This window comes from Aeromonas sp. (genome assembly GCF_050252055.1).
In the GTDB taxonomy this organism is placed as follows: Bacteria; Pseudomonadota; Gammaproteobacteria; order Enterobacterales; family Aeromonadaceae; genus Aeromonas; species Aeromonas caviae.
In genome coordinates this window covers 164319-213992 of the sequence record NZ_JBFWLQ010000008.1, presented here as the reverse complement: position 1 = coordinate 213992, position 49674 = coordinate 164319, and the positions used below count along the sequence as shown (strand labels likewise).

Genomic DNA, 49674 nt, shown 5'->3' with positions numbered 1-49674 from the left:
TTTCTCGTTGGTGGTCATACGGTGACTCCGGATAACACGGTAGGGGTACCGTTTTGTTATCCGGTTTGAAGCCGTATGACCACTCCCTTTTGTGGGCAACTGTCAGGTGAATACCATCTCCATACAATCGGTCAAATATATTTATTTGTGGGGGCGTAAGTGCCCCCATGTAACATGTGATTTTTATAGCTAGCTTAAATATTGATGAAACTACCCATCAGGATTGATGTTGTAGTACGCATCGTTGATTAGTTTTTCTATGACTTCATTTCTTTTTAGCCCCTTCGACTTTGTAATTTCTTTTAATTTCCCTTCAATGTCTACACTCATGATGAAATTATATTGCTTACTGTCTGGATTGCTTTTTCTGTAATTTTTTTGGGTTAGGGATTTTTTGATTCTATCAACTTTGACTATGCAGTCACTTTCTTTAAATACAAATAGTAAGTCAAAGTAGGTTGTAATGGTCTCGAAAACATCTTTGTTACTATTACCGTCAATTATTTTTAAAAAAAGCTCATCTTGATCTATCTGGTTTTTTATCCATAACAAATCTTCATTTTTTAATTTTTCAAAGTTTGACCAGCTTTTAGGTTTTTGGCTTTTAACTATTTTATTCCAAAACAATTCAATAAGCTGAAGGTGCTTGGCCTTTATAGCTATTTCATCATCTAAGTGATCAAAATACTCTATTATCCTTTCTTTTTTTTGACGAGGAGTTTTGGCTCTGGGGGGCGTATTGGTAAAACGCATGTGGCTGAATGATATTGCGTCTTCAAATGAATTGTTTCTAAAATAATTTGGCCCTGGCTGACTAAAGTTTTGGATAGGCTTCTTGTAAAGGTCACTATCTTTGTCAAAAAAATAACCCCAATTATTAGTTATGGCAAATGCAAAATTACACACTCTTTGGTTCGCTTCCTGTATCCAGCAAAAGTGTTCTATTTCTAGACAGTTTCTACTAAACTGTTTGAATAGAAATTCTGCGATGGTATCGATATTCTCTAGCTGGATGGAGTTATCTATTTTTCGAATATAGTTTGCGATAACATAATCGGGGTTGGTTTTTAAATAGTCATTAAAAGTTAATAAAATTGAGTCGGAATCAATATTGATGGTGTCAACTTGTAGTTGATGCAGAATATATCCTGCAAATCTTATCATTTCCTCTGTGGCTTTAAGTCTATTGAATTTATCTTTCCACGGGTATTTTGAATCACTTGTTTTTGGTAATTCATAATTGGCTGGCGTCATATGAAATAATCCCATTTGAAAATAACTTAAATTTGATACTAGAGTTTTTCTAGTGCTAGTCAAGTGTCCTTATAGGGTTTTTATTGAGTTTTTGTAGTCGATTTATAGTATTTAAGTTTGGACTGCCGCCCCCATGCCTTGTGCTTTTTCATTGATTTTCATTAGCTTTTTATGGGGGAGGGGGGCTCGTGGCTCTCGTGAGCTTGCTCATCACTGGTTTTTAGAGAGAGCTGGTATGTGAATGCCTGTAGTAGCATCGGTGACTCGTTGATGATTGGTTATTGGCTGTGGAGCAGCGAGTATAAATGGTGGGGGAATGGATACTGTTGTGATGATGGAGTCTGGGATATGTAAAAATGAACGCAGAACACCTTAGGTATGAAAAACCTAAGGAGAGTAAAATGGGTCTCATTAAAATAAATGAATTGATAGCAATGACTAAGCTATCTCGCCCTACAATCTACCGGCTAATCAAGGCTGGAAAGTTCCCTTCACAACTCAAAACATCGCCAAAGACGGTAGCATGGGAAAAATCAGAAATAGAGGGCTGGATTCGCAAGTTGATAATGGAGCGAGAAGGCTAACAACCAAAAATTTACTAGGCTCCCCTTTGGGGAGCCTTTTTTAGCTTGGCGGTTTCTTTTTTATCTATTTAGGGGGGGGTAATGGTCGTCAACTTTATTTGCTTGTTAATTTAATTGCATGGAGTGGTTGCTTGTACGTTGAGGCTAAGTTCAGAGTGACTTTCTTGCCTTAACATCCGGTGCTGCTGGGATTTTATTTAAAATAATCTCGTGTTCCCCGGTGATTTAGGAGGTCGCTAGGTTCGGTAATAGTAATATATACACACAAGGTGTATACCAAGGTAGAGGGTGTAGGAGATATATCGAGGGAGAGAGTGATACACCGTCAGAGTGTATCACAGAGTATACCAACGAGAGCATGTGATATACACACGAAGTGTATACCAATCAGATATGCATCAGGCTTGTATGTCAGATACAAGCCATTAGCCGTATACATCGGCATAGCGCAGCATATGCAAAGCGCAGCATATGCAAAGCACAGAGTGCTAAATGCAGGTCGGTATATCAACCTAGTGGTTTGATAAGAGAGCAAGGTATCAGTTGGCTGTAAAGTTTTACGTAGCAATCCTCATTAATGACGATGAGTACTGTCACCTGAGCATCTAACCAACTGGCATGGGTATTCTATGTAAATCACAGGGCCGTATATGAAATCAAATGGCGGGTATTGTTTAATAGGCAACGAGCTAGACAACTTGCGAGTTGTGGTTGAGGCCAAGTATGGTGAAATATCCTCTGAGCAGTTGAAAACATCCGTGGAGGTGATCGCCAGCTTTTTGAATAAACATCCACGAGTATTTGCTGTACGCGTTGATCTGCGTTTCCCTCATATACCAGTTATGGATGATCCGGACATGCCGACAGGCTTTCCACCGGAGGTAGAAGAGGAAGAGGTTATTACGCGCTTTTTTGCTTCACTAAAAAGCCAGATACAGGCGTTACGTCACCGTAAGGGTCAGACTGGTAAACCATTCTTCTTGGGTTATATCTGGGTAAAGGAGCAAGTAACAAGCCAGTACCCTCATTATCACATGGTGCTACTATTTAACCGAGATGATTACGGTTATCTTGGTGATTACTCAAATTTTGATGCGGGTAACATGGCTACGCGTATCCGTAAAGCTTGGTGCAGAGCATTGAGGCTTGCATACACTGACTATGCGTCTTTGGTTCATTTCCCTCCTGACGCAGAGTATCGATTTGATCGCAGAGATGCAGATCTGCACAATGATAATTTTTATGACTTCTTGGTGAGGATTGGGTATTTATTTAAATTGCGTTCGAAAGTACAAGGTGGACGTAATTTCGGGCATAGTGAACGGATAAGGTAATGTTCACACTTAATTCACTGGTCCTAGTGGGGATGCTTGGCCATTCAAATTCAATTCGGGAGTTTCTACTCCCGGATCTGTTAAGCTAATTCCCCTTGTTGGCGGAGAATGGCTGGATGAGACAGAGGCTCATCCGCTGATCGCTTCCTATACCTTGCATTATGAGTTGGAGTTTATTCACCCCTTTGCGGATGGAAATGGTCGGATGGGTCGTTTATGGCAGACGGTGATATTGAGTCGCTGGCAGCCTGTCATGGCCTTCTTACCAGTGGAGACGGTCATTAAAGCACGGCAAGATCACTACTATCAGCAGCTAAGCCAGGCTGATCGTCGCAGTGATTGTACCGAGTTCATTCTCTTTTTACTGGAAGCGCTGCGCGATGCGCTGGCCCAGGCGATTGCGATTCAACCAGCAGCAGTATCACCTCATCAGGAGAAAACGCGGGTAGAAATGAAGGTTGAAACGCAGGTAGAAAAACGGGTGAAAACACCGCAGGCCATCTTGGCGGAACTGGCGGCTGAGCCGACCATAACGCTCAAGCAAGTTGCAGAGCGGATTGGCAAATCGACCAGTACAGTGGAGAGAGCTGTTGCCGTGCTGGTCAAGGACGGTCGATTACGCTTTGTTGGGCCGCGTAAGAGCGGACGTTGGGAGGTATTGGATCCTGACGCGTAAACCATCTAGCCCCAGAGCTAACCGACTCAGGACTATCTCGCCACCGGCAGGTCCTCCCAGCGGGTGGTGTAACAGGGGCTCAGATGCGCTTGTCGCAACATCCACTCAGGCGACCCCGTGCCTTGGCTGGCAAAGCCTACACCCCCCCCTTCTGATAGCGGTAACCGTCGCGCCAAATCTGCGGTAGCAGCACACTGTAGTGCTGTAGCTACCTCAAAGCTGAAGCTGCAACAGGTGTAACCTGACCAAAACACCGCCAACAAGACTAAACCCAAGCTAATCAGATTTATCATGAATGAAATCTATGCGATCATTGGGAATCTAATTTAATTGGTCTTGTTGATGGAAATCCCTGTTATGGCAGATCGCTGGTTGTCGGTCGAAGAAATCGCCGAGTACCTTGGTGTCAGCAAGGACACTGTTTACGCCTGGATCAGTAAACGCAACATGCCTGCACATCGTATCGGTCGGTTTTGGAAGTTTAAATCGGAAGAGGTGGATGAGTGGGTGCGTTCAGGTGGCGCAGCAGAAAATGAAGTTCGAGGCAGTGAATGATTGACTTGCCACTGTCCGATTTCGATCGCCTCATCCAACGGTCGGAATAAAATGAGGATATTTAATATGAAAACTATTGCTTGCGTTGATTTGTTCTGTGGTGCTGGTGGACTGACGCATGGCTTTGTGCTTGAAGGTCTACCAGTAGTTGCGGGGATTGACATGGATCCAGCCTGTCGTTTCCCTTATGAATCAAATAACAACGCCAAATTTATAGAACGAGATATCAGCCAGGTTACTACCAGCGAGTTGAACTCTCTTTTCGGGAATGCAGACCTGAAAATCCTTGCTGGTTGTGCACCCTGCCAACCGTTTTCTACCTATGCCCAGCGCTATGAACTGGATGGTAAAGATGGAAAGTGGGGACTCTTGTATGAGTTCGCTCGCCTAGCAGAAGGTTCCAATCCTGACGTTATCACGATGGAGAATGTTCCCTCTGTTGCGAAACACGAAGTGTTCCATGATTTCGTCGATACTCTCAAACGGCTCGGTTACAACGTTTGGTTCGATGTTGTCGATAGTTCCCAATATGGTGTCCCGCAGACTCGCAAGCGTATGGTCCTGCTGGCTTCAAGGCATGGTGCAATCAAGATGATTGCACCGACAATCACAAAACCAAAGACGGTTAGACAGGCAATTGGACGTTTGCGTGAGTTGCACGCTGGCGAGTCTTCCTCCAGAGATAAATTGCACACCGCGTCGATGTTATCGAGTAAGAATCTGCAACGTATCAAGGTCTCTAAGCCCGGAGGTACATGGCGTGACTGGCCCGAGCATTTGGTTGCAAATTGTCACCGTGCTGAGAGTGGTCGCACTTATCCCGGTGTCTATGGCCGTATGGAGTGGGACAAACCCGCACCAACCATGACTACTCAGTGTTATGGCTTTGGAAATGGTCGCTTTGGACACCCAGAACAGGATCGTGCCATCTCTCTGAGAGAAGCTGCCATCATTCAGAGTTTTCCGCGTGATTATGTATTCATTCCCAAGGATGGTGAGGTGAGCTTCAAGGTGCTTGGGCGCCTTATCGGTAACGCTGTGCCAGTTGACCTCGGCCGCGCAATTGCACGAAGTATCAGTGAGCACTTGGCTGCCATGATACCTTGATGGTCTGCTGACAAAATAGAGTGATGCTACTCATTCAGTTCTCATAACCTGCTGTGGCCCTCAAAATGAGGGATGTGTGGCAAAAATGTGCTGGTACTGAGATCGCGTGGTGCCGGGAGTTGAACCAGAAAGGTCAGTGCTGCCGAGTCGCTTTCAAAGAGCTGAAGAAACCTCGTTGGGTCGAAGAGATTGCTTATCCACGGTTAATGATTGCCATCCATCACTGATGGTTGCTTCTGGCAGGGATGCCCCGAATGTGCGACTTGAAAGCCTTGAATGAACGGTGCTGCAATGTTGGGAATGGCTGTTCCCAGAATAGGCTGCTGAAGTTGTCTTCCAGACAATAACCCTGGGCAGATCGGAGCACAGAGCATCGTCACTCAACTCATACAAAAAATTGAACAAGAAGATGATAGATCTCATGGGAACCACAAGTACGCAGTATGATCAGACTTATCGCTCCTGCCCAGAACCGGGGCAGTTAGTCGAAGTTAGACGACGCCAGTGGATCGTTGCCGAAGTCATGTCATCCCAATTGGCATCGACGTCCACCCCGCAGAATGCAGTGACACTCTCCTCCATCGACGAAGATGGGTTGGGAGAGGAGCTAGAGGTCATCTGGGAGATAGAGCCGGGTGCACAAATCATAGAACGCGCTGGTCTGCCCACTATCACCGGCCAAGATGATTCCGATACTCTCGACGCCTTCCTTGATGCCGTGCGTTGGGGGGCCGCAACCAATGCTGACCGGGGCTTCTTACAAGCCCCTTTCCGAAGTGGCGTCAGCATTGAAGACTTCCAACTCGATCCTTTGGTGCGCGCCATCGACATGGCACGCGTCAACCTGCTCATCGCCGATGACGTTGGTCTGGGCAAGACCATTGAGGCGGGGTTGATCATCCAGGAGATGTTACTCAGGCATCGCGCGCGTACGGTTCTGATCATCTGCCCCGCGTCGCTGCAGGAGAAGTGGCGTGTGGAGATGCTGGAGAAATTCGGCCTCGAATTCCAAATCGTCGACACCAGCTACATCAAGCAATTACGCCGAGATCGCGGTATCCATGCCAATCCATGGACATCGCATCCACGCTTGATTACATCAATGGACTGGGTAAAGAGTGGTGAAGGTCTGCGCACCATGCGTGATGTCCTGCCTCTGCATGCCAGCTACCCACGCAAGTTCGACATCTTAGTCATTGACGAGGCACACAATATCGCTCCTGCGGCTGGGGCAAACTATGCGTTGGAAAGCCAGCGTACCCGCTTCATCCGTTCGATCAGCCCTCACTTCCAGCACCGATTGTTCCTGACCGCGACACCGCATAATGGCTATACCGAATCCTTCACCTCACTGCTCGAGCTGCTGGACGACCAGCGTTTCGCCAGGAACATCCTTCCAGATCAGAAGCAGCTGAGTCAGGTGATGATTCGCCGACTCAAGAGCGATCTGGTCGATGCCGAAGGTCAACCACTCTATGCCCAGCGCAAGCTCAAAACCTTGCCAGCCGCATACACGGCCAGAGAGCGCGCTATCCACGCGAAACTGGATGAATACTGCCAAAGTCGGGAGCTGTCTGCTGAGAAAATCGGCAACGCGTTCGGGACGACTTTCGTCAATCAGCTACTCAAAAAGCGCCTCTTTTCCTCGCCAGCGGCCTTTGCATCCACGCTCGAAAAACACATCGTCAGTCTGACTAATGGAAGCCAACGCAGTGACAAGAACGTAATGGCCGACCGCATCCTACGCAAAGCCATTCTCCGAGCTGATGAGGACTACGCCAACGACCAGGAGGTAGAGAACGCCCAATCCGAGGCAGTCGAAGAAGCCTCGCGTCGCGCTCAGCCGCTCACGGCAGACCAGCAGCAGATGTTGGACGAACTACGCCATTGGGCGCAGACGGCCAAGAACCAGGTAGACGCCAAAGCCAAGGCCGTGCTCGATTGGATTGATGCCAACCTGAAGACAAATGGTCAGTGGAACGAACGCCGGGTGATCCTGTTCACCGAATACCGAACTACCCATCAGTGGATGCAGGAGATCTTGGCAAGCTATGGGTATGGTGGTGAGCGCCTCGCTATCCTACATGGCGGCATCGCGCAAGATGAACGTGAGAAAATCAAAGCAGCCTTCCAGACCTCTCCCAAGGAATCTGCTGTGCGCATCCTGCTGGCTACCGATGCCGCCTCCGAAGGCATCGACTTGCAGAATCACTGTAACTGCCTAATCCATCTTGAGATCCCCTACAACCCCAACGTGATGGAGCAACGCAATGGTCGTATCGATCGACACGGGCAGCGTCAGAAAGAAGTCTTGATCTGGCATCCCGTAGATAGCGGAGAAAACGGCAAGGTCAGCATCGGTGGCCATGGTGATGACATCCTCCGGGCGCTGCGCAAACTCGAATCGATGCGGGCGGACATGGGCAGCGTCAATCCGGTCATCGCGCCACAGATGTCGGGATTGATTGAAGGTTCGATCAGAGACCTTGATACCCGTGTTGCCGAAAACAGGATTGCCAAGACCAGACGCTTCGTTAGCGCCGAGCGAGCACTCAATGAACGAGTCGCAAAGTTACATGACAAACTCCTGTCCACCCAACAGGATTTCCATCTCACGCCTGAGCATATCCTCATGGCTGTCAACACCGGCCTCAAGCTGGCTGGCCGCCCACATTTAGAACCATTTTCGCTACCGGATGCGCCAAGTGCTTCTGTATTCAGGATGCCAGCGTTATCGGGGTCTTGGGCACGCTGTCTAGAGGGGTTACGCCACCCCCACACGCAGCAGATCCGCCCCATCACATTCAATCACACAGTGGCGAAGGGACGTGACGATGTCGTACTCGTTCATCTGAACCACCGTCTGGTACAAATGTGCCTGCGTCTTTTACGGGCCGAGGTATGGGCTCGCGACGACGTAAAGAAATTGCACCGCGTCACTGTGCGTTCGATGCCAGATGCATCGATCGACGGCCCTGCCGTGGTCGTCATCTCACGGCTCGTCATCACAGGGGGTAATCACCACCGTCTCCATGAAGAACTGACAGTGGCGGGTGGCTATCTCGGTAATAAGTGGTTCCGCCGTGAGGAAGGCGTCAAAAGGGTTGAGCAATGGCTGGAGCAAGCCAAACCAGTGACTGCTTCAGATTCCCTGTTCGACACTTTCCGAGTACGTTTTGACCGTGCTCAAAGTGCCATTCAACAATCTGTGGATGCTCGGTCAAAGGAGCGACTCAAATATCTGGCCAACACCCTCCAAACCCGCAAACAGAAAGAATTAACCGACATAAGTACTGTGCTGGAAGAACTTGAAAAAACCATTCAGGCCGAATTGGCGAAAGATCAACAGCCAATGCAGTTCTCATTGTTCTCGGAAGATGAGCGAACCCAACTCAAGCGAGATAATGCAGCCTTGGAGGCTCGTCTTGCTCGTATACCTGTTGAACGTTCACAGGAAGCCCAAGCCATCGAAAGCCGCTATGCCAAACTCGACGACCGTACTTTCCCGGTTGCAGTGATCTTTATCGTACCCGAATCTGCCGTTCAGGAGGGGGAAGTATGACCAGCCTACACGATGATTGGCTCTCGCTGATCGACATCTCTGGCCCCTTCCTCGCCGTTCCAGTGCTAAAAGAAGCCTTCCCACAAGGGCTGGAAGAACTCGATGGCACCAAGCGCAAGCGCCTATGCCAAGCCTACGAGGAGTGGCGCGACGCGCTGGAACAGGACGATCCTCAGCTTGATGAACTACACAGCGCATGGATCGACGAAGTGTTGTCACGCGGCCTTGAACTCGACGAGGACGGCAAGGGCGACGTGCTGAAGCGTGCCGACTGGTGCGCCATCAACCTGAAAGCGGTGCTCCCTGACCACGGTGTAGCACTTTCGCCCGATCAGGCGGTGGTCGATGAGCAACGTGCCAACAAGCCGATGATGCTCATCCACACCTATGCACAAGATATCGATCTCGATGCAACACAGAAGCTTGATGGCTGGGCCGCTACCCCAGCCGATCGCATGGTTCAGTTATGCCGCACCCTTGGTTGTCGCCTCGGCTTGATAACCAATGGTGAGCGCTGGATGATAGTCGACGCCCCAGTGGGCGCAGTCACCAGCTTCGCCAGCTGGTATGCGCGCCTCTGGAGCCAGGAACCGATCACACTGCAGGCCTTCGTGCATCTGCTCGGCATCCGCCGCTTCTTCGTCGATGAGACCGAACAACTGCCTGCACTGTTCGACAGTTCACTGAAGTATCAGGACGAAGTGACAGATGCCTTGGGTGAACAGGTTCGCCGCGCCGTCGAAGTATTGATCCAGTCACTCGACAAGGCTGACCAGGATCGCAACCGCGAACTGTTGCACGATGTCAAAGAACCTGAACTGTATGAGGCCGCGTTGACGGTGATGATGCGTCTGGTGTTCCTGCTCTCAGCCGAGGAGCGCGGACTGTTGCTCTTGGGCGACGAACGCTATGAGGCCAACTACGCGCTTTCCACTCTGCGCATGCAACTGCGTAAGGAGTCCGAAGAGATCCTCGAACGGCGCTGGGATGCCTGGTCACGCCTGTTGGCGATCTTCCGTGCGGTCTACTGCGGTGTCGAGCACGAGAATCTACGTCTACCCGCGCTGGGCAGCTCTCTGTTCGATCCGGACCATTTCCCTTTCCTTGAGGGAAGAGCTAAAGGTTCCAATTGGCGGGTAGATGTGGCCAGGCCGCTACCGATCGACAATCGCACCGTCCTTCTGTTGCTGGAGGCCATTCAGCAATTCCAGGGACGCACACTCTCATATCGCGCACTGGACGTCGAACAGATCGGTTATGTCTATGAGGGCCTGCTGGAGCGCACCGTCAGACGTACCGATGAAGTCACGCTGGAGTTGGACGCCACCAAGAAATCCCAGTCCCCTTGGGTCAAACTGGCCGAGCTGGATGCTGCGAGGATCGATGGTGCCGAACGGCTGGTCGAGTTGTTGCAAGAGCGCTCCGGCAGTTCTGTCAGCCGGGTGCACAACGGCCTGTCCAAACCTATTGATGACACCTTGGCCGATCGCCTCTTGACCACCTGCCAAGGCAACTTCCAACTGCGTGACCGGATAAAACCCTACGCTCATCTGCTGCGCACCGACCCCTGGGGCTATCCACTGGTCTACCCCGCCGGCGCGTTTATCGTTACCAGCGGCTCGAACCGGCGTGAAACAGGTACCCACTACACCCCGAAATCGCTGACCGAAGCCATCGTCACCGAGACGCTGACGCCTGTGGCCTATATCGGTCCGGCAGAAGGCACGCCCCGTGAAGGGTGGCGACTCAAATCCCCTTCCGAACTGCTCGACCTCAAGATCTGCGATCCCGCCATGGGCTCTGGCGCCTTCTTGGTGCAAGCCTGTCGCTGGCTGGCCGATCGCCTCAATGAGGCCTGGTCACTGGCTGAAGCCAACGGAAAGGCGGTGAGCGTGGACGGTGACGTCTTGGACTTACTGGATACTCAGGAACCGCTGCCACGTGATGTGGATGCGCGCATCGTCATCGCCCGTCGCCTGATTGCCGAGCGCTGCCTGTACGGCGTCGACCTGAATCCGCTGGCGGTCGAACTAGCCAAACTCTCTATTTGGCTGGTGACACTAGCTAAGGGCCGCCCGTTTGGCTTCCTCGATCATAGTCTGCGCTGCGGTGATAGCCTGCTCGGTATCCATCGGCTGGATCAGCTGACCCAGCTTACGATGAAACCTTCGGCCAAGGGACAGCTACGTCTGTTCGGCCAAGACATCGAAAAAGCAGTTCGGGAAGCAATTGAATTGCGCCAGAGACTGCGCGATATGCAGATCCGCGACATTCACGACGTGGAAGCCATGGAGCTTCTGGATGCCGAGGCTCGCCGCAAGCTCGAAGTACCGGAATATATCGCCGATGCGTTTATTGGAGAAGTATTCGCTGCAGGTGGCGATAGCGCGAAACTTGAAAATGCACTTGCTTCGTTGAGTGCCCAAGCCGACCAGGTGATTGGTGGTGATCAGGAGTCACTCGCATCAATACGCCGAACAGTTTCCTTCACCCTTTCTGCCGACCTTCCAATTGGAAAGCCGGCAAGAAAACCATTCCACTGGCCACTCGAATTTCCAGAAGTATTTGATTCTTCTGCACCGGGATTCGATGCAACACTTGGAAATCCTCCTTGGGGTGCCTCGCTGTCAGAAGCTGATACTCAATATCTGAAGAAAACTTATTCAAACTCCGCTTACAAGCTGATTAACTCATTCAAGTTCTTCATTGAGAGAATGGACCAGATCACTGCCAAAACCGCGAAGATGTACTCGTTTCTTGTTCCGTCCAGCCTTCTCGAACACATTGGGTGTAGAGATAACAGGGCACTTTTGCTGAGTCGCTCGCCAATCATGTTCATTGACTGTGGAGACGGGATGTTCAATGGCGTCACACAGTCCTGCTGCTTCGGAATTATCAATAAGCGCACGGCCTCGGAAGAGCATCCCATAGTTCTTGGTACATTTGAAGGGTACTGTAAGACCGAAGAAACAAGGCGGGATAGAGATTGGATTTCCAAGACGACCCAAGAAATAAGAGGACGAAAAAACTCCGTTCTCAGTCATGGTGCTGATGTGACACACATTAGCATCGGCGCGTCCGTGCCGCTGGTCGAATTGGCCAACGTTTTTGATAGTGGGATTGATTATTCTAGGGCTGCATTGGGAAAAGCCGTTTTTTATTCCAATCAGACTGCGGAAAACCCCTTAGACTATAAAGTCCTGCGAGGTAGGAATGTCGGAAAATATTCGCTAGAGTTTGATGGGATATGGCTTCGCAATAATTGGAGGACCATTCAACAAGAGCATATTGCAATTGATTCCAAAAGTCGCCTCAAGGTCAACGATAAGGCTTATGTTGTATCTCCCAAGATTCTAGTCAGACAGACCGGCGATCAAATCATCGCTACTGTAGATACCGACCGTTTCTTTCATCAAAAGTCCCTTCTTTGCATCATCCCCAAGGTCGGGGTATCCGCATACTTCCTCTGTGCGGTTCTGAACCACCCCAAGATGACGGAGATATATCGGAGCATGACTATGCAATCTGGGAAGGTGTTCTCTCAGGTAAAAAAGAATTTTCTGGAACAGCTACCGATACCCTCTTCATTCGACCCAAGCCAAAAAGAACTCATTGCAGGACTTGTTGAAAAGCTCATCATTACCAAGAACAACAATGACAAGGCAAAGCTATTGGCTCAACTTGAAGATGACGTAGCCAAAGGCTTTGTCAAAAATGAAGTCGTACTTCCTCAATCCACCCTCAGGGACACTGATAGCGAGGAGGGCCAATGACTGCACTCTCCGCCGATCGTCCAAGTCTAAACCCGCAAGAAGATCTGTTCGGGCATGCCCCATTTGCCGAAAGTCTTGCCAATAGCATTTGTCGTTATCCCGGCAATGATGGCTTGGTGCTGGCGCTCTATGGCCCATGGGGTGCAGGAAAGTCCACAGTACTGAACTATGTGCGACACTTCTTGGAACAGCGCCCAGAAGCCGAGCAGCCCGCCATTGTGACCTTCAATCCATGGTGGTTCTCCGGCCAGGAAAATCTCGCTCGCGCTTTCCTCGGCCAGTTGCAGGCCGTTCTGCCCGCGAAGAGCGAGAAGTTCGAGCAACTCGGTGACCTGTTGGCCGACTTCGCCGAGGGCGTGGGTGGCCTAATCGACCTGACCGGCGTTTCAGGCGGTGCCGGTGGGCTCATCGGCAAGCTGCTGGGTCAGGCGAAGCGCAAACCCAAGGATGTGCCGGCACTCAAGGATTCGATCACAGGCATCCTGCGAAAGGCCGGCAAACGCATCTTGGTGATTATCGACGACATCGACCGGTTGACGCCGGAGGAGACCCGTCAGCTATTCACTGTTATCAAGGCGCTAGCTGACTTCCCCAATATTGTCTATTTGCTTGCCTTCGACCGTGAGGTCGCTGCACAGGCCATCGAACAGCAGAGCGGTATGCCGGGCGAGCGCTATCTGGAAAAGATAATTCAGGTGCCGTTCGAGTTACCCTCCGTCGATCGCGTGGCGTTGCGAGCAACGCTGTTTAAGCGTCTCGATGAAATTCTTGGTAACACGCCTGATGGCTTGTTCGATCAATCCTATTGGACGAATGCATTTCATGACGGCATCGACCCGCTGTTCAAGGTGCCACGTGATATCGTTCGTTTCACGAATACATTGGCCGTAACCTATCCGGCGGTACGCGGAGAAGTGAACCCGGTGGACTTCATCGCACTAGAAGCGCTTCGCGTCTTCCTGCCCGGCCTGTATAACGTCATTCGCACGAACCAGGAAAAGTTTTCAGGTCACAGTCGTGACAACCGGTACGACGGTGATCAAAGAGCGATAGCTGTTTTCCATGAGCAATGGGTGCAAACACTGCCAGAACAACTGCGGCCAAGCACGAGATCTCTGCTTGAGCGCATCTTTCCGAAGATTGGGCAAATGGGTTATGGGGTGGACTGGTTGGCGCAATGGCGGAGAGGCCTTCGTGCATGCCACCCCGACGTGTTTCCCACTTACTTTCGAATGACCGTTCCTCCTGGCGCCGTCCGCCGCAGCGAGATATTGGCACTTTTGAGCTTGGCGGAAACGCCAGCCGCATTGGGCGATGCGCTGGTTCAAGCCACGAGCGTGAAGCGTCCCGATGGCTTGTCAAAGGCACGGGCATTACTTGAACGGCTTATGGATCATGTTGAAGAAGACATCCCCAGTGAGCACATCCCGGTGTTCATCGGCGTGCTTCTTGATATTGGCGACTCGCTCGTTTTGGAAAGTGACAAACGCGGCTCGTTCGACTTTGGCAACGAATCACGCGTTACTCGCGTGGTGTATCACCTTCTCAAGAGAGTTAACCGGACGCAACGGCAATCCTTGCTCAACACAGGGATTGAAGGAGGTCGCGGGATTGACGTTCAGGGCTATTTGATTTCAAGGCTTTCTGATGAGGTCAAAAAGGAGGCAGAGGGTGGCGAAGAGGCCCTGGTTGACACCGCCACTCTTGATGGTTTGAAAGCCTTCTGGCTCGACGGTGTGAAAACAAAACTTAGTGAGAGCGAACTGCTGGCACATTCAAAACTTTCTCGCCTTCTGGCTGCATGGTGCCTATGGGGCGACCCTGCAGAGGTCAAGACATGGTGTGAGGCGGCAACATCAACAGATGATGGCTTGCTGGCATTCCTGCAGAAATTCTGCTCGTATACACGTTCGCAGACGGTGGGGGATTGGGCCGTTCACTCTCATCCGCGCTTAAATCCAGCTTGGTTGGAACGATACGTTAATACATCAGCCTGCGCGCAGCGTTTGATGGACTTACTACAGGTAGGCTCCGTTCCTGACACAGCTCGTGAATCTGTAGAGCAGTTTTTGAAAGAGTTTGAAATGCTCAAGGCTGGCAAGAATCCTGATGACGCGTTTGAGGATTGATGGGGAACACGTATGACAGAGAACAGCAAACAAAGATTATCGCTCAATGCATGGTTCGCCATTGACCGCGACCGAGTCAAAGATCCCACACTTGCTCCCTACACGCTGCAACTAAAAGGCGGGCGTTCGCTCAATCAAGCCATCGCCGATGACGATTGGGTGCTGATCCTGGATACCACAGGCCATATAACGCGGGTTGGCAGGATTCTGCGAATTCGTTCCGATTTGGAAACCACCACGCTATTTTTCGACCGCATGTTGCAGGTTGAGCCGCCGGTTTCAATTGGTATGACTTCACTCAGATTACCTGCGACAGGAAGCTCGGGGCGTATTCAATGGACAGATTTCATTGCCATGCTTCCCAGTGTGCTGCACAAAAGCATCGCTGAAATCCCAAGAATCGAAGACCAGGCCTACATTCGCGAATTGCTGCAACTGGCAGTGATGGACGACCTGCTTGGTCCGGCGGGGGGGCCAGATGAACTCATTGTCGATATGGGGGTTCGCGACCGTTACTTGGTCGGTAAGCTTGCTCCACGCGAGGCGGCTGAACGTGGGCAGGAGTTTCCTGTCGATGCTGAGAATGCAGAGGACGACGCACCGGACCTGATCGTCAAGGCGCGACCAGCAAAAGTGGATTCTCCTACTGTATCTGGTAGTGGAGAGTCCGATGAGCCGGAAGAGATCGATGCAGCCAGTAACCAATCATTGGTACCCAGCAGCCTTGGTATGACCTTCTGCGTGGATGGTGATGTCGATCGGATCGAGATCGAAGCGCGTTGGGGTCGTTACGAGCGCAGCGATGAGCACGAAATTTACCGGACCCGGAAAAACAAGGAGACGGGGGCCGAAGAGCGAACCAAGGCCAAGGTGTGGCAACGCATCCCGTGCGGAGGAAAGATTTTACTGTCGCTGACAGAAGGGGTGATCCCGCCTCAGGCTCCTGATAGTGCCGCTCCGGAAGTTAGGGTGCAAGGTTCCATTCGCGCCAAGAATGCCAATGGCGATCGGTTGGTCACACTGTTCCTGGTGAATGCACAGGAAGAGCCGGACGCCAACCGCGATACGGCGTGGGTATTCCAGCCCGAGCTGATCGTTCGTTCTGAAAAGGATGCAGCAAATCGCGCCATCTTCCGGCGCAGGCCAGTGCTGGACGCAGACGGTATGGACCCTGAGCGCGAAGCGCTAGAGATGATCTACCGTAACCGGGTGGAGTTTGCCGTCGGTCATGGGGTTGCCGTCCATGCCAAGACCGAAGAGGACGTGACGTTGGCCACCGAGGTACGTACCACAGTGATGCCACAATACGAAGTGCAGGTGACGGAGACTCCTGGTCTTGATCCATCTGACCGACCGGCGATGCGCGATATGGTCAGTAGCGGCCTGCTCGACATGCAGCGACTGGCGACGTTGGAGATAGACCCGCTCGTTGATGCCTTGAATATGCTGACCAAGGACTATGCCGCATGGATCGGTGAGCAGCGCGCCAGTGTGGGCACCCAGGTCAAGGGCTTCGATGCTCAAGCCCAAGCAGCCATGGATCGTTGTCGGGAAATCCATACCCGCCTGCAGCAAGGTATCGACACTCTCAAGCATGATGACAACGCGCTGGCTGCCTTTCGTTTCGCCAACCGGGCGATGGCTACGCAACGTGTGCGCAGCCTATATGCACTCGCAAATCGTCGAGGAGAGGATGCCACAGTCGATAAATTCGATGCGGTGAAAAATCGCAGTTGGCGTCCTTTTCAGCTGGCATTCCTGCTGCTATCCATTCCGTCGTTGGCAGACCCAAGCCATCCAGACCGAGTACAACCAGTCAGTGCTTACGCTGACTTGCTGTGGTTCCCCACTGGCGGCGGCAAGACCGAAGCCTATTTGGGCGTTGCTGCCTTCACCATGGCCATACGGCGCATGCAGGGTAATCTGGGTGGGTACGACAGCTCGCGCGGTTTGGCCGTGATCATGCGCTACACCCTGCGTCTGCTGACGTTACAGCAGTTTCAGCGTGCAACAGCATTGATCTGTGCGATGGAGGTGTTGCGGCGCGAGGCCTTAGATAAAGGCGATGAATCCCTCGGGACAGAACCCTTCACTATCGGCCTCTGGGTCGGTAATAAGGTGACACCAGGCACGACTGAGAACAGCCATCGCGCCATTGAGGATATGCGTAATCCCGGTAAATACAATGCCGGAGCGGCATCACCCGCGCAGCTCACCAGTTGTCCATGGTGCGGATCTGAGGTGGCTCCCGGACGCGACATTGAGGTTGACAAAGGCTCTGGCCGTACTTTTGTCTATTGCGGCGACAAGAAAGGCCGATGCGATTTTTCCAAAGGTAAATCCAGCAAACAGCCACATCCAGGGATTCCGGTTTTGGTTGTGGATGAAGAGATATATCACAGGCCCCCCACGATGATGATCGCCACCGTGGATAAGTTTGCCATGATGGCTTGGCGTGGTCAGGTGCGTACGCTGTTTGGTCGCGTGGGGCAAGAATGTGAGCGCCATGGACTGCTTTGGCCAGGCTGCGAGTGCAACACCGGCCACCGTGCAGCGAAAGGGTTACCTGTCGCAAGAGTAAAAAAAATCAGCCCCATTCGCCCACCTGATCTAATCATCCAGGATGAGTTTCACCTGATCAGTGGGCCGCTCGGTACCATGGTGGGCCTGTATGAGACGGCTGTCGATGAGTTGTGTGGCTGGATGCTCAATGGCAAAACGGTCAAGCCGAAAGTCATTGCTTCGACGGCGACGGTGCGCAAAGCCAAGGAGCAAGTGAACAACGTCTTCATGCGCCAAGTTTCGGTGTTCCCACCCCATGGACTAGACGTGGAGGACAACTTCTTCTCGGTACAACGTCCAATCAAAGAGAAGCCGGGACGACGTTACCTTGGCGTGTGCTCGCCCGGCAGTTCACGTCCTGCAATGCTGATCCGTGTATACACCGCCTTCCTGACAGCTGCACAAGAGCTGTTCGATCACTTCGGCGAACCAGCTGACCCTTATATGACCATGGTCGGCTACTTCAACTCCCTACGTGAGTTAGGTGGGATGAAGCGACTGGCAGAGGACGACGTACAGACACGTTCCTACCGCGTACAGATGAGCATGGTAGAACGACCTGCATTGGCACAACGGAGCGTCAATAACATTCGGGAGTTGACATCACGAGTTTCTAGCCAAGACATCCCCAAATATCTCGATAACCTGGAAATCAAGTTCAAGTCGGAATTAGACGCCACTACAGGCAAATTTGTGACCAAGTGGCAGGAGGGTGACACTAGAGCCATCGACGTAGTGCTGGCGACTAACATGCTCTCCGTGGGGGTTGATGTGAACCGACTCGGCTTGATGGCTGTGAATGGACAACCCAAAGGGACCGCCGAATATATTCAGGCCACCAGTCGTGTCGGGCGTTCCTTCCCCGGCTTGGTCTGCACTGTGCTTACGTGGGCCCGACCACGTGACCTGTCGCATTACGAGACGTTCGAACACTACCATGCCACCTTCTACAAGCATGTCGAAGCGCAATCTGTCACACCGTTTTCACCGCGTGCGATGGACCGAGGCTTGACTGGCTCTTTGTTGAGTCTCATTCGTTTAGAGAACGATGATTTCAGCTCTAACGAGGGGGCTGGCCAATTGAATATGTCCGATCAGGCCGAGATCACCGATGCCATCAAGGTATTGGCGATGCGTGCAGGCAATGTTGCAGAAGATAACGAACGTAAGCTGTTGGCTGAAAATGAACTGAAAGAGCGAGCCGACGAATGGGCAAAAGAAGCCAGTAAGGGCGGACGGATATTGGCGTATGAGAAGAGTGGCTCCGAAAAAGACAAGACAGTGGCATTGATCAAGTCCCCAGGAGTTCAAGCCTGGGATAACTGGACGGTTCCGATGTCGATGCGAGAGGTCGAACCAGGTGTGCGTCTGATCATGAACACTAGCCACATCACAGACGATCGCGAATGGAGAGTTCGTCCTCAAGAGAAGGAGGAAAATTGAATATGATCATCAACGGTATAACGCCAGTCGGTGAAGTGCGTCCCAGCCAATTGCTCTGGACCTATGGGCCAGGAGCACTGATCGACCTTCCCAACCTTTCTGTCGTGACGTTAGGAATTGACCGTTGGGAGAAGAACCGTTGTCAGCCAATCCAAGAGGCTCGACTGCTTGCTGCCGTTCGGAAGGTATTAGGAGAGCAAGTCGAAAACTTGCGAATGCCGCCGTTCCAGAAAAGCGAGGTTACCGATGTTTGGTCTGCCGAGGCAAATATCGGGGTACCCGTTCGCCCTTTCCCACGATGGTTACGTTGCGTTAAGTGCGGACTACTTTCACCTTTTGATGCCGGGCTCTTCGAGATCAAGGAAAATCGATTCAGACCTGAACGAACGCGCTTCGTTCACAAAGGCTGCCGAGGCTCGAAAGGAGATCAACCCGCCAAGGATGCTGATGCCGTCCCGGCACGTTTCCTACTAGCTTGCCGCGATGGTCACCTCGATGACTTTCCTTGGCACTACTTCGTCCATGGTGGCCACGACTCGTGCAAAGGAACACTGCGATTCTTTGAGAGTGGAGCATCATTGCAAACCGAGAACCTGTGGGTGAAATGCGATACCTGCGAAGCATCGAGAAGCATGGCACATGCGTTTGGCAAGGCTGGAAAAGAAAATCTTCCAGCATGCAGGGGGCGTCATCCCCATCTGGATCACTTCGACAACGAATGCGATGAAGAACCACGGGCAGTGCTGCTAGGTGCAACGAATAGTTGGTTCCCAATCACGCTCTCAGCACTCGCGATCCCGCTTTCGAATGTCTCGCCGTTGCATCAGATCATCATCGACTACTGGGATGATTTCGTCGAAGTTGAGGATCTTTCCGAATTGAGGGGGATACTCAAAACACTCAAGAAAAGGGGAGAGGCCCAGGGAATAGAGAAGTATGCCCCAGAGGCAGTCTGGTCGGCTATTGATGCACATCGAACCGGTGGGGGTGAAGAATTTATCAGCGAGGCCGACATCAAAGGCCCCGAGTGGGATGTCCTGACAGAAGCCAGCCCGCCGACGGACTATCCACACTTCATGAGTAAGAATGCCGGGACTCCTGCACGATTTGCGCCGTACCTCCACCGTGCTCTATTACTGGAGCGACTGCGAGAGGTTAATGCGTTGCTAGGATTCACTCGAGTTGAAGCTCCTGAAGAGTCCGACGATCCCAGTGAACGTCCACAAATGGCCAGCTTGTCACGGCGCCGACCAGATTGGGTACCTGCCAATCAAGTTCATGGCGAAGGTATCTTCCTCCAGTTCAACGAAGAGGCCCTCGTTGCTTGGGAGTCACTGGTTGCCGTCCAGCAGGTAGACCAGATGCTTCGTGGTGGACACACCGGATGGCGCAACTCACGTCATCTCGATCCGAACGTGGGTTACCCCGGTATCCGCTATGCCATGCTCCACACACTTTCGCATCTGTTGATTCGTGAACTGGCGCTGGAATGCGGCTACAACGCTGCAAGCATCCGCGAGCGGATTTATGCCGACACAACGGGCGATAGTCCACAAGCAGGTATCCTCATCTATACCGCAGCAGCAGATTCTGACGGAACGTTAGGTGGCCTCGTCGATTTGGGGAAACCGGAGAGTCTTGGTCGCTTACTGGAACAAGCTCTGAGTCGCTCGAAAGTCTGCTCCTCTGACCCACTATGCTCCGAACACGATCCTGAAAAAGATCGGTCGTTGCACGGTGCGGCCTGCCATGCGTGCAGCTTGGTCGCTGAAACCTCTTGTGAGCGAGGCAATCGCTATCTGGATCGATCGCTACTCGTACCGACACTCGAACGTACCGACGCGGCATTTTTCAAAGACCTTTGACATGGATGAGCTACTTGATGCTATTACTGCCGTGGTCTCACGAGTCTCTCCTGAGAAGGTAAGAACCATTGCTGAGCGCACTCGGCGAACCGATACCAACAGAGGCATGACCGCACTATGCAGTGCGGTCGGCACCCCAACGGCGACGATCGTGGTCGAGAAACTTGTGCTTGCTTGGCAAAAGACCTCCGTCAGCCCAGACGAACTGGCATCAATGCTCCTTACTGCTGCCCACGTCTACACAAAAGCTACAGCCGAGCAATCTACTGAGCTAGTGTGGACCGGTCCAACGACCCCATTCGTCTCGGCACGTCGCACCGAGCAGGCACTGCTACAGGTCATCAACTCGGCAAAACGAACGCTATTTATCACCAGTTTTGTTGCCTATGACGTGTCGACTATTGTGACGGCACTGAACGAGGCAAATGAGCGTGGAGTTGCCATCTCGATGCTGCTTGAATTATCCCAGGATCAAGGTGGTAGCATCACATTCGATGCGATAGCCAAGATGATGGCACTGGTCCCTTCCGCCAGGCTCTATGCTTGGCATGAAAAGAGCGACCCATTTTCCGGAGGGAGCGTTCACGCTAAAGTGGTTGTAGCCGACGATAGGGAGTGCTTCATTACTAGTGCAAATCTCACCGGACATGCCATGGAAAAAAATATGGAGGTAGGGCTACTCATTTCGGGTGGGCACATTCCCAAGCAGTTGCACGGCCACTTGAGATCATTGGTCGACACCAAGCTGGTTAAACAGGTTTGAGCTTCAAGGAGCCAATTTAGGGCCTTGTTGATCACATATGTTCCTGGAGCATCAGTATTGCTCCGTTCGTCTGTTGGTGAACAGATATTACCGAGTCCTACCAGCTTGTTCATGACACTTATGCGTGCCAGGCTCTCGCCCATCTGGACGTAGTCGGGGCTGCGGTCCCTTAAAATGCAAATAACCAGATTATTCAGAAGCGTTAGATGTAATAACCAGCCATAATGACGACGAGCATTTTTCAGCTTAGCGTTGATGGAGATAACGGAAGTAGAAATCGAGCTCCTTGCAGAGTTAGGCTGCTTGGCCTAAATAGCTGTTCCGAATAGTAGACCACAAGAGGAAGGGAGCTCAGCCCAGTTTGTGCAATCTCATTAGGCGTCAGTTCAAAACCACTATACTCCACCAGGTAAAAATAGTAATTAGGTATAGAATGATGGTTCTAAGTATGACTGATTTAATTTACAGTGATTATTTAATCTGGCCATTATTTAAATGGGGTGTTGTACATGTTAACAATATAACTTTCGATTTCGCGAAAATCTCCTGAAAATAAAAGATTTTCGGTTCGTTCTTCATCTTTGCAATGAAACTCAATCACTTCGTAGCATGAGCGATCTTCGTTTTCAAAAATAACTATGCCATCATTTTTATTTCCACTTATCAACCAAGTCTGAAAGACCCAATCAGCAGATAAACCTATCATTTGGAATTTTTTATTTAAAGTTTCTGTTCTATTGGTAAGTTCCATTCGTTTCACCTTGTTTTAAATTAAGTAAAAAAACAATTAATAATTTGTGGGGGGCTACAGAGCTCTTGCTCATTCTTTTATCGTACTCATTGTAACAAGTATTTGTCGGTGATAGCGATGCCCTTGGCCAGTATCTGACGGGCAATCAGGTTAGCGATGGTCAACAGGTCCTCTTTGTTAATCAGCTCAGTGACGAGATCGGTGCCGGGGATCTCCCCGGCGATCAGTTTGTGGTGCAACATGATTGTGTTCCATACGCCATCGCCCCACTGCATGGGAAGCGGTAGGGTTAATGACGACAATCAGCTCGAAAGGTCAACAGCCCCTAATCATGCCAAAACATCCTCAACCACTTCCTCATCCTGATCTTCAGGCTCCGGTTCAGCCTGGATAGACTGCGAAATATACACACGACTTTTCAGCCGTTCTTTAAGCGCTGCTCTGCGCGCGGCAAAAAATTCCGGAAAATCCTCAAAGCCCAGATCGACACCCTCTACCAGCAGGTTTGCCGCTGTCAGATGAACAGAAGAGTCCTCAAGCCACTCCTTCAGTGGCCGATCAGACTTACTCAGGTTCTGGGAGTCATTCAGCAGATGAAGATTGGCAATAGTGTTCCAATGGCTGGAATCTGCATAAAACTCCATTCGCTCAGAATTCTTGAGAAGGGCATCCACTTTAGCCAAACGCTTCTTGTCAAAGTGACTACGTGGGTGCAAGTGATCAATATGAAATACTTCCGTTGCATTCATTTCCGGGAACAACAAATGCAGCAGTGCACGGCAGCGCCCTTCGCCATGCTCAATATTCAGCACGCTCTCCATGTATTCATCATCAAACCGCAAATCCTTGTTGGTTGCCGTGTATCTCTCCACCACCTGCTGCAATGGGAAGTGCTGCTCGTCCATATGCTGATCCAGCACATCACGCATCGATTTCAGGATGGTATCTGCTTGCCCGCCAAATACCCCTTTAAGCAGCGCCATATAAAACCAGCGACTTATCAGGTCTCGCTGCTCATTATGCTTGGAAAGATTGTTTATGCTCTTGAAGAGAGATCCATTGCCAACCTGCTTTTTGTACAGGTAGTAACAAATCGGGATCACCGCATTTTTGGATGTCAGCGATTGGGAGTTAATGCCCATGCGGCGGATCAGCCGCAGTGTTTCCAGAATGCAGTCACGTATTTCAGCCCATGCGTCCTGGATCTGGCGAACCTGCTCGGCACTGAAATTTTTCACTTTAAACCGCACGTCCGCACCGATAAGCACCAGGCAGGCTTTGAGCACCCAGTCGCGATCCATGTAGAAACCAATATCGGCGCTTTGATGAATCTGACGAATCAGCCCATCCACATCCTGACGGAAGTCACCATCCCAGTTTGCTACCGCAATCGACATCAACAGATCAGAAAAGTCCAGCTTGGTACCACCACTGTTGGTGCGGATAAACACATCCAGCACGTGGTCTATTTCCTGACTGCTCTCATTGAAGTAATGAACAATACGCTGCGAACGGATGACGTCATACAACTGACCCAAGGTGTCAGCAGCAAACTCATTAGCCTGCAAGTTATGGGCTTCCAGGTAAGGCTTGGTCACCTTGTTCCAGATATGATTGCCACCATCAACCTGCGGCATCTTGAGGATGTCATGCAGGCAAAACCAGTGATGCTTACTATCCGATGTCGCCAAGGCGCTCTTGTACTGGGCGTCGGTCAGAAATTTAAAGTTGTAATGCATCAGTGATTCGTTGTCTTGCGAGTCGACAGCCTGTGCCAAGTCGAGGTACAACTTGCGTGGCGGCAGCAGCTTGTCATCCCGAGTTGTCGGCCACCACACCCGTGGTTGCTTGTACGCATAAGTGCCACATAAGCCAATATACAATGAGGTAAGGCGCTGCTGGCCGTCGATGATGGCCTTGAAGTTTTTATAACTGGCAGTGGTCGGCTTATGCGGATTCTCCTCACTGAAGCGCTGGCAGTAGCACTTCAGGAACTCATAAAACTTGTAGTCGTTCTTGATTTCAGCGCTGTTCACCTCCCACATCATGAAGGAGTTAATCGGATATCCCCGCATGATGGAATCGAACAGCACACAGATCTGGTGACTGCTCCAGACAAACTTGCGCTGAATAGCAGGCAACAGATAATCCCCACCATTAATGGCCGCAATCGCTTCCTGAATGGTAATTGCCTTTTCATACTCACCTGCCATGTTTAGTCCTCTTTCGCATCTAGGCCTACGCTCTTTTTCAAGGCCGCGCCGAGTTTGAGATTGTAAAGAAAGTCACTGAATCAGAAAATTCTGATTCAGTGACTTGTATCAAACTATCTCGATGTTATCTGCAAGCCAGCCGCGTCGCTTGATGAGTATATCTAGGCTGATAAGTGTAAGGTTCATATCAGTCCCCGTTCTGCCAGCGACACCACTCCCTCAGTACCGACGACCAGATGATCCAAAATCCGGATATCCACCAGTGCTAGGGCATCCTGTAGGCGCAGGGTGATCTCGATATCTGCCCGGCTGGGTTCCGGGTATCCCGATGGGTGGTTATGCACCAGCATCAGGGCGGCAGCATTGTGGTGCAGTGCCCGCTTGACGACATCGCGAGGGTAAACGGTCGCAGCGGACAGGGTGCCAAGGAACAGCTCCTCGTAGGCCAGGATCCTGTGTTGGTTATCAAGGAACAGTGCCGCAAAAACTTCGCGATCCCGTGTTTGCAGCAGCCCTTGCAGGGCCTGATGGGCTAAGTGTTTATCGGTAATAGCTTCTCCCTTGGCCAGTTTCTGCCGGGCAACAGCTTGGGCGATGGTGAGCAGATCATCGTCGGTGACAAGATCAGTCACCTGGTAGGTGCCGGGGAGCTCCCCTGCGATCAGTTTGTGGTGCAACATGATTGTGTTCCATACGCCATCGCCCCACCGCATTGGACGCGGCAGGGTAGGCGAGGTAGTTGGTTAATAGGTTATTGGATGGGGGGGGACCGCAGGCTTGGTTGGCGGTGTTCAGGCCGCCAAGGTGTGCGGTGTGTAGTCGTGTAGCGGGACGTGGTAACTGGTCGCCAGCAGGGTGCCTAGCTGGGTTAGCCAGCGGTGATCCGGGTGGTCACACAGTCATTGCGCCAATGCATCGCCCCATTCGTTTTCATAGCGCAGGTAGAGGGCGTAACCGTTCACCTGTGAGCCTCGGTCATGCACCACTTCAATCTGACCATCGTGCTCAAGATAAGCCTCCAGCTCGATGGCGATCACGGCGTTAATCATCTTCGGTCTCCTTGTCAGGGATGGGCTCACTCTCCACGGCATAGCCGCGATGGATGCAGATGTGCTGCAGGTCGCTCAGAAAGTTGGCCAGCACGCGGGGCTGCTCGCTGAGCGGCACCGGCCCTGCTTGGCAATGCCAGAAACAACTTCGCTTGGGGTCAATGCAGATCTCATCGACCGGCTGGCTCATGGTGTGCCAGTCCTCGGCATTGGTCAGGGAGAGCAGTTGCCACTGCACGCCAGACCAACGGACCTGCAGGGTGACTGTGCGGATGTGTGGACTATCCGGGGTCAGGTGCAGCAGCCAACGTTGACCACTGCGAGTGGGGGTTAGCTTGGCGCTGGTGGCGACTCGTCCCAGCCACTGGCGTGTGTAGTGGGAGAGCGCTAATTCTTGGCTCATCGTGTCCTCCTAATCTCCTGCGACCGTGACGCTGAAACACTCCAACCGGCAGTAGGCAATGAAGTTGCTCTGCCAGATATCGAACAGCTCCCGCGCTTCGGCCAGTCGCAGTGGTCCCCAGCCCAACATGGTGTGTTCCCCATCGAGGCAGTTGAAATCGAGCTCTTTGCAGAGTTCGGCATCCTGACCCACTCCCTGATAACTGAAGTCAGCGACGTAATCGAACAGCCAGCCATCGAGCCCACGGATCAGGCGGATCTCTACTGGGTGCACGCCGCCTTGTTCGGCGCTGTAGCCGGGGTTACGAAAGTTGAAGGTCAGTTGGGTTAAGCGCTCAAGATTGAGCTCTGTTTTAGCGATTTCCTGGTTGAGCAGAACCAGCAATGCTTGGTCAACGGGCAGGGCAAAGCCGTCCCGGAAAAAGGGAATGGTCATGGTGTACTCCTTGTGGGGGTTAATCTTGGCCGAACAGCTCGCGCATTTTTCTGGCCACACGGGCACGGATCTGTTCATCAATAAAGGCGACAATGCTGGCGAGCGCCGCACTGAGTACCGCGATGTCATCGGTGAGCCCCATCGGCAACACATCCGGGATGGCATCAAGGGGGGAGATAAAGTAGGCCAGCGCACTGTAGATCAGCAGCTTGGCCCACAGCGGCAGGTCATCCTTCTGGCTGGTGTAGTAGAGCAACAAGCAGGTCTCGATAAAGGGCCGACCGGCACGTTTGGCAAAGGCCCAGAGTTTGTGCCAAAAGCCTGTGTGGTCGAACGGCTCGCATTCAGGGGGAATGCAGGGGGGCATCGTGCGTCTCCTTCACGGGTGGGTGAATTGCAGAAATAAAAAGAGGAGGCAAATGCCTCCTCTTGGATGGGAATGGATGTGAGCTATTGGTCCCACATCAAGCAGTCAAACTCGGGGGTATTAGTGGCGGGCAGTACAGCGGCTACTTCTTGGGTCGGCAGTGCCAGCTGCTTGCCGTCCGCCGTTAAAATGCGGATCGACTTGGCCTTGCGCAACTTGCCCCACATGTCGAAGAAGTTGTTCTCACCGACACGGGATTCGGTCTCATAGGGCGCATTGTATTGGCTGCCATCAACGATGATGGAGAAAGCCTGCCCAGCATAAGAGCCGTACTCCTTGCCCTGCACAGTGGCCGTCATGCTGACTTTGCGGGTGTCATTACAGGCGATATAGAGGTTGTTTTGCTGGTTAACCACCGCCGTGTATTCGCTGGTGCCCTGACCCCAGCCACTGCTCCAGCGTCCAGCCTCGCCATACGCAAAGGCGTTGCCGCACAGCATCAGTGCTGTTGAGGTAATGATGAGTTTGTTCATCCCTGTGACTCCTAAAGGCTCAAGGATTTAGATGAGCCATTAACGTGGTTATTTTTTGTAAAGCACGCTGAGTGAGTTATCCACCAAGTGCTTAACGATTTCATAGTCTGGATTGTAAGTGGCGAGATTATGTGCCGCGATGGTGACGGCAGATGCGATCCCGGCTAGACCGGTAATACCGCCAAAAACGCTGGCCCCTGCTGCGGCGATCCGGCCCTTGGTATACACCCGGCATTTCAGCCCGGCAGGTTCGATGCTGTTTTCAAGTTTTGTAACAGCGGCGCTCATTCGCCCCGATAGCCCCACGACTTCGAAAGATTTTCGAGCACGGATCAGTGAGGTCAGCTTGTCAGTACCCAGATCTTCATAAGTCAGTCTTTCCATGTTTTGTGTCCTTGGTCGTGTAGTAAAAGCGTCTTATGGAGCCCAGCTGTTGCGAGTTGGTCACGATGGTTTATTGGTTGAGGGCCTCGCATCTGTGTCAAATCAGCATCAATTGCCGTTTGTGGACTCATTAAGTCTTTAGTCTACCTTTTGAGTCCTTATCGTCAATGGGTCCATGGTCAACCATAGAGGTTGACTGGAGGACCCATGACAGATATCAACCTTGAGCTGTTAGCCAAGAGCGTTGGCAAGGCGATTAGCCACAAGCGCACTCAAGCCGGATTCACGCAAGAGCAGGTGGCTGAACACCTCAGTATCGGGATGGAAGCCGTCTCACGAATGGAGCGGGGGATCGTGGTGCCGACCGTGGTGCGGCTGGCGGAGCTCGCTCAACTTTTCGGCTGTGAGCTGGCGGATTTCCTGCGCGAGACCAGTAACCGCCCGACCGAGCAGGGCATTGTGCTGAGCCAGCAACTGGCCCGGCTCGATGATGCTGACCGAACTCTGTTGCTGGAAACGGTAGAACGGTTGGTGGAGCGGTTGGCGCGTCCCCGCTGATCATCCACCATTCACTGGGGAGGGGATGGGTTCTCTTTCCCCAATTTGTTGGTGAGCGGACTCCTTCTTGGTTGTGGCCTCTGCGGTGTTCCGGTTGCTTGGCTTTGCGGTGCGGCATGCGAAGTAGTCGCCTCCACACCAGTGTTACCATTCGCCGTCTCGTCGCTGTTGGTTTCGGGATAGAACTCCTCCAACAGCATCGGCACCTCCTCATCGATATCTTCAAACTGGCCGTTACGCAGCAACTCGCGAGCAGCCTGCTCCATCTGGTCGATGGCCAAGCCTGCCTCTTGGTCACGCTGGGCAGCCTCCTGCGCCTGCCTGACTGCCTCGGTCAGGGTGGTCTCTTCCCGCAAGGTTAGATCCACGTAGTAGACCGGTGTGCGGTAGGACTGGGTGGTGCTCTTGGCCCGCAACCGCAGGGTGAGCGGCAGATAGCGGGTATGGCCCCCGCTCAAAGCCTCCAGGTACTTCAGTCGAGCCGCCAGAGTGCGCACCGAGTTGTAGCCGGTGGTGCGGAAGATAAAGCTACCCAGCTCATCCCCTTGCCCCTCCACAAACAGGTTCAGTCGTCCGTACAGCTTGCAGCCCTGTTGCCCTGCAAAGGCGCAGCGCTCTGGTCCAGGGCAGCTGACTTCCTCCATGCCTTGCGCCCCCACACGTCTCGCCACCTCCCCATTCCCGACACACAGCGGCCTGCCGGTTTGCCGGTCAAACGCGCTGTATTCCGCCCGTAGATTCAAGTCGCTATCGTTGAACAGCACCCGCACCGGAATGGCGCGGATCTTGATCTGCTCCTGTCCCTGGCCACTTTTCTGCGATGAGTAGTGTTGATGCAGGGGATGGAGCAACCATCCCCCCTTCTGTTGTACTTGGGTGGTGAGGGTGAAGCTGTCGTCCTTCTCCGGTACCCACTTATCCTGCTTTTGCACCAGCTTGCCGATGCAGATCCGCCCAATCACGGGCGGGGTGATCGCCAGTCCTTTGATCATGGTGTTTGCCTCAAGGGTTGAATGGTGAAACGGCGCACGCCGGGCACCGGTTTGACGTAACGGGTAAGCAAGTCGGGATGATCCTGACCTAGCTTATCCAGATCCGGTGCCAGCCGGTCTTTACTGCGCTTCCAGGTGATCTTGCCATCGGCAAACAGCCCGGCAGTGGCTTCACCCAAGGTCGCTTGCAACCGCTGCTTGAGCTGCGACTCCTGTAGCTCGACCGCTTCTTTTTGCTGACGCAAGCGCAATAGTTCGCCAAACAGCTGGTTGAACTCGGGAGAATCGGAGAGATCCACCGTCTGGCCATCGTCACGGGGGAAGAGCCAGCTCAGAGCATTGGCAGCATCACTGGAGCCGTCAGGTTCAGGCTGCTGGTCTTGTTGCACCATCTGCCAGAACTGCGCTTCCCGTTCGGTGAGATCCAGGATCTTCTCCTCATCGCGCTCGATGCGGTAAATCCGAAAGTCCTGGCCGCCGATCAGCACTGCCACCTCCGCCCAGGCATGGCCGGTAACAGCCAGCTGATGCAGTACCTGACACTGGTAGACCACCGGTACTCCTTCCTCCCACTGGGGGGCGCTGTGATAGCTGGCGGTCTTGATCTCCAGAATGCCCGGCCCATCGGGATGGCCGACCACCTCCCGATCGAGGTTGGCGAGCATGAAGGGTTGCTCGGGGTGTTGCAGTACCGCATTGACCCGGCGCACCTTATTGCCGGTGCGTTTGGTATAGACCTGCGCCAGCACCGGTTCGAGCTCGATGCCCCACAGCACCGCTTCCTTGTGGGAGGTATCTTCCGGCTTCTTGCGACCGGTCTTCTCCAGCCAAAGGCTGAGCGGACATTTGTAGGGGGATAGCCCCACTGCCACGGCGGCATCGGAGGAGCCGATGCCGAGTTTGCGGATAGTAAGCCACTGCTCGCGGGTTAATTGGGTAGTGGAGGCCAGCCGCAGGGCTTGGCCATATTTGGCTTTTGCTTTCATGACGACTCCTTGTTGACGGCATAAATGACTACGCCCGGATTGGCTTGCGCCAGTCCGGGTGAGGTCGTTATGCGGTTTGGATAGGGAAGAGGAATTACTGCAGCAGGGTAAGGGCTTGGTTCAGGGCTTGGGATTTGAGTTGGGCTCCCTGACCGAACCAGGCGGAATCGAGTCGATGGTCCTGACTGCGAGCACGGCGGTGGTGATCGACATATTCCGTGACAGCATTAACCAGCCCCCAGGCGGTATTGCGGGAGCTGACAAGTTCTGAGCCCATGCCTGCGCCCTGATAGAGCTCATGCAGCCGTTGTACCGGCTTGGTGAGGATGATGTTCTCCTCATCCAGCGGTTGCGCCAACAGGTCGCTGAAAAAGCGCAGCGCCTCTTCGGGGGCGACGGGCCGCTGTGCCAGCGCCTTGGTCTGCGCCTTAAATTCATCCCAATGAGAGAGCCCCAGCCCGAGCGACTCTTTGACGGCAGCGGCATCGAACTGAGTAGAGTGGGGCACCTTGATGGCACCGGTAGCACCGCGCAGTGCCATCTGTAGGGTGTTGTTGCAGACTACCCGCAGCGAGGTGAACTGCGCCGTGGTGCAGAGCGTGCCGTCGCAGCTGGTCGCCAGCAGCAGATAGGACTTTACCAAGTCATTGCCTTTGAGTTTTAGATCCTGGCCGGTCTTAGCGAGTGCCCACAGCTTGCGGCCGCCTTTGAGCGAGCCTGCGGTCTCCAGCTCAAAGCCTCCGGCTTCCACCAGGTCTTGATAGAAATGCAGCACCTCGTGAGGCTGTACCACGTTGTAGCGACTTGAGACCACCGATAGGGGGGCGAGGGTATCGGAGCGATACAGCACCTTGCTGTCGCTGTAGGGGCGGATATGCAGTGCATCGGAGGCGACGTTAAACATTACGTCGCTCTGCTCGATGGTCCAATCCATCCCGGCTGCCTGTAGCCAGATATCGAGAGATTGTTGCGGGGGCAAAATATTGCCAAGGCCATGCCAAGGGGCTTGGCCCGTGTAGGCCATGGTGTCAATCAGGTGAGCCATATCTCCTCCAGGAATTGTGAAATGCAGACATCAGCCTGCTAACTCATGGAGGTGATGTAGGTTTGAAAGTTTATTGAATAGGATGTAGTCGTGTTTTTATTTGTGTGTGCTGTTAAGCAGCATACAGGTTGTTATGTTTGGACAATGCCCTTCATTGGAGATGTGGGTGCAGGATTGGTAAAAGAGGCTCAATCATGAAGGGTGTTTATAGCGTAGGTTAAAGCGTAGTTAGGTAAATAAATTTCAAAAAAACGCATTAAAATCAACATGTAAACACCCTTGCATCATGGGGGTGTGGGCGCTCAAGTTGGCGCCTGGCGCCTGGCGCCTGGCGCTTGGTATTGTGCTGTCATGTGCTATTCCAGAAGGTGCTCTTGCGGGCAAACGTCTGCCGTCATGGGTCTGAATCTGGGGGCCATTCTACATGCTCGAGGCAAGATGGTGAGGAGGAATCTCCGTCTTGGGGGCAAAGCCGGCATCCCGTCGCGGATCTGTGCATCCGGATGATGCTGACCAGAGTGGTCTGGGGGGAGCCTGGCCGAAAAGAGGCATGGGGGAGGAGAAATAGCATCCCCGCACGGATGCGGGGATGGGAGAGACGGGGAGAGTGTCGCCCTCAGTACATGGCTTCGCCGCCGCTCAGCATCTCGTGCAGTTTGGCTTTCTGCTCGGGCGTCAGCACCCGGCTCACCTCGAAGAGGTAGTGGGCGCGATGGTAGCGGGCATCGGCCTGTACGTCGCTGATGGTCTGCAACTGCTTTCTCGCCGCCACTTCATCCCATTTGCCGGACTTGATCATGTTGACGATGACGTCCTGGCCGATTGCGTCGAGCTTGATTGAGCCCAGCTCCCTGGTGGCCTGCTCGCGCAGCCCCTTGATCTGCTCCACCTGGGCGCTGGAGAGGTTCAGCTCCTGGGCCAGGGTGGTCTCGCTCTGCAGCTCGGCGGTGCCCTCGGTGGCAAAGGCATGGGTGGCGATACACATTGCGAGGGCTGTCATGGCGACGTTGAACGAATGCTTCATCCGGCTTTCTCCTTGGTCTGATGGGATGGAAACCGCATGCATGGCGGTGTTGGAACATGATAATGAGCAGCCATGTACTGGAGCTTAAGCGACGACAACTTGCTGACGCAGTGGCCCCGGGGTCGGTTGCCCGAGGAGCGGGGCAACTGCATAATGAGCGCCATATTTCGCCTGGAAGAGGCCGGAAGAGGACGCGATGATGGGACTTGAGGTAGAGATCTCCCGCTTATCCCGGGAACTGGGCGAAGCACTGCTGGCCAGAGGCTGGCTTGCCGCAACGGCGGAATCCTGCACCGGCGGCGGGGTTGCCACTGCCATCACGGATACTGCCGGCAGCTCGGCCTGGTTCGATCGCGGTTTCGTGACCTACACCAACGAAGCCAAACAGCAGATGCTCGGCGTCAGCATCGACAGCCTGTTGCGCCACGGTGCCGTCAGCGAACCCGTGGTGCTGGAGATGACCCGGGGCTGCCTGGCTCGCTCCGATGCGGGTATCTGCGTGGCCATCAGCGGTATCGCCGGGCCTGGTGGTGGCAGCGAGGAGAAACCGGTCGGCACTGTCTGGTTTGCCTGGGCAGATCGTACCGGTCGTCACCACTCCCTGCTCGCCCGTTTCGATGGGGATCGCCATCAGGTGCGCCAGCAGGCGGTCAGACAGGCCTTGTCCGGGCTCCTGGCACTGCTCAAATAAATTGGGCTTGATACTGTATGCATAAACAGTATACTTAGCCCAACTTCACTTCTTACTCACGATTCCCAGCGGAGATTGGCATGGATCAGAACAAACAGAAGGCACTGGCGGCTGCGCTGGGCCAGATCGAAAAGCAGTTTGGCAAAGGCTCCATCATGCGTCTGGGCGACAGCAAGACCATGGATATCGAAGCCATCTCCACCGGCTCTCTCTCTCTGGACGTGGCGCTGGGGATCGGTGGTCTGCCGTGCGGTCGTATCGTCGAGATCTACGGTCCGGAATCGTCCGGTAAAACCACGCTGACCCTGCAGGTGATCGCAGAAGCCCAGAAGAAGGGCAAGACCTGTGCCTTCGTCGATGCGGAGCACGCACTGGATCCTATCTATGCCGCCAAGCTGGGCGTCAACGTCGACGACCTGCTCATCTCCCAGCCGGATACCGGTGAACAGGCACTGGAGATTTGCGACATGCTGGTGCGCTCCAATGCCGTCGACGTCATCATCGTTGACTCCGTGGCGGCCCTGACTCCGAAAGCGGAAATCGAAGGGGAGATGGGTGACTCCCACGTCGGCCTGCAGGCCCGACTGATGTCCCAGGCGCTGCGTAAATTGACCGCCAACATCAAGAACGCCAACTGCCTGTGCATCTTCATCAACCAGATCCGGATGAAGATCGGTGTCATGTTCGGCAGCCCGGAGACCACTACCGGTGGTAACGCTCTGAAGTTCTACGCCTCTGTGCGCCTGGACATCCGTCGTACCGGGGCCATCAAGGAAGGTGATGAAGTGGTCGGTAACGAGACCCGCGTCAAGGTCGTCAAGAACAAGGTGGCGCCACCTTTCAAGCAGGCTGAATTCCAGATCTTCTATGGTGCCGGTATCTCCAAGGAGGGCGAGCTGGTGGATCTCGGCGTCAAGCACAAGCTGATCGACAAGGCGGGGGCCTGGTACAGCTACAACGGCGAGAAGATCGGCCAGGGCAAAGCCAACGTGATGAAGCTCTTCTCCGAAAACAAGGCACTGGCTGCCGAGGTGGAAGTGAAGCTGCGCGAGCTGCTGCTCTCCGGCGCCGCGCCGGTGGAGGAGAAGGCCACGGCTGCCGAATACGCCGAGTTTGAAGCCGAAAACGAACAAGAGTTCGAATAAGGAATGAGGAAAGGCCGGGTTGATACCCGGCCTTGTTGTTTATGGTGGATGAATCAGTGAACGAGCCGGGCGAGCCCGTCGAATTGACCTTTGAAGAGCTGGTCGTCGCCGCCCGCGCCTTTGCCATGCGTAGTCTTGCCCGCCGCGAAAGTGCGGAGTCCGAGCTGGCCAGACGCCTGCGTCAGAAGGGATTCGAGGAGGAGGTGGTCGCCGTTGTACTCGACCATTGCCGTGGCTATGGCTGGGTCAATAACGATCGTTACGGTGCCATGGCGGTGCGGGCCGGTGCGGCCAAAGGCCATGGTCCGCTCAGGATCCGCTTCGACCTGCGTCGCAAGGGGCTGGATGACACCCAGATCGAGGCGGCCCTGGATCAACCCGAGCTCGACTGGTTCGAACTGGCGCTTGCGTTGTTGTCGCGTCGGGCAAAGGCGACCGACTTTGCCGACTTCAAACTGCGCATGAAGTGGCTCAAATATCTGATGGGGCGTGGTTTTACCCAGGAGCAAGCCCGTTACGCCCTCTCAGCCATGCAAGGTGAGCAATAGTGGCGCGCCGAGGTTGGACCTATGGGCAGGATTTCCCTTGGTGTGCGGTGCGGCTGGTGGGGAATATCAGCCCTTCGCCGGGTCTGTCAATGGTGGCCCTGTGGTCGAGCGAGGCATCCCGAAGCCCCCCTGTTGCGACGTGCTTGCGGGTGCTGCTGCCAAACGCTGGCCCCTTGGGGGCTATTTCACCCGCCAAGGGTCCCCACGTTTTACTTTACCCTGCAGAAAACTTACATTAATGCGGTTAAAAGTCCGTATTCGAATCAAGCAGGATTTTCCATGTACATGTCCACGTCAGAGATTCGCGCTGCGTTTCTCGAGTATTTCCGCACCCAGGGACACCAGGTTGTCTCTTCCAGCTCGCTGGTACCGCACAACGATCCGACCCTGCTGTTCACCAACGCAGGGATGAACCAGTTCAAGGACGTGTTCCTTGGCGCCGACAAGCGTGCCTATCACCGTGCCACCACGGCCCAGCGTTGCGTGCGGGCTGGCGGCAAGCACAATGACCTGGAAAACGTCGGCTATACCGCCCGTCACCATACCTTCTTCGAGATGCTGGGCAACTTCAGCTTCGGTGACTACTTCAAACAGGACGCCATCCGGTTTGCATGGGAATTCCTGACCGGTACCCTCAAGCTGCCCAAAGAGCGCCTGCTGGTGACCGTCTACGCGACTGATGACGAAGCCTTCGACATCTGGGAAAAAGAGGTCGGCGTGCCGGCCGATCGCATCGTGCGCATCGGTGACAACAAGGGTGCTCCTTATGCATCCGACAACTTCTGGGCCATGGGCGATACCGGCCCATGCGGTCCCTGCACCGAGATCTTCTACGACCACGGCGATCACATCTGGGGTGGCCCTCCCGGTTCACCGGAAGAGGATGGCGACCGCTTCATCGAGATCTGGAACGTGGTCTTCATGCAGTTCAACCGTCAGGCTGACGGCACCATGGAGCCGCTGCCCCGTCCGTCCGTGGATACCGGCATGGGTCTGGAGCGTATCTCCGCCATCATGCAGGGGGTGCACTCCAACTATGAGATCGACATCTTCCAGGCGTTGATCAAGAAGGCGGCCGAGATTGTCGGCACCACGGATCTGAGCAACCAGTCCCTGCGCGTCATCGCGGACCACATCCGTTCCTGCGCCTTCCTGGTGGCTGATGGAGTCATGCCCTCCAATGAAGGTCGCGGCTACGTGCTGCGCCGCATCATCCGCCGCGCCGTGCGTCACGGCCGCAAGCTGGGTGCTACCGACGTCTTCTTCTACAAGCTGGCTGCCGAGCTGGCCGTACAGATGAAGGATGTGGCGGCGGAACTGATCGCCCAGCTGCCGCTGGTCGAACGTGTGCTGCGCATCGAGGAGGAGCAGTTCGTTCGCACCCTGGACAGAGGTCTGCTGCTGCTGGAAGACGCCCTGGCCAACCTCGGTGATGCCAAGGTGATCCCGGGGGAAGTGGTGTTCAAGCTCTATGACACTTACGGCTTCCCGGCCGACCTGACCGCCGACGTGGTGCGCGAGCGCGAGATCGGCATCGACGAAGAGGGCTTCAAGGCCGAGATGGAGAAGCAGCGCGCCCGTGCGAAAGAGGCTTCCAGTTTCGGCGTGAACTACAACGACGTGCTGAAGCTCGATTTCGAGACCCCCTTTACCGGTTACAAGCAACTGAGCCAGAACACCCAGGTGGTCGGTATCTACAAGGATGGTGTCGAGGTCAATGGCCTCATCGCCGGTGAAGAGGCCGTGATCGTGCTGGCGGAGACCCCCTTCTATGCGGAGTCCGGCGGTCAGGTGGGTGACAGTGGCATCCTCAAGGTGGATGACGGCATCTTCGCCGTCACCGACACCCAGAAAGCGGGCAAGGCGATCATCCACAAGGGCTATCTGGAACTGGGTACCCTGGAGAAGGGAGCCGAGGTCGAGGCCGTGGTCGATGGCGACCGTCGTCAGGCCATCGCCCTTAACCACTCCGTGACTCACCTATTGCACGCGGCCTTGCGCCAGGCGCTGGGTGAGCACGTGACCCAGAAAGGATCCCTGGTGGGCGCCGAGCGCATGCGCTTCGACTTCTCCCACTTCGAAGGGCTGACCATGGCGACCATTCGCCGGATCGAGGAGCTCGTCAACGCCCAGATCCGTGCCAACCACGAGGTGGCCACCCAGCTGATGGGGCTGGAAGAGGCCAAGTCAGCCGGTGCCATGGCGCTGTTTGGCGAGAAATATGAAGACGATGTGCGCGTGGTACGCATGGGCGACTACTCCACCGAGCTGTGTGGCGGTACTCACGCCAAGCGCACCGGTGATATCGGCTTTTTCAAGATCATCGCCGAGAGCGGCATCGCGGCTGGCGTGCGCCGTATCGAAGCGGTCACCGGCAAGAGCGCCATCGATCTGATGCACCAGCTGGGTGAACAGATCGAAGAGGCCGCCGCGCTGGTGAAGGGCGATCAGTTCTCCATCGCCGACAAGGTTCGCCAGGTACTGGACAAGGCCAAGATGATGGAGCGCGAGCTGGAACAGCTCAAGGCCAAGTTGGCGGCGCAGGCGGGTAACGACCTGCTGAGCCAGGTCATCGACATCAATGGCCAGAAGGTGCTGGTTGCCGCCCTGGAAGGGGTCGACCCCAAATCCCTGCGCGGCATGCTGGACGAGCTGAAGAACCAGATGAAATCCGGTGTCGTGCTGCTGGCAACCAGCAGTGATGGCAAGGTCAACCTGATCGCGGGCGTGACCAATGACCTGACCGGCAAGGTCAAAGCTGGTGAGCTGGTCAATCTGGTGGCCCAGCAGGTGGGTGGCAAGGGTGGTGGTCGTCCCGACATGGCACAGGCGGGTGGTACACAGCCTGAGGCGGTGCCGGCGGCGCTGCAATCCGTTCACTCCTGGCTGGAAGAGCGCCTGTAAGCGGGCGAGGTGATCTGTGGCACTCTATGTACAGAAGTACGGTGGCACCTCGGTCGGCACGCTGGAGCGGATCGAGGCAGTTGCTGAGCGGGTTCAACTGACCCGTGCCCAGGGACATGACGTGGTGGTGGTGGTCTCCGCCATGTCGGGCGAAACCAACCGGTTGCTGGGCATGGCCCAGCAGCTGGACCAGGATGCCAACCGGCGCGAGATGGATGTGCTGATCTCCACCGGTGAGCAGGTCACCATTGCACTGCTGGCGATTGCGCTCAACAAGCGCGGTTGCCCCGCAGTCTCGATGACCGGTGATCAGGTCCGCATCCACACCGATTCCGCCTATGGCAAGGCGCGCATCACCCGTATCGACACCGAGCAGGTGGAAGCCGCACTCGGTGCCGGCAAGGTGGTAGTGATTGCCGGTTTCCAGGGGCGCGATGAGCACAATGCCATCACTACCCTGGGCCGAGGTGGTTCGGATACCACCGCGGTGGCCGTGGCTGCGGCCATCAAGGCCGATGAGTGCCAGATCTTTACCGATGTGGACGGGGTGTATACCACGGATCCGCGCATCGAACCCAAGGCGCGTCGCCTCGATACCATCACCTTCGAGGAGATGCTCGAGATGGCGAGCCTCGGTGCCAAGGTGTTGCAGATCCGCTCGGTCGAGTTCGCGGGCAAGTACCGTGTGCCGCTAAGGGTGCTGTCGAGTTTCGTCGACGGAGAGGGAACCTTAATCACATATGGAGGTGAGAGGATGGAAGCACCCCTGGTATCCGGCATTGCGTTCAATCGCAACGAGGCCAGCCTGACCATTCTGGGTGTGCCGGACAGGCCGACCGTGGCCGCGCAGATCCTGAATCCGATCAGCGACGCCAACATAGATGTCGACATGATAGTGCAGAACACCATGGGGGATGGTACCGCCGATTTCACCTTCACGGTGAATCGTGATGATTATCGCCGGGCCCGCGCCTTGCTGGAGGAGACCGCCAGCGAGCTGGGGGCCGCCTGCGTGCAGGGCAACGGAGAGATCGCCAAGGTCTCCATCGTCGGGGTCGGCATGTGGAATCATCCTGGTGTAGCGCGCACCATGTTCAAGGTATTGGGTGAGGAAGGGATCAACATGCAGCTGATCTCCACCTCTGAAATCAAGATATCCGTGGTGATTGACGAGAAGTACCTGGAGCTGGCCGTGCGTTCGTTGCACTCGGCGTTCGGGTTGGATCAAGAGCCTCATGAGCAGCCCTTGGGAAACAATCCCTGATTGATTTAGTTTCAACCATTTACCATATCGGTATCTTTGTAAGATAATGGCGCATATCGATATAAATACAAAACAGGATACAGGAGCAAGCGAATGCTTATTTTGACTCGTCGTGTAGGGGAAACCCTGATGATTGGTGACGAAGTAACCGTTACCGTACTGGGCGTAAAAGGGAACCAGGTTCGTATCGGTGTGAATGCACCGAAAGAGGTTTCCGTACACCGCGAAGAGATCTACATGCGGATACAGGCCGAGAAAGTCCCGGGCCAACCGAATTTCTAAGCCATTTCATGGCTGCCTGAAGGCGACATCCCGGATGTCGCCTTTTGTTTTTCAGGGGCCTGCAAATCGGCCTGTAGAGCGCGAAACTACTGGGTAAGTGTCGATATTGCTTGAATATTCCACTCTTTGGCCAAATGCTGAGCGAACGCTCTGTTTTCTCCAAAAAAGTGTTTGACTAAAAATCCCTGTGAAGTATTATCAGCCCCGCAAACGGAGAGGTGGCCGAGAGGCTGAAGGCGCTCCCCTGCTAAGGGAGTATGCGGCTTATACCCGCATCGGGGGTTCGAATCCCCCCTTCTCCGCCATTTTGCGCCCGTAGCTCAGCTGGATAGAGTACCTGGCTACGAACCAGGTGGTCAGAGGTTCGAATCCTCTCGGGCGCACCATATTTGACTCTTGGAGTCATGTGTTGACCATCAGCAAGTCGGCACTAAAGAAGGCTTACTGTTGAGTAAGCTTTTTTTATCGTTTGAAAACAGGGCGCCCGTAGCTCAGCTGGATAGAGTACCTGGCTACGAACCAGGTGGTCAGAGGTTCGAATCCTCTCGGGCGCACCATTTCAAGCAATACAATGATTTATGAGCGCCCGTAGCTCAGCTGGATAGAGTACCTGGCTACGAACCAGGTGGTCAGAGGTTCGAATCCTCTCGGGCGCACCATGTTTAAAGCAGTGCAACAATTTATGAGCGCCCGTAGCTCAGCTGGATAGAGTACCTGGCTACGAACCAGGTGGTCAGAGGTTCGAATCCTCTCGGGCGCACCATATTTCAAGCAGTGCAACAAGTTGTGAGCGCCCGTAGCTCAGCTGGATAGAGTACCTGGCTACGAACCAGGTGGTCAGAGGTTCGAATCCTCTCGGGCGCACCATACAGACAGCCTCGACGTCAGTCGGGGCTGTTTTTTTATGGGCGATATCCTCCTCCCCATCATGGGGTTGTCTCTCTCGTGTCCTTCTCCCTGACGCTCCCATGGGGGACGGTTCCCCCTTGCTGCACGTGCCCCCGGGTCACCACTCTCCACGTGTCTTGCCTGGCAGGCTGCTGACGCATCCCGTGGCCGTGCCTGTGGCGACCTGGGGGCCCGAACCATGCGCATCTATGCTGTACGGGGCTGGCGCCCTCTGGCGGCCTGCTGAGGCATTTGGCGGGCAATAAAAAAGGATGCCGCGGCATCCTTTCATGTCTTCGTGGAAAGAATCAGCTTTTCAGCCACTTGCGGATGCGGTTGGCATCCCCGACAGGGGTGCGTTTGCCCACCGAGTTGAGCAGTACGATGGCGAGCTCCTGACGATCCGGTTTGGCACGCATCAGCAGGCAGCGGCCCGCTTCGTCGGTATAGCCTGTCTTGGAGAGGCGTACATCCCAGTCCGGGTTCTTCACCAGCGGGTTGGTATTGTTGAACATCAGGCTGTAGGCCGGCTTGTGAAAGCGCATCTCCCTGCTGGTGTCCTGGGTGAATTCACGGATCAGCGGCTGTCGATAGGCCGCAGAGAGGAGCTTGGCCAGATCCTGGGCGGTGGAGACGTTGCGGGTCGAGAGACCGGTGGAGTCATAGTAGCGGGTGTTGCTCATGCCGAGCTGTCTGGCCTTGTTGTTCATGGCGCGGATGAAGGCCTGGCGACCCCCCGGGTAGTGGCGGGCAAGCGCCGAGGCCATGCGGTTTTCGGAGGACATCAGCGCCAGATGCAGGGCGTCACGGCGGCTGACCTGGGTGCCCATGCGCACCCGTGAATAGGTGTGCTTGATGTTGTCCCTGTCGTTCTGATCGATGGTCAGGGTCTGATTGAGGTTCTGGCGGGCATCCAGCACCACCAGCGCCGTCATCAGCTTGGTGAGGGAGGCGATGGGGCGCACCCGGGTGGGGTTTTTCTGATACAGGGTCTTGCCGGTGTTGACGTCCATCACCAGGGCACTGCCCGATTTGAGCTGCAGCTTGGCCGGGTTGGGGGTCGCCAGGGCTGTCTGCGAACCCAGCAGTCCCATCAATCCACCTACCAGCGCGATTGCGCGAATCCAACACCCCATACAACCAACTCCATCCACAGCGAAAAAAGGCGCTAGATTCACTCATTTTTGCCCCTGCTTTACAAGAGCGAGCAGGGGGAATTCGCCACTATTTTCCATAAAAAAAGGGCCGCCTGTGGGCGACCCTGTGGTTTGTCTCACTCTCTGGAGACGCCGGGCTTGCGTCTGCTCCACCAGCGCCAGACCAGAGCGATGAGGCCGCCCACCAGCAGCACGACCGGCAGGTAGAGAATGACGCTGAGAAATTGGGACTCATACTGCGCGGCCAGCTTGGTGTGGCTCAGGTAGTAACCCAGCCCGACCAGGGGGCAGATCCACATGATGGAGCTGATCAGGTTGACCACCAGGAAGCGCCCCTGGGGGATCTCGTTGGCGCCGACGATATAGGGGTAGGCGGTACGCACGAAGGCGATGTAGCGGGCGGTGATCAGGGTGATGATGCCGTACTTGTTGAGCAGGTAGTGCACCTTCTCCTTGTGCTTGTCATCAAGGTGGGACATCAGCCTGTGATACATCCGGGTGTGGCCGAGGAAACGCCCCTGCATGTAGCCAAGCCAGGTACCGACGAAGGTCGCCATGATCAGCAGCGGGACCACCGCCATCGGCAACACCCCCTGATAGATCAGCACGCCGGTCAGGATCAGCAGGGTATCCCCTGGCAGGAAGGCGGTGGGGATAAAGCCATTCTCGAGCACCAGGAAGGTCAGCAGGACGACATAGACCATGAAGACCATCTTGGGATCAGAGAGTGTCGCCAGATCCTGATGCATAAAGGCGTGAGCCAGGTGGTAAAACTGCTCCATACATGCAAACTCCGCAGGTTAGCTGGGTTGGTCGGTCAAGGGCATGGCAAGTACCTTGTCGATGCGCAGGCCGTCCATATCCACGATTTCCAGTTGCCACTGTTCCAGGGTGACCAGGTCTCCGGTCTGGGGAAGGCGGCCAAGGAGCAGCATGATAAGCCCTCCAAGGGTGTGATAGTGATGTTTTTCTTCTTCCGGCAGACGAACCAGCTCCAGACAGTCCTTCAATTCTGGCAGTGGAATGAGGCCGTCGAGCAGCCAGCTGCCGTCGGCGCGCTGGAAGGCCCAGTTGTCCTCCCCATCTTCCTGCTGGAAGTCGCCGGCCAGGGTTTCCAGCAGATCCTGCTGGGTGACCAGCCCCTGCAGCTCGCCATATTCGTCCACCACCAGCACCATGTGCTCGGAGTGGGTACGGAAGTGGTTGAGCAGCTCCAGGCCATTGAGGGTCTCCGGCAGCAGGCTGCCGTCCTGGGTCAGCGCCGCCAGATCGATGGGCTCTCCCTTGATGTAGGCGTGCAGCACCTTGCTGACGTTGAGGATGCCGACGAGATCTGACAGGCTGCCGTCACAGACAGGAAAGAAGCTGTGGCGATACTCCACCAGACGTTGGAGGTTCACTTCCAGCGGCAGTGACAGGTCCAGATAGCGGATGTCGCTGCGCGGCACCATCAGGGAGGCCAGGCTGCGTTCGTCGAGGCGGAACACGTTGCGCAACATAGTGTGCTCATGGTCCTCGATCACCCCCGCTTCGGAGCCCTCCACCAGCATGGCGTGGATCTCCTCCTGAGTGACGTTGTTGCTGCTGCGCTGATCGACCCGCAGCAGCCGCAGGCTGGCGTTGGTGGAGGCGGAGAGCAACCAGACGAAGGGACGGGTCAGGGTCGCCAGCCAGAGCATGGGGCGGGCTACCAGACAGGCGATGCGCTCGGCGCTGAGCTGTCCGAGGCGTTTGGGCACGAGCTCCCCTACCACGATGGAGAGATAGGTGACCAGCACGACCACGATGACGGTGGCGAGCAGGCTGCTGCTCTTGGGGGAGAGCCCCCACTCCTGCAGCCAGAGGGCGAAGGGCTGGGCCAGCAGGGACTCGCCATAGATACCGTTGAGCAGACCGATGCTGGTGATGCCGATCTGCACGGCGGAGAGGAAATGGGTCGGATCTTCCCCGAGCTTGAGGGCGATGGAGGCGGAGCGGCTCCCTTCGCTCGCCATTTTGGCGAGACGTGCCTTGCGTGCCGTCACGATGGCGATTTCCGACATGGCGAAGACGCCATTGAGCAAAATCAATCCAAACAGGATCAATATTTCCATACTGCAGCAGCACTCCCGATAGAAAAGACCGCTGGCAGTGTAATGAATTTGCGGGCTCTGCGCTTGTGAAAGGAGGTGATTTGGCTCGTGAATTTTTGAATATCGCCCCGGCGGGAGGGATAAAACCGCGGGGCAGGAGAGGGAGAACTGAACCCCTGACATGAAAAAGCCCCCGATAAACGGGGGCTTGTCATGTTGCGCTGTGGCTTAGAGCGCGGCGATCTCGGCCTGCTGGGCTTCCAGCTTGGTCAGCTGGAGACGGTAATCTTCCAGCTTCTCACGCTCCTTGATGATGACCGCTTCCGGCGCCTTGGCGACGAAGGCTTCGTTGCCGAGCTTGCCTTCGATGCGACCGCACTCGCCCACCAGACGGGCCACCTCTTTGGCCAGACGGGCCAGTTCGGCTTCCTTGTCGATGAGACCGGCCATCGGGATCATCAGCTCGGTGGCACCGATCAATTTCTTGACCGATAGCGGGGCGGTTTCACCTGCGCCAAGCACGCGAATGGATTCCAGACGGGCCAGGGATTTGAGGAAGGCCTCGTTGTCAGCGGCGCGCTGGGCATCCTTGGCATCGCACTGGAGCAGCACGTTGAGGGGCACGCTAGGCGCCACGTTCATCTCGGCGCGGATGTTGCGGATGCTGACGATGAACTCCTTCACCCACTCCTGATCCGCCATCGCGGCGTCGTCCACCTTGGCGGCGTCGAATTCCGGGAAGGCCTGAATCATGATGGTGTCGGCGTGTACGCCAGCCAGCGGGGCGACCGATTTCCAGATGGTCTCGGTGATGAACGGGATGATCGGATGTGCCAGGCGCAGCAGGGTCTCGAGGACGCTGACGAGGGTGTGGCGGGCAGCGCGCTGCTCGGCCTCGGAGCCCTTGGTCAGTACCGGCTTGGTCAGCTCCAGATACCAGTCACAGAACTGGTTCCAGATAAATTCGTACAGCACGCCTGCCGCGATGTCGAAGCGGTAGGTATCGAGGGCGGTGCGGAAGTCACGGATGGCCACTTGCTGCTGGGACTGGATCCAGCGATCCGCCAGGCTGAACTGCATCTCGCCACCGGCAAAGCCGCAATCCTGATCTTCGGTGTTCATCAGCACATAGCGGGAGGCGTTCCACAGCTTGTTGCAGAAGTTGTTGTAGCCATCCAGACGCTTCATGTCCCAGTTGATGTCACGACCGGTGGAGGCCAGCGCCGCCAGGGTGAAGCGCAGAGCGTCGGTGCCGTGGGCCTCGATCCCTTCCGGGAACTGCTTGGCGGTACGCTTGGCGATCTTCTCGGCCATCTGCGGCTGCATCATGTTGCCGGTGCGCTTCTCCAGCAGGTCTTCCAGCGAGATGCCGTCAATCATGTCGAGGGGGTCCAGCACGTTGCCCTTGGACTTGGACATCTTCTGGCCTTCTTCGTCACGGATGAGGCCGGTGATGTAGACGGTCTTGAACGGGACTTGCGGCTGGCCGTTCTCGTCCTTGATGAAGTGCATGGTCATCATGATCATCCGGGCAATCCAGAAGAAGATGATGTCGAAGCCGCTCATCAGCACGTCGGTCGGGTGGAAGGTCTTGAGTGCCTCGGTGTTGTTCGGCCAGCCCAGGGTGGAGAAGGTCCACAGGGCGGAGCTGAACCAGGTGTCGAGCACGTCTTCGTCCTGACGCAGCACGGTCACGGACGGGATGCTGTGCTTGGCGCGCACTTCCTCTTCGTTGCGGCCCACGTAGACGTTGCCGGCATCGTCATACCAGGCCGGGATGCGGTGACCCCACCACAGCTGACGGGAGACGCACCAGTCCTGAATGTCGCGCATCCAGGAGAAGTACATGTTTTCGTACTGCTTCGGCACGAACTGGATGCGGCCATCTTCCACCGCCTCGATGGCGGTCTTGGCCATGGGGGCCACGCGGACGTACCACTGGTCGGTCAGCATGGGCTCGATGGGCACGCCGCCGCGATCGCCGTATGGCTGTTGCAGCACGTGATCCTTGATCTCGGCCAGGAGGCCCAGCTCGTCCAGCTTGGCGACGATGGCCTTGCGGGCGGCGAAGCGCTCCATCCCGGCGAACTCGGTCGGCAGGGCGGCGTCATAGGCGGTGCTCGGGTTGCCATTGGTATCGACCACTTCGGCCTCGGCACGCACGTGGGCGTCCAGGGTGAAGATGTTGATCATCGGCAGGTTGTGGCGCTTGCCCACTTCGTTGTCGTTGAAGTCGTGGGCCGGGGTGATCTTCACGCAGCCGGTGCCCTTCTCCATGTCGGCGTGTTCGTCGGCAACGATGGGGATCAGACGGTTCACCAGCGGCAGCAGGATGTGCTGGCCGATCAGCGCCTTGTAGCGGGGGTCTTCCGGGTTTACCGCGACGGCGGTATCGCCCAGCATGGTTTCCGGACGGGTGGTGGCGACGATCAGGTGATCCTGGCCTTCAGCGGTCTTGGCGCCGTTGGCCAGCGGGTAGCGAAGGTGCCACATGTGGCCCTTGATCTCGCGGTTTTCCACTTCCAGGTCGGAGATGGCGGTGTTGAGCTTGGGATCCCAGTTCACCAGACGCTTGCCACGGTACATCAGGCCGTCTTCGTACAGGCGCACGAACACTTCCTGGACGGCGGCGGAGAGGCCCTCATCCATGGTGAAGCGCTCGCGCTCCCAGTCCACGGAGTCACCCAGACGGCGCATCTGACGGGTGATGGTGCCGCCGGACTCTTCCTTCCACTGCCAGATCTTGTCGATGAAGGCTTCCCGGCCGTAATCGTGGCGGGTCTTGCCCTCTTCTGCGGCGATCTTGCGCTCAACTACCATCTGGGTGGCGATACCGGCGTGGTCGGTACCTGCCTGCCACAGGGTGTTCTTGCCCTGCATGCGGTTGTAGCGGATCAGGGTGTCCATCAGGGTTTGCTGGAAGGCGTGACCCATGTGCAGGCTGCCGGTGACGTTCGGCGGCGGGATCATGATGCAGAAGGAATCTTTGCTGGTGTCGCCGTGGGGCTTGAAGTAACCCTGGGCTTCCCAGTGCTGATAGAGCGCCTGTTCGATGGCGTTGTGATTAAAAGTCTTTTCCATGGTCTCGCCGTATTCTGGATGGATGGATTCTGGTGTTGATTCGTCGTGGATCGAGGGTGGCACAGTCAGGGCTGCGCCGGATCCGGTGCGGCAAGGACGGGCTGATCCCTCATCTCGAGGGTATGGCCCGCCTGGCGATAGTGCTTGTAGCGCTCGCGGGCTTGCTGCTTTTGCGTTTCGTCAGTGGGGACAAAATCTACCACTTGAGCGAAGTGTCCTGCAAACAAAGGTGTCTGCCGGGCCAGGTTGATGAGGCAGGCATAGCGCCGCCGTGGCGGCTGATGGCCTATCTCCACCGGAGCCTGACCGCTCTCCCCCTGCAACTGGTGCGGCACGAAGCGATCGGGCGGCAACTGCCACAACAGCTCGTCCAGACGCAGGGCCTGGGCCTCGTCCTCGCACAGCAGATAGAGATGGCCTGCGCTCCAGCCATCGGCCGCAAGCTGGCAGGCGAGGCGCTCGACGGCGGAGGCATCCGCATCATCGGGCTGGCTCATCAGGTAAAAGGTCACTTGGCTCATCAGGTCGGTCCCGTTTGGCTGTGACGGACAGCGATTGGCCGTCTTCGGGAGCCGCGTCTGGCACGGACTTCCCGGATTCTCTCAATGAAACAAGGAAGAGGCAGGCCTCTTCCTTGTGATACAGGGTAACGCCTTCTCGCATCGCTCTTCGAGTCGATGGGGAAGGGGATCACTCCTTGTCTTCGACGTCCGCCACGCCGGCCCGGTTGAGCAGGAACTGGGTCAGCAGGGGCACAGGACGGCCGGTGGAGCCCTTCTCCTTGCCGCTCTTCCAGGCGGTCCCTGCGATATCCAGGTGGGCCCAGTTGTACTTCTTGGTGAAGCGCGACAGGAAGGCAGCGGCAGTGATGGTACCGGCCGGACGGCCACCGATGTTGGCCATGTCGGCGAACGGGCTTTCCAGCTGCTCCTGATACTCGTCGAACAGGGGCAGGCGCCAGGCGCGATCGCCGGCCTGTTCGGAGGCGTTGAGCAGCTCGTGGGCCAGGGGGTTGTGGTTCGCCAAGAGGCCAGAGGTATGGTGGCCCAGGGCGATGATGCAGGCACCGGTCAGGGTCGCCACGTCGATCACGGTCTCGGGATCGTAGCGGTCCACATAGGTGAGGGCATCGCACAACACCAGGCGGCCTTCGGCGTCGGTGTTGAGCACCTCGACGGTCTGGCCGGACATGGTAGTGAGGATGTCACCGGGGCGGTAGGCGTTGCCCCCCGGCATGTTCTCGCAGCCCGCCAGCACGCCGATGACGTTGATGGGCAGCTGCAACTGGGCCAGGGCGTGCATGGTGCCGAGCACGGAGGCGGCGCCACCCATGTCGTACTTCATCTCGTCCATGCCGTCTGCCGGCTTGATGGAGATGCCGCCGGAGTCGAAGGTCAGCCCCTTGCCCACCAGCACGATGGGCTTGGCGTCGGCGTTGCCCTTGTACTCGATGATGGCCATCATGGCTTCGTTCTCGGAGCCGCGGGCCACTGCCAGGTAGGAGTTCATGCCGAGCTCGGCCATCTCCTGCTCCCCCACCACCCTGGTGGTGATGTTGTCATAGGCATCCGCCAGACGGCGGGCCTGGGAGGCGAGGTAGGCGGGATTGCAGACGTTGGGCGGCATGTTCGCCACGTCGCGGCAGATGCGCACCCCTTTCGCCACGGCCAGGCCGTGGTTGATGGCGCGCTCGCCTATGGTCAGTTCCCGACGCGTCGGCACGTTGAAGACCAGCTTGCGCAACGGACGGCGCGGTTCGGCCTTGTTGGTCTTGAACTGATCGAAGCTGTAGAGGCCCGCCTTGGTGGTTTCAACCGCCTGACGCACCTTCCAGTAGGTATCCCGACCCTTGACGTGCAGCTCGGTCAGGAAGCAGACCGCTTCCATGGAGCCGGTTTCGTTCAGGGTGGTGATGGTCTTGTTGATGATCTGCTTGTACTGGCGCTCGTCGAGTTCGCGCTCCTTGCCGCACCCGACCAACAGTACGCGCTCGCTGAGCACGCCCGGTACTTGATGCAGCAGCAGCATCTGGCCCGGTTTCCCTTCCAGGTCGCCACGGCGCAGCAGCGAGCTGAGGTAGCCGTCGCTGATCTTGTCCAGCTGTTCGGCAACCGGAGAGAGGCGGCGGGGCTCAAAAACGCCGACCACGACGCAGGCACTGCGTTGCTTCTCAGGACTGCCACTCTTTACACTGAACTCCATGGAATCTCCTACATCCTAAAGACAAAAGGCACCATTTATTGAATAATGCGGTGCTTGTTGGGGTATCAGAGGCGGAGCGAACAGTCACAGGCTCCGCAGTTCAAACTGGTAAAAATCCAATATAGGGCCCTATTTTTCAGGCATTCGACTAAAAACACAAGTTTACTTGGGAATGACTGTGATCGTTTTCCGATATTTGTTCAGGGAGACCCTGAAAACCCAGCTGGCGGTGCTGTTCGTGCTGCTGCTTATCTTCGTCAGCCAGCAATTTATCCAGATCATTGGCGATGCCGCCGATGGTGAGGTGCCGACGCGCCTGGTATCCACCCTCCTGCTGCTCAACCTGCCGAATATGGCGTTGTTGATGCTGCCTATCAGTCTGTTTTTAGCCATTCTGTTTGCTCACGGCCGTTTGTACGCGGAAAGCGAGATGACGGTGATGCACGCGGTGGGTTTCAGTCACCGTTTCATCATGGGCAGTGCCCTGGTGCTGGCCCTGCTGACCGCCGCCGTCGCGGCGTTCAACACAGGCTGGGTCGCCCCCCAGGCCAAGGAGCGGGAGTACCAGGTGATCGACGAGTTCAAGGCCGATCCCGGTATCTCTTTCCTGCAGGCCGGCCGCTTCATGGAGCTCGACAAGGGGCGCCTGGTGGCCTACATCCAGGATCTGAACGACAAGGGGTCGGAGTTGCAGAAAATCTTCGTGCTGCAACGGGCCGAGGGTGGCTCACCCCCGTCAGTGGTGGTGGCCAACGAGGGGCAGGTGACCGCCGACAGCAACGGCTTGCAGTGGCTGACCCTGAAGGATGGCTCGCGCTACGAGGGGCATTTCACCGGCAAGCAGTTCCAGGTCTCGGAGTTCCGTGAATACAGCCTGGTGATCCGCCAGCAGGAGATGGAGCGATCTAACCGCAAGGCGGCGGCCAAGCCGACCCTGGCATTGCTCGGCACCCAGGACAACCAGCTGATGGCCGAATTGCAGTGGCGCCTGTCGCTGCCCCTCTCCATCCTGGTGCTCACCTTCCTGGTGGTGCCGATGGCGCGGGTCAATCCCCGTCAGGGGCGTTACGCCAAGCTGCTGCCGGCCATCCTG

Annotated in this window: 41 protein-coding genes and 6 tRNA genes (1 of these 47 cut by a window edge); 25 read left to right on the top strand and 22 right to left on the bottom strand. The window is 55.3% G+C overall.

Annotated features, from left to right (window positions below; translation table 11 throughout):
- Window positions 1-210: 210 nt before the first annotated feature.
- Window positions 211-1254, bottom strand: a complete 1044-nt coding sequence (locus AB7E19_RS15770) for a hypothetical protein (protein WP_427935886.1) — start codon at window positions 1252-1254, stop codon at window positions 211-213.
- A gap of 356 nt (window positions 1255-1610) precedes the next feature.
- Here AB7E19_RS15770 and AB7E19_RS15765 point away from each other — a divergent pair, with 356 nt between their 5' ends.
- The 3 genes from AB7E19_RS15765 (at window position 1611) to AB7E19_RS15755 (ending at window position 3848) form a co-directional block, all read left to right on the top strand.
- Window positions 1611-1838, top strand: a complete 228-nt coding sequence (locus AB7E19_RS15765) for a helix-turn-helix transcriptional regulator (RefSeq protein WP_323583451.1) — start codon at window positions 1611-1613, stop codon at window positions 1836-1838.
- A gap of 650 nt (window positions 1839-2488) precedes the next feature.
- On the top strand, window positions 2489-3172 hold the full coding sequence (locus tag AB7E19_RS15760) for an inovirus Gp2 family protein (protein WP_427935884.1): 684 nt from the start codon (window positions 2489-2491) through the stop codon (window positions 3170-3172).
- 88 nt (window positions 3173-3260) lie between these two features.
- The gene (locus AB7E19_RS15755) at window positions 3261-3848 is read left to right on the top strand and encodes a Fic family protein (RefSeq protein WP_427935895.1); all 588 of its coding nucleotides are present in this window, start codon (window positions 3261-3263) and stop codon (window positions 3846-3848) included.
- A gap of 32 nt (window positions 3849-3880) precedes the next feature.
- Here the strand turns inward: AB7E19_RS15755 and AB7E19_RS15750 are convergent, their stop codons facing one another.
- Window positions 3881-3949, bottom strand: coding sequence for a DUF4113 domain-containing protein (locus AB7E19_RS15750; RefSeq protein ID WP_235655978.1), 69 nt, complete (start codon window positions 3947-3949; stop codon window positions 3881-3883).
- Between the two features lie 256 nt (window positions 3950-4205).
- Here AB7E19_RS15750 and mads1 point away from each other — a divergent pair, with 256 nt between their 5' ends.
- From mads1 to drmC, 8 genes are all read left to right on the top strand, one after another.
- The gene (gene mads1, locus AB7E19_RS15745; protein WP_025202133.1) at window positions 4206-4403 is read left to right on the top strand and encodes a methylation-associated defense system helix-turn-helix domain-containing protein MAD1; all 198 of its coding nucleotides are present in this window, start codon (window positions 4206-4208) and stop codon (window positions 4401-4403) included.
- A 66-nt stretch (window positions 4404-4469) separates the two neighbouring features.
- On the top strand, window positions 4470-5510 hold the full coding sequence (locus AB7E19_RS15740; protein ID WP_102948457.1) for a DNA cytosine methyltransferase: 1041 nt from the start codon (window positions 4470-4472) through the stop codon (window positions 5508-5510).
- Window positions 5511-5919: 409 nt separating this feature from the next.
- Window positions 5920-9072, top strand: coding sequence for a DISARM system SNF2-like helicase DrmD (gene drmD, locus AB7E19_RS15735; RefSeq protein WP_427935881.1), 3153 nt, complete (start codon window positions 5920-5922; stop codon window positions 9070-9072).
- Window positions 9069-12845: an Eco57I restriction-modification methylase domain-containing protein gene (locus tag AB7E19_RS15730; RefSeq protein WP_427935879.1), complete on the top strand. Its 3777-nt coding sequence runs from the start codon at window positions 9069-9071 to the stop codon at window positions 12843-12845. The genes drmD and AB7E19_RS15730 overlap by 4 nt, the downstream gene beginning before the upstream one ends.
- Window positions 12842-14974 (top strand): KAP family P-loop NTPase fold protein, encoded by a 2133-nt coding sequence (locus AB7E19_RS15725; protein WP_427935877.1) that lies wholly within the window; start codon window positions 12842-12844, stop codon window positions 14972-14974. Before AB7E19_RS15730 ends, AB7E19_RS15725 begins: the two co-directional genes overlap by 4 nt.
- 12 nt (window positions 14975-14986) lie before the next feature.
- The gene (gene drmA / locus AB7E19_RS15720) at window positions 14987-18979 is read left to right on the top strand and encodes a DISARM system helicase DrmA (protein ID WP_427935875.1); all 3993 of its coding nucleotides are present in this window, start codon (window positions 14987-14989) and stop codon (window positions 18977-18979) included.
- Between the two features lie 2 nt (window positions 18980-18981).
- The gene (drmB, locus tag AB7E19_RS15715; RefSeq protein WP_427935873.1) at window positions 18982-20844 is read left to right on the top strand and encodes a DrmB family protein; all 1863 of its coding nucleotides are present in this window, start codon (window positions 18982-18984) and stop codon (window positions 20842-20844) included.
- A 1-nt stretch (window position 20845) separates the two neighbouring features.
- Complete coding sequence (drmC, locus tag AB7E19_RS15710; protein WP_025202126.1) at window positions 20846-21607, top strand: DISARM system phospholipase D-like protein DrmC; 762 nt, start codon at window positions 20846-20848, stop codon at window positions 21605-21607.
- A 487-nt stretch (window positions 21608-22094) separates the two neighbouring features.
- Here the strand turns inward: drmC and AB7E19_RS15705 are convergent, their stop codons facing one another.
- From AB7E19_RS15705 to AB7E19_RS15660, 10 genes are all read right to left on the bottom strand, one after another.
- A complete protein-coding gene (locus AB7E19_RS15705) occupies window positions 22095-22358 on the bottom strand; it encodes a hypothetical protein (protein WP_127904513.1) in 264 nt (87 codons plus the stop codon).
- A gap of 86 nt (window positions 22359-22444) precedes the next feature.
- Window positions 22445-22600 (bottom strand): hypothetical protein, encoded by a 156-nt coding sequence (locus tag AB7E19_RS15700; RefSeq protein WP_427935870.1) that lies wholly within the window; start codon window positions 22598-22600, stop codon window positions 22445-22447.
- 87 nt (window positions 22601-22687) lie between these two features.
- Entirely contained in the window at window positions 22688-24571 is a 1884-nt protein-coding gene (locus tag AB7E19_RS15695; protein ID WP_102948465.1) for a DUF262 domain-containing protein, read from the bottom strand.
- 182 nt (window positions 24572-24753) lie between these two features.
- Complete coding sequence (gene radC / locus AB7E19_RS15690) at window positions 24754-25251, bottom strand: RadC family protein (RefSeq protein WP_025202123.1); 498 nt, start codon at window positions 25249-25251, stop codon at window positions 24754-24756.
- Window positions 25252-25470: 219 nt separating this feature from the next.
- Window positions 25471-25620, bottom strand: coding sequence for a hypothetical protein (locus AB7E19_RS15685; RefSeq protein WP_408771330.1), 150 nt, complete (start codon window positions 25618-25620; stop codon window positions 25471-25473).
- The gene (locus tag AB7E19_RS15680) at window positions 25613-26023 is read right to left on the bottom strand and encodes a hypothetical protein (protein ID WP_427935867.1); all 411 of its coding nucleotides are present in this window, start codon (window positions 26021-26023) and stop codon (window positions 25613-25615) included. The genes AB7E19_RS15685 and AB7E19_RS15680 overlap by 8 nt, the downstream gene beginning before the upstream one ends.
- Before the next feature lie 9 nt (window positions 26024-26032).
- Window positions 26033-26458 carry a DUF2787 domain-containing protein gene (locus AB7E19_RS15675; RefSeq protein ID WP_427935865.1) on the bottom strand — a complete coding sequence of 142 codons (426 nt, stop codon included), beginning with the start codon at window positions 26456-26458 and terminating at the stop codon, window positions 26033-26035.
- 19 nt (window positions 26459-26477) lie between these two features.
- The gene (locus AB7E19_RS15670) at window positions 26478-26825 is read right to left on the bottom strand and encodes a YkvA family protein (RefSeq protein WP_408771334.1); all 348 of its coding nucleotides are present in this window, start codon (window positions 26823-26825) and stop codon (window positions 26478-26480) included.
- Window positions 26826-26908: 83 nt separating this feature from the next.
- Window positions 26909-27358 (bottom strand): hypothetical protein, encoded by a 450-nt coding sequence (locus AB7E19_RS15665; protein ID WP_025202119.1) that lies wholly within the window; start codon window positions 27356-27358, stop codon window positions 26909-26911.
- A 48-nt stretch (window positions 27359-27406) separates the two neighbouring features.
- Window positions 27407-27742 carry a hypothetical protein gene (locus AB7E19_RS15660; RefSeq protein ID WP_025202118.1) on the bottom strand — a complete coding sequence of 112 codons (336 nt, stop codon included), beginning with the start codon at window positions 27740-27742 and terminating at the stop codon, window positions 27407-27409.
- A gap of 207 nt (window positions 27743-27949) precedes the next feature.
- Here AB7E19_RS15660 and AB7E19_RS15655 point away from each other — a divergent pair, with 207 nt between their 5' ends.
- Entirely contained in the window at window positions 27950-28300 is a 351-nt protein-coding gene (locus tag AB7E19_RS15655; RefSeq protein WP_025202117.1) for a helix-turn-helix domain-containing protein, read from the top strand.
- Window positions 28301-28311: 11 nt separating this feature from the next.
- Here the strand turns inward: AB7E19_RS15655 and AB7E19_RS15650 are convergent, their stop codons facing one another.
- From AB7E19_RS15650 to AB7E19_RS15635, 4 genes are all read right to left on the bottom strand, one after another.
- Window positions 28312-29292: a hypothetical protein gene (locus tag AB7E19_RS15650; protein WP_025202116.1), complete on the bottom strand. Its 981-nt coding sequence runs from the start codon at window positions 29290-29292 to the stop codon at window positions 28312-28314.
- Window positions 29289-30278, bottom strand: coding sequence for a YqaJ viral recombinase family protein (locus AB7E19_RS15645; protein ID WP_427935862.1), 990 nt, complete (start codon window positions 30276-30278; stop codon window positions 29289-29291). The genes AB7E19_RS15650 and AB7E19_RS15645 overlap by 4 nt, the downstream gene beginning before the upstream one ends.
- Before the next feature lie 94 nt (window positions 30279-30372).
- Window positions 30373-31323, bottom strand: a complete 951-nt coding sequence (locus tag AB7E19_RS15640; RefSeq protein ID WP_025201155.1) for a DUF932 domain-containing protein — start codon at window positions 31321-31323, stop codon at window positions 30373-30375.
- Between the two features lie 616 nt (window positions 31324-31939).
- Entirely contained in the window at window positions 31940-32347 is a 408-nt protein-coding gene (locus AB7E19_RS15635; RefSeq protein ID WP_322130911.1) for a Spy/CpxP family protein refolding chaperone, read from the bottom strand.
- A 199-nt stretch (window positions 32348-32546) separates the two neighbouring features.
- On the opposite strand from AB7E19_RS15635, the gene pncC reads away from it, so the two are divergent.
- The 12 genes from pncC to AB7E19_RS15575 all read left to right on the top strand — a co-directional run bounded on the left by pncC (window position 32547) and on the right by AB7E19_RS15575 (window position 40048).
- The gene (gene pncC, locus AB7E19_RS15630) at window positions 32547-33038 is read left to right on the top strand and encodes a nicotinamide-nucleotide amidase (protein WP_319900608.1); all 492 of its coding nucleotides are present in this window, start codon (window positions 32547-32549) and stop codon (window positions 33036-33038) included.
- An 80-nt stretch (window positions 33039-33118) separates the two neighbouring features.
- Window positions 33119-34183, top strand: a complete 1065-nt coding sequence (recA, locus tag AB7E19_RS15625) for a recombinase RecA (protein ID WP_043154135.1) — start codon at window positions 33119-33121, stop codon at window positions 34181-34183.
- Between the two features lie 41 nt (window positions 34184-34224).
- On the top strand, window positions 34225-34731 hold the full coding sequence (locus tag AB7E19_RS15620; RefSeq protein WP_069652250.1) for a regulatory protein RecX: 507 nt from the start codon (window positions 34225-34227) through the stop codon (window positions 34729-34731).
- 279 nt (window positions 34732-35010) lie between these two features.
- Complete coding sequence (gene alaS / locus AB7E19_RS15615; protein ID WP_041212325.1) at window positions 35011-37635, top strand: alanine--tRNA ligase; 2625 nt, start codon at window positions 35011-35013, stop codon at window positions 37633-37635.
- 16 nt (window positions 37636-37651) lie between these two features.
- Window positions 37652-38899, top strand: a complete 1248-nt coding sequence (locus AB7E19_RS15610; protein ID WP_010672822.1) for an aspartate kinase — start codon at window positions 37652-37654, stop codon at window positions 38897-38899.
- 93 nt (window positions 38900-38992) lie between these two features.
- Window positions 38993-39181 (top strand): carbon storage regulator CsrA, encoded by a 189-nt coding sequence (gene csrA / locus AB7E19_RS15605; protein ID WP_005315760.1) that lies wholly within the window; start codon window positions 38993-38995, stop codon window positions 39179-39181.
- A gap of 212 nt (window positions 39182-39393) precedes the next feature.
- Window positions 39394-39486: transfer RNA gene (locus tag AB7E19_RS15600), tRNA-Ser, on the top strand.
- Between the two features lie 4 nt (window positions 39487-39490).
- Window positions 39491-39567, top strand: a tRNA-Arg gene (locus tag AB7E19_RS15595).
- Between the two features lie 94 nt (window positions 39568-39661).
- A tRNA-Arg gene (locus AB7E19_RS15590) sits at window positions 39662-39738 on the top strand.
- 25 nt (window positions 39739-39763) lie between these two features.
- Window positions 39764-39840, top strand: a tRNA-Arg gene (locus tag AB7E19_RS15585).
- Between the two features lie 27 nt (window positions 39841-39867).
- Window positions 39868-39944 (top strand) — tRNA-Arg (locus tag AB7E19_RS15580).
- A 27-nt stretch (window positions 39945-39971) separates the two neighbouring features.
- Window positions 39972-40048: transfer RNA gene (locus AB7E19_RS15575), tRNA-Arg, on the top strand.
- Between the two features lie 329 nt (window positions 40049-40377).
- On the opposite strand, the gene pbpG is transcribed toward AB7E19_RS15575, so the two are convergent.
- The 6 genes from pbpG to pepA form a co-directional block, all read right to left on the bottom strand.
- Entirely contained in the window at window positions 40378-41163 is a 786-nt protein-coding gene (pbpG, locus tag AB7E19_RS15570) for a D-alanyl-D-alanine endopeptidase (RefSeq protein ID WP_409070716.1), read from the bottom strand.
- Between the two features lie 179 nt (window positions 41164-41342).
- Window positions 41343-42008, bottom strand: a complete 666-nt coding sequence (locus AB7E19_RS15565; RefSeq protein ID WP_010672956.1) for a DedA family protein — start codon at window positions 42006-42008, stop codon at window positions 41343-41345.
- An 18-nt stretch (window positions 42009-42026) separates the two neighbouring features.
- Complete coding sequence (locus tag AB7E19_RS15560) at window positions 42027-43319, bottom strand: hemolysin family protein (RefSeq protein ID WP_049636519.1); 1293 nt, start codon at window positions 43317-43319, stop codon at window positions 42027-42029.
- Between the two features lie 207 nt (window positions 43320-43526).
- Window positions 43527-46379, bottom strand: coding sequence for a valine--tRNA ligase (locus AB7E19_RS15555; protein WP_322130913.1), 2853 nt, complete (start codon window positions 46377-46379; stop codon window positions 43527-43529).
- Window positions 46380-46444: 65 nt separating this feature from the next.
- Window positions 46445-46900, bottom strand: a complete 456-nt coding sequence (locus tag AB7E19_RS15550) for a DNA polymerase III subunit chi (protein ID WP_010672959.1) — start codon at window positions 46898-46900, stop codon at window positions 46445-46447.
- A 169-nt stretch (window positions 46901-47069) separates the two neighbouring features.
- A complete protein-coding gene (gene pepA / locus AB7E19_RS15545) occupies window positions 47070-48581 on the bottom strand; it encodes a leucyl aminopeptidase (RefSeq protein ID WP_010672960.1) in 1512 nt (503 codons plus the stop codon).
- Between the two features lie 172 nt (window positions 48582-48753).
- Here pepA and lptF point away from each other — a divergent pair, with 172 nt between their 5' ends.
- A protein-coding gene (gene lptF, locus AB7E19_RS15540; protein WP_324037394.1) for an LPS export ABC transporter permease LptF crosses the window boundary here: on the top strand, window positions 48754-49674 show its 5' portion. The gene runs 192 nt beyond the window's last position; the window shows 921 of its 1113 coding nt (coding positions 1-921); the start codon lies at window positions 48754-48756; its stop codon lies beyond the right edge, outside the window.

Coding starts and splice junctions, on each gene's coding strand:
- radC (WP_025202123.1), bottom strand. CDS start 25,251: ATGTTGCACCACAAACTGATCGCAGGGGAGCTCCCCGGCACCTACCAG.
- mads1 (WP_025202133.1), top strand. CDS start 4,206: ATGGCAGATCGCTGGTTGTCGGTCGAAGAAATCGCCGAGTACCTTGGT.
- AB7E19_RS15550 (WP_010672959.1), bottom strand. CDS start 46,900: ATGAGCCAAGTGACCTTTTACCTGATGAGCCAGCCCGATGATGCGGAT.
- AB7E19_RS15655 (WP_025202117.1), top strand. CDS start 27,950: ATGACAGATATCAACCTTGAGCTGTTAGCCAAGAGCGTTGGCAAGGCG.
- AB7E19_RS15675 (WP_427935865.1), bottom strand. CDS start 26,458: ATGACCATTCCCTTTTTCCGGGACGGCTTTGCCCTGCCCGTTGACCAA.
- AB7E19_RS15740 (WP_102948457.1), top strand. CDS start 4,470: ATGAAAACTATTGCTTGCGTTGATTTGTTCTGTGGTGCTGGTGGACTG.
- drmC (WP_025202126.1), top strand. CDS start 20,846: ATGGATGAGCTACTTGATGCTATTACTGCCGTGGTCTCACGAGTCTCT.
- AB7E19_RS15670 (WP_408771334.1), bottom strand. CDS start 26,825: ATGCCCCCCTGCATTCCCCCTGAATGCGAGCCGTTCGACCACACAGGC.
- pncC (WP_319900608.1), top strand. CDS start 32,547: ATGGGACTTGAGGTAGAGATCTCCCGCTTATCCCGGGAACTGGGCGAA.
- AB7E19_RS15730 (WP_427935879.1), top strand. CDS start 9,069: ATGACCAGCCTACACGATGATTGGCTCTCGCTGATCGACATCTCTGGC.
- AB7E19_RS15765 (WP_323583451.1), top strand. CDS start 1,611: ATGAACGCAGAACACCTTAGGTATGAAAAACCTAAGGAGAGTAAAATG.
- AB7E19_RS15555 (WP_322130913.1), bottom strand. CDS start 46,379: ATGGAAAAGACTTTTAATCACAACGCCATCGAACAGGCGCTCTATCAG.
- AB7E19_RS15770 (WP_427935886.1), bottom strand. CDS start 1,254: ATGACGCCAGCCAATTATGAATTACCAAAAACAAGTGATTCAAAATAC.
- AB7E19_RS15760 (WP_427935884.1), top strand. CDS start 2,489: ATGAAATCAAATGGCGGGTATTGTTTAATAGGCAACGAGCTAGACAAC.
- AB7E19_RS15725 (WP_427935877.1), top strand. CDS start 12,842: ATGACTGCACTCTCCGCCGATCGTCCAAGTCTAAACCCGCAAGAAGAT.
- AB7E19_RS15640 (WP_025201155.1), bottom strand. CDS start 31,323: ATGGCTCACCTGATTGACACCATGGCCTACACGGGCCAAGCCCCTTGG.
- AB7E19_RS15650 (WP_025202116.1), bottom strand. CDS start 29,292: ATGATCAAAGGACTGGCGATCACCCCGCCCGTGATTGGGCGGATCTGC.
- pepA (WP_010672960.1), bottom strand. CDS start 48,581: ATGGAGTTCAGTGTAAAGAGTGGCAGTCCTGAGAAGCAACGCAGTGCC.
- AB7E19_RS15685 (WP_408771330.1), bottom strand. CDS start 25,620: ATGATTAACGCCGTGATCGCCATCGAGCTGGAGGCTTATCTTGAGCAC.
- AB7E19_RS15705 (WP_127904513.1), bottom strand. CDS start 22,358: ATGGAACTTACCAATAGAACAGAAACTTTAAATAAAAAATTCCAAATG.
- csrA (WP_005315760.1), top strand. CDS start 38,993: ATGCTTATTTTGACTCGTCGTGTAGGGGAAACCCTGATGATTGGTGAC.
- AB7E19_RS15635 (WP_322130911.1), bottom strand. CDS start 32,347: ATGAAGCATTCGTTCAACGTCGCCATGACAGCCCTCGCAATGTGTATC.
- alaS (WP_041212325.1), top strand. CDS start 35,011: ATGTACATGTCCACGTCAGAGATTCGCGCTGCGTTTCTCGAGTATTTC.
- AB7E19_RS15565 (WP_010672956.1), bottom strand. CDS start 42,008: ATGGAGCAGTTTTACCACCTGGCTCACGCCTTTATGCATCAGGATCTG.
- pbpG (WP_409070716.1), bottom strand. CDS start 41,163: ATGGGACTGCTGGGTTCGCAGACAGCCCTGGCGACCCCCAACCCGGCC.
- AB7E19_RS15695 (WP_102948465.1), bottom strand. CDS start 24,571: ATGGCAGGTGAGTATGAAAAGGCAATTACCATTCAGGAAGCGATTGCG.
- AB7E19_RS15645 (WP_427935862.1), bottom strand. CDS start 30,278: ATGAAAGCAAAAGCCAAATATGGCCAAGCCCTGCGGCTGGCCTCCACT.
- AB7E19_RS15680 (WP_427935867.1), bottom strand. CDS start 26,023: ATGAGCCAAGAATTAGCGCTCTCCCACTACACACGCCAGTGGCTGGGA.
- AB7E19_RS15665 (WP_025202119.1), bottom strand. CDS start 27,358: ATGAACAAACTCATCATTACCTCAACAGCACTGATGCTGTGCGGCAAC.
- AB7E19_RS15620 (WP_069652250.1), top strand. CDS start 34,225: ATGGTGGATGAATCAGTGAACGAGCCGGGCGAGCCCGTCGAATTGACC.
- drmB (WP_427935873.1), top strand. CDS start 18,982: ATGATCATCAACGGTATAACGCCAGTCGGTGAAGTGCGTCCCAGCCAA.
- AB7E19_RS15700 (WP_427935870.1), bottom strand. CDS start 22,600: ATGTTGCACCACAAACTGATCGCCGGGGAGATCCCCGGCACCGATCTC.
- AB7E19_RS15560 (WP_049636519.1), bottom strand. CDS start 43,319: ATGGAAATATTGATCCTGTTTGGATTGATTTTGCTCAATGGCGTCTTC.
- AB7E19_RS15660 (WP_025202118.1), bottom strand. CDS start 27,742: ATGGAAAGACTGACTTATGAAGATCTGGGTACTGACAAGCTGACCTCA.
- drmA (WP_427935875.1), top strand. CDS start 14,987: ATGACAGAGAACAGCAAACAAAGATTATCGCTCAATGCATGGTTCGCC.
- recA (WP_043154135.1), top strand. CDS start 33,119: ATGGATCAGAACAAACAGAAGGCACTGGCGGCTGCGCTGGGCCAGATC.
- drmD (WP_427935881.1), top strand. CDS start 5,920: ATGATAGATCTCATGGGAACCACAAGTACGCAGTATGATCAGACTTAT.